The sequence below is a fragment of the Photorhabdus khanii NC19 genome (assembly GCF_000517265.1).
Classification (GTDB): Bacteria; Pseudomonadota; Gammaproteobacteria; order Enterobacterales; family Enterobacteriaceae; genus Photorhabdus; species Photorhabdus khanii.
In genome coordinates, this window is the sequence record NZ_AYSJ01000002.1 from 1,005,417 (window position 1) to 1,063,087 (window position 57,671).

The 57,671-nt window shown below is 46.3% G+C and carries 35 protein-coding genes (2 of these 35 cut by a window edge); 30 read left to right on the forward strand and 5 right to left on the reverse strand.

What is annotated here, in order from left to right:
* From PTE_RS04080 to PTE_RS04165, 18 genes are all read left to right on the forward strand, one after another.
* On the forward strand, positions 1-919 hold part of the coding region annotated (locus PTE_RS04080; protein WP_036843340.1) for a non-ribosomal peptide synthetase (this coding region is incomplete at its 5' end). Its footprint begins 14,301 nt before the window's first position; 919 of 15,220 annotated nt are visible.
* Positions 900-1,970, forward strand: coding sequence for a thioesterase domain-containing protein (locus PTE_RS26945; RefSeq protein WP_036843342.1), 1,071 nt, complete (start codon positions 900-902; stop codon positions 1,968-1,970). The genes PTE_RS04080 and PTE_RS26945, both read left to right, overlap by 20 nt.
* Before the next feature lie 1,179 nt (positions 1,971-3,149).
* A complete protein-coding gene (locus PTE_RS27160; protein ID WP_036843343.1) occupies positions 3,150-3,380 on the forward strand; it encodes a hypothetical protein in 231 nt (76 codons plus the stop codon).
* Positions 3,381-3,400: 20 nt separating this feature from the next.
* Positions 3,401-19,522 (forward strand): non-ribosomal peptide synthetase, encoded by a 16,122-nt coding sequence (locus tag PTE_RS04095; protein WP_422615309.1) that lies wholly within the window; start codon positions 3,401-3,403, stop codon positions 19,520-19,522.
* Positions 19,523-20,360: 838 nt separating this feature from the next.
* A complete protein-coding gene (locus PTE_RS04100; RefSeq protein WP_036843345.1) occupies positions 20,361-21,569 on the forward strand; it encodes an aspartate aminotransferase family protein in 1,209 nt (402 codons plus the stop codon).
* A gap of 24 nt (positions 21,570-21,593) precedes the next feature.
* The gene (gene astA / locus PTE_RS04105) at positions 21,594-22,622 is read left to right on the forward strand and encodes an arginine N-succinyltransferase (protein WP_422615312.1); all 1,029 of its coding nucleotides are present in this window, start codon (positions 21,594-21,596) and stop codon (positions 22,620-22,622) included.
* A 3-nt stretch (positions 22,623-22,625) separates the two neighbouring features.
* Complete coding sequence (gene astD, locus PTE_RS04110) at positions 22,626-24,101, forward strand: succinylglutamate-semialdehyde dehydrogenase (RefSeq protein WP_036843348.1); 1,476 nt, start codon at positions 22,626-22,628, stop codon at positions 24,099-24,101.
* 26 nt (positions 24,102-24,127) lie between these two features.
* On the forward strand, positions 24,128-25,471 hold the full coding sequence (gene astB / locus PTE_RS04115; protein ID WP_036843350.1) for an N-succinylarginine dihydrolase: 1,344 nt from the start codon (positions 24,128-24,130) through the stop codon (positions 25,469-25,471).
* 12 nt (positions 25,472-25,483) lie between these two features.
* On the forward strand, positions 25,484-26,476 hold the full coding sequence (astE, locus tag PTE_RS04120) for a succinylglutamate desuccinylase (RefSeq protein ID WP_036843351.1): 993 nt from the start codon (positions 25,484-25,486) through the stop codon (positions 26,474-26,476).
* A gap of 99 nt (positions 26,477-26,575) precedes the next feature.
* Complete coding sequence (locus PTE_RS04125; RefSeq protein ID WP_036843353.1) at positions 26,576-28,021, forward strand: amino acid permease; 1,446 nt, start codon at positions 26,576-26,578, stop codon at positions 28,019-28,021.
* A 508-nt stretch (positions 28,022-28,529) separates the two neighbouring features.
* Positions 28,530-29,159, forward strand: a complete 630-nt coding sequence (locus PTE_RS04130; protein ID WP_036843355.1) for a hypothetical protein — start codon at positions 28,530-28,532, stop codon at positions 29,157-29,159.
* A gap of 567 nt (positions 29,160-29,726) precedes the next feature.
* Positions 29,727-30,611, forward strand: coding sequence for an LPD16 domain-containing protein (locus PTE_RS04135; RefSeq protein ID WP_036843357.1), 885 nt, complete (start codon positions 29,727-29,729; stop codon positions 30,609-30,611).
* Between the two features lie 12 nt (positions 30,612-30,623).
* Positions 30,624-31,778, forward strand: coding sequence for a cysteine desulfurase family protein (locus PTE_RS04140; RefSeq protein ID WP_036843359.1), 1,155 nt, complete (start codon positions 30,624-30,626; stop codon positions 31,776-31,778).
* 11 nt (positions 31,779-31,789) lie between these two features.
* Positions 31,790-32,614 carry a class I SAM-dependent methyltransferase gene (locus PTE_RS04145; protein ID WP_036843361.1) on the forward strand — a complete coding sequence of 275 codons (825 nt, stop codon included), beginning with the start codon at positions 31,790-31,792 and terminating at the stop codon, positions 32,612-32,614.
* Positions 32,615-33,214: 600 nt separating this feature from the next.
* Positions 33,215-33,847, forward strand: coding sequence for a hypothetical protein (locus PTE_RS04150; RefSeq protein WP_036843363.1), 633 nt, complete (start codon positions 33,215-33,217; stop codon positions 33,845-33,847).
* A 456-nt stretch (positions 33,848-34,303) separates the two neighbouring features.
* Entirely contained in the window at positions 34,304-35,173 is an 870-nt protein-coding gene (locus PTE_RS04155) for a hypothetical protein (protein WP_081738144.1), read from the forward strand.
* Positions 35,163-35,564: a DUF1240 domain-containing protein gene (locus PTE_RS04160; RefSeq protein ID WP_036843366.1), complete on the forward strand. Its 402-nt coding sequence runs from the start codon at positions 35,163-35,165 to the stop codon at positions 35,562-35,564. The genes PTE_RS04155 and PTE_RS04160 overlap by 11 nt, the downstream gene beginning before the upstream one ends.
* Positions 35,565-35,972: 408 nt before the next feature.
* On the forward strand, positions 35,973-36,632 hold the full coding sequence (locus tag PTE_RS04165; RefSeq protein ID WP_036843368.1) for a hypothetical protein: 660 nt from the start codon (positions 35,973-35,975) through the stop codon (positions 36,630-36,632).
* Positions 36,633-36,729: 97 nt separating this feature from the next.
* Here PTE_RS04165 and PTE_RS04170 read toward each other — a convergent pair whose 3' ends face one another.
* The 3 genes from PTE_RS04170 to ackA form a co-directional block, all read right to left on the reverse strand.
* Complete coding sequence (locus tag PTE_RS04170; RefSeq protein ID WP_036843370.1) at positions 36,730-37,143, reverse strand: type II toxin-antitoxin system HicB family antitoxin; 414 nt, start codon at positions 37,141-37,143, stop codon at positions 36,730-36,732.
* 183 nt (positions 37,144-37,326) lie between these two features.
* Complete coding sequence (pta, locus tag PTE_RS04175) at positions 37,327-39,453, reverse strand: phosphate acetyltransferase (protein ID WP_070974827.1); 2,127 nt, start codon at positions 39,451-39,453, stop codon at positions 37,327-37,329.
* A gap of 84 nt (positions 39,454-39,537) precedes the next feature.
* Positions 39,538-40,740 (reverse strand): acetate kinase, encoded by a 1,203-nt coding sequence (gene ackA / locus PTE_RS04180; RefSeq protein ID WP_036843372.1) that lies wholly within the window; start codon positions 40,738-40,740, stop codon positions 39,538-39,540.
* Positions 40,741-41,132: 392 nt separating this feature from the next.
* On the opposite strand from ackA, the gene yfbV reads away from it, so the two are divergent.
* Complete coding sequence (yfbV, locus tag PTE_RS04185) at positions 41,133-41,588, forward strand: terminus macrodomain insulation protein YfbV (RefSeq protein ID WP_036843570.1); 456 nt, start codon at positions 41,133-41,135, stop codon at positions 41,586-41,588.
* A 122-nt stretch (positions 41,589-41,710) separates the two neighbouring features.
* Positions 41,711-43,543: an SLC13 family permease gene (locus PTE_RS04190; RefSeq protein WP_036843374.1), complete on the forward strand. Its 1,833-nt coding sequence runs from the start codon at positions 41,711-41,713 to the stop codon at positions 43,541-43,543.
* Here the strand turns inward: PTE_RS04190 and yfbR are convergent.
* Positions 43,540-44,133: a 5'-deoxynucleotidase gene (gene yfbR, locus PTE_RS04195; protein WP_036843375.1), complete on the reverse strand. Its 594-nt coding sequence runs from the start codon at positions 44,131-44,133 to the stop codon at positions 43,540-43,542. The two genes, PTE_RS04190 and yfbR, sit on opposite strands and share 4 nt — an antisense overlap.
* A gap of 527 nt (positions 44,134-44,660) precedes the next feature.
* Entirely contained in the window at positions 44,661-45,875 is a 1,215-nt protein-coding gene (locus tag PTE_RS04200) for a pyridoxal phosphate-dependent aminotransferase (protein WP_036843377.1), read from the reverse strand.
* 807 nt (positions 45,876-46,682) lie between these two features.
* On the opposite strand from PTE_RS04200, the gene hexA reads away from it, so the two are divergent.
* The 10 genes from hexA to nuoJ form a co-directional block, all read left to right on the forward strand.
* Entirely contained in the window at positions 46,683-47,615 is a 933-nt protein-coding gene (hexA, locus tag PTE_RS04205) for a transcriptional regulator HexA (protein WP_036843378.1), read from the forward strand.
* A gap of 708 nt (positions 47,616-48,323) precedes the next feature.
* Entirely contained in the window at positions 48,324-48,773 is a 450-nt protein-coding gene (locus PTE_RS04210) for an NADH-quinone oxidoreductase subunit A (RefSeq protein WP_023045489.1), read from the forward strand.
* Positions 48,774-48,788: 15 nt separating this feature from the next.
* The gene (locus PTE_RS04215) at positions 48,789-49,463 is read left to right on the forward strand and encodes a NuoB/complex I 20 kDa subunit family protein (protein ID WP_036843380.1); all 675 of its coding nucleotides are present in this window, start codon (positions 48,789-48,791) and stop codon (positions 49,461-49,463) included.
* A 90-nt stretch (positions 49,464-49,553) separates the two neighbouring features.
* The gene (nuoC, locus tag PTE_RS04220; RefSeq protein WP_209435491.1) at positions 49,554-51,353 is read left to right on the forward strand and encodes an NADH-quinone oxidoreductase subunit C/D; all 1,800 of its coding nucleotides are present in this window, start codon (positions 49,554-49,556) and stop codon (positions 51,351-51,353) included.
* A gap of 2 nt (positions 51,354-51,355) precedes the next feature.
* The gene (gene nuoE / locus PTE_RS04225; protein WP_036843384.1) at positions 51,356-51,904 is read left to right on the forward strand and encodes an NADH-quinone oxidoreductase subunit NuoE; all 549 of its coding nucleotides are present in this window, start codon (positions 51,356-51,358) and stop codon (positions 51,902-51,904) included.
* A complete protein-coding gene (gene nuoF / locus PTE_RS04230; RefSeq protein WP_036843385.1) occupies positions 51,901-53,265 on the forward strand; it encodes an NADH-quinone oxidoreductase subunit NuoF in 1,365 nt (454 codons plus the stop codon). Before nuoE ends, nuoF begins: the two co-directional genes overlap by 4 nt.
* A 75-nt stretch (positions 53,266-53,340) precedes the next feature.
* On the forward strand, positions 53,341-56,067 hold the full coding sequence (gene nuoG / locus PTE_RS04235; protein ID WP_110742779.1) for an NADH-quinone oxidoreductase subunit NuoG: 2,727 nt from the start codon (positions 53,341-53,343) through the stop codon (positions 56,065-56,067).
* Entirely contained in the window at positions 56,064-57,041 is a 978-nt protein-coding gene (gene nuoH, locus PTE_RS04240; protein WP_036843387.1) for an NADH-quinone oxidoreductase subunit NuoH, read from the forward strand. Before nuoG ends, nuoH begins: the two co-directional genes overlap by 4 nt.
* A 14-nt stretch (positions 57,042-57,055) precedes the next feature.
* Positions 57,056-57,598, forward strand: a complete 543-nt coding sequence (gene nuoI / locus PTE_RS04245; protein WP_036843389.1) for an NADH-quinone oxidoreductase subunit NuoI — start codon at positions 57,056-57,058, stop codon at positions 57,596-57,598.
* Positions 57,599-57,610: 12 nt separating this feature from the next.
* Positions 57,611-57,671, forward strand: the beginning of a protein-coding gene (gene nuoJ, locus PTE_RS04250) for an NADH-quinone oxidoreductase subunit J (RefSeq protein WP_036843390.1). The gene runs 485 nt beyond the window's last position; only the first 61 of its 546 coding nucleotides appear in the window; it begins with the start codon at positions 57,611-57,613; its stop codon lies off the right edge, out of view.

The window sequence follows — 57,671 nt, forward strand, 5'->3', positions numbered from 1 at the left end:
GCCNCNTCATATTCTGTCAGACGATGTCCGCTATGATAGGCAGGCATTGTGGCATTATCTGGATGAACAACGTATTACTCATCTGACTTTGCCGCCTGCCGTCCTTCAGAATGCCCACGAACTCCCGCCGTTACAAACGCATTTAACCTTGATACTGGCAGGGGAGGCGCTGGGTTCTGCGTTATTACAATCATTAGCGGGCAGGTATAACACCTTTAATATTTATGGCCCAACCGAAGCCACCGTTGCGGTCATGGCCTGGCATTGTCCNGCCGATTATCACNGGGAGGAGATCCCTATCGGCCGTCCCATAAACAATACCCGTATCTACTTGCTTGATGCGCGGGGTCAGCCGGTACCGCGGGGTGCGGTAGGTGAACTCTATCTCGGTGGTGTGGGTGTCGCCCGGGGTTATCTGAACCGGCCGGATCTGACCGCAGAGCGTTTTCTGGATGACCCATTTTCAACTATTCCGGGTGCCCGCATGTATCGGACCGGTGACCTTGCCCGTTATTTGTCGGATGGTAACCTGATTTATGTGGGACGCAATGATCAGCAGGTAAAAATCCGGGGATTCCGTATAGAACCCGGCGAGATAGAGGCGCGTCTGATGGAATACCCTTCAGTTCAGGAGTCTCTGGTGGTCACTTATAGCAAAGGGGAGGATAAGCGTCTGGTCGCTTATGTGGTCGCGGATGATGAGGAAGAACTGGCTCAACATTTGCGTTCGCATCTGTCAGCCCGATTACCTGAATATATGATACCGTCAGCGTTTGTCAGGCTGGATGCTTTCCCACTGACCCGAAACGGCAAGCTGGATCGCCGGGCATTACCCGCACCGGACGAAAAAGCGGTTGCCCGTCAGGTTACGCCGCACCGCGAGGAGAACAGAAATAGCATTGGCGGACATTTGGCGTGAATTACTGGGGATTGAACAGATCAGCCGGCATGACAACTTCTTCGCCTTGGGCGGTCATTCTCTGCTTGCCATGCGAATGGTCAATCTTGTCGCTGGTCAGGGTTTGATTTGTACCTTGAATGCCTTGTTCCAATTCCCTGTGTTGTCCGAATTGGCGGCAAAAATCACCTCAGATTTGCTGTCTCAGCCGCAGACCAGTGCCATACCGGTGCGACCGGGTGGAACGGAGCTGCCACTGTTCTTTGTACCCAGTGGAATGGAAGATTATTCCTATGTTTACGGGCTGGCTCAACATATCCGGTCAGACTATCCGGTTTATACGTTGCCCTGGCCGTCCATCAGTGAAGAACCGATGTCAACGATGGAAGAACAGGCGGTCAGAATGATCAACTTGATGAAAGCGGTTCAACCGACAGGTCCGTACCGGATAGCGGGTTACTCTTCCGGCGGCATATTGGCTTATGCCGTTGCCCAGTGGCTTTTACATGCTGGGGAAATGGTTAACTTCCTGGGATTGATTGATACGCCGGCTCCTCATGATGTCAGCGAGGAGCCTGTGCAACTTAACCATCTGTTCCTTGATGCGTTAGCAAAGCAGCTTGAGGAGGAACATACAGAAGAGGTTGCGGCATTGTACCGGCGAATTGATGAACTGAATTTGGTGCAATTTATTGAAGCGGCACAGGAACTGGCGTTATACCCCGCCAGTTTGCGCCCTGATTTAGTCGCAAAACGTTGGGAGCAGGGAGAGCATTATATACAAATAGTCAAAGAGTATGAGCCGCAGGCATTAGCGGTAACGCTGCATCAGTTTTATGCGATGGAGCCTTCCCCTCCTAATCCTTTTGTTGTGAATGAAGAACCGAAGCCTTTAACTATGGACCCATCGTTAGGTTGGGGGCGGGTAATGCCTGATTCTTTACTTCAATTGATTGCTGTTCCGGGTAACCATGCGAGTTTGATGGAGAATAAGGAACATAGAATCGCTTTAGCTCAGGCTCTGAATAGGGCGTTGGCAATGTATTGTGATGAGGAGGCGCTGCAATACTGATAAATTAATCAATATTGAATAATTTAATGTTGGTGTGATAATCCGGTATATATTGTTTATACCGGATTATTTTTGTAGTAAAACAAAATAATGACAGGGATAATTTTCATAACAAGCTGTTTGATTATATTTGTTCGTTATTATTATTGTTGTTATTCTCTATTATGTGATCTAAATCGGGTTTTATTATTAATTTTATTATGTTTTTTTGATTAAACGGGTATCTCGAATATATATTTAGTTGTAGAGTAATTGTTGAGAATATTTATTCTGATAAAAATAATCGAAAATTTGATAATGGCAATGTGTTTTCTGGTGGTCATGTAGGCTGATTTAATCAGCTTTAATTTCATGATCTCCCCTTGATATATATTTTTTTATTTTAAATAACTTGGGATAATAAGAGTGAAAAAACGGTGGCGGATAGTCTCAGTGTCTATGTTAGTCGGTGTTTTTGAACTGAATAACATTAAATTTTTTTCCTGCTTATACCTCGTAATGGTCAATATCGCCGGATGTCCGAAAAATCGCATCAAAGAGCGATCTCCCAGGTTTTTTTGTATTTTAAATCAATATTATACATGGTTGATAATTATTCCTGTTACATTATTTTATTATTATTGAATAATATGTTGTGGAGTTAATTATAAATTATAATTGTTTCTGGGTGGTACTGGGTTAAATAACATTTCTATTTGTAATGGAATTTAATGGTTATAAAGCAATGTGCTTAAGTTGGTGTGGGTTTGCTTATGGCATCTACACTAGGGGTACTCTTTTGTTGTTATAAAATAATATCGTATGTGATTGTTTTGAACCTGAGGTTATATTTTTGTTAAATATGCATCATGAATGCAGGGAATTGTCTTGTCTTTAATTGTGTAATTTATCATCAGCCAATGGGAGTTATAGAGAATTAATCTAATTTATCTAAAAAACAGGAGCAAAAATGGAATATTTTATTCCAGATCATACATTGAATTATTTATTTTGCTGTCAGGGGAATTAGCATCGTAGTGTTGTGAATGATATGGCTATTAACCGGGCTATGGCATCCAATATTTGCGTATTTTGAAGAGATATCGGTTATTTCTTGGGGGTAAGAAGTAAGAAAAATACGGGTGATGGCTGTCAGGAATGACAGTTTTCAAATTTCTAACAGATTCGTTGAGGTCGTAAATGAAAGATAGCATTGCTCAAGCAGGAAGTGCTCTTAACGCTGAACTCCTCTCTCAAACATCAGAAAACATAATCAGTGCAAATGACACTTTACCACCGACTCAGAATGTAAAGAATATTCCCCAGACGTTTACTTCCAATGAATCATTCTGGTATGAACGCCTTGCTGCTTTGAACCCCTTCAATTACCTTTCGAAACCGCCGGAGAGCAAGCGGAACCCTGCTGGGTAATCAGTGACTGGCACTCCCCATTGCCAAAAAATGGTGAAGAAGAGCCACTGCGAACGTTGTTACAGGCATTCGTTATCTATCTTGCGCGTTTGACTCAGCAGGCTACATTCCAAATTGGCTGGTGTGTGGATGGCGTAAGCGATACGTCGGCAGATCTGGCATCGGTGGTGCCAATGGTCGTTGAGGTGGCGTTTGATAAACCGTGGCATATGGTAGCTAACTGGCTGGATGGCGAGCTGGCCCGGTTGGCCCGGCACCACACATTTAGTCGAGATTTCCTCTCGCGTTCTCCTTCATTGTGGGCTATTCCGGCGTTGACAACCCACCGGCCATGGCGGATCGCCGTTGCTGCCATCGCGGAGGATAGGCCGTGTGATCAGCCGGTGCCCGGCGAATTGCTGACCCTCCAAATCAATGCGCAGGGTGGTTTTCGTTGGATCTACGATGAAAATCGCCTGAGCACAGAAGTGGTTATGCGCATGGGTGAACATTTACAGATGCTGGCAGCGTCAAAAAGGCAGGGAGAGGAAGTTCCTATCTGGCAGCTTAATTTGTTATCTGAGGCTGAACGTACCCTGTTACTGGAAACCTGGAATGCCACTGATACCCCTTATCCTGACCCATTATGTATTCATCAATTGTTTGAACAACAGGCAGAGCAAGCCCCGCACGCCACGGCATTAGAATATCAAGAACAGACCCTCAGTTATGCGGAATTGAATATCCGTGCTAACCGGCTGGCTCATCAACTGATGGCGCTAGGTGTCACACCGGATAGGCGGGTGGCGATTTGCGTGGCACGCTCACCGGCAATGGTGGTGGCTTTGCTGGCGGTACTGAAAGCCGGCGGGGCTTATGTGCCGCTGGATTCAACTTATCCGCGGGAACGTCTGGCGTATATTCTGAGTGATAGTGCCCCGTCAGTGGTACTGGTTGATGAAGCTGGCCGGGCGGCGCTGGGCGAACAGGCGCTGGTAGGCATGACGGTACTTGATCCGAATATCCAACTTGACCAGCCCGACAGCAATCCGCAGATCCCGGCGTTAACGCCACAGCATCTGGCCTATGTGATTTACACCTCCGGCTCAACCGGACAGCCGAAAGGGGTGATGGTGGAACATCAGGCGATTTATCAACGTTATCTGGGTTTTAATGACACCTATGCCGTCACTGCACAAGATCGGCTATTGCAATTTGCCGCGTTTGCGTTTGATGTTTCAATGGAAGATTTCTTCTCGTCATTATGCAACGGGGCCACACTGGTTATCCGGGATGATAGCTGGCTGGCGTCGATACCAGAATTTGTTGCTTTAACCCGACAATATCGTATTACGGTGATGTCACTGCCGACTTTATTCTGGTCTGAACTGGCGGCCAGAGATTCAGGATTACCGCTGCCGGATTGTCTCCGGCTCATCATCATTGGGGGTGAGGCGGTCAAAAAGAGTGCCATTCAGGACTGGTTTAGACAAGCCGGCCACCGGCCTCGGTTGTTGAATGGTTATGGCCCGACGGAAAACACCGTGACGGTGACCTATAAAGACGTGTTATCGCCGGAGGATGCCCATTCTATCGGCAGACCGGCTAAAAATGCCCGTATCTACCTGCTGGACAAATATGGCGAACTGGTACCGGTAGGTGGCGTGGGCGAGATGTATATTGGTGGCGTGGGTGTGGCACGAGGTTATCTGAACCGGCCGGCGTTGAGTGTGGAACGTTTTATGTTGGATACTTTTAGTCCGCTATCTGGTGAACGGATGTATCGCTCTGGGGATTTAGCCCGCTACCTGCCGGACGGTGACCTGGAATTTCTGGGCCGTAACGATGAGCAGGTTAAAATTCGCGGTTTTCGGATTGAACTGGGGGAAATTGAAACCCGACTGACGGAACACCCGGCGGTACGAGAGGCGGCGGTGTTGGCACTGGATGGCGATCAGGGCAAACGGCTGGTGGCTTATGTGGAGGCGGAAGCGAATGAGCGATTGGTGGCTGATTTGCGTGAATACCTGAGTGCCATTTTGCCTGACTATATGGTGCCGGCGGCCTTTGTGCGGCTGGATACCTTCCCGCAGACCCCGAGCGGCAAGCTGGATCGTCGGGCGTTGCCTGCGCCCGGGGAAAACGATTTTGCCCGTCAGGTTTATGAAGCGCCACAAGGGAAGGCTGAGATCACTCTGGCGGACATCTGGCGTGAACTATTGGGCATTGAATACATCAGCCGGCATGACAGTTTCTTTGCGTTGGGCGGTCATTCCCTACTCGGCGTACAGATGATTGAGCGCTTGCGCCACCTGGGTTTGACACTGACGGCACGTGATCTGTTCCAGTCGCCGGTGCTGTCAGCATTGGCTCAAACGTTGGGACAGCATCAGGCTGTGATAGTCCCGCTTAACGTCATCACTCCAGCCACCACGGCGCTGACGCCGGCGATGTTGCCGCTGATTGATTTGGTTCAGACTGACATTGACCGCATCGTTGAGCAGGTTCCGGGTGGGATAACGAATATTCAGGATATCTATGCGTTGTCGCCGTTACAGGACGGTATCCTGTTCCACCACCTGTTGGAACAGGAAGGTGACCCCTATCTGGTGCTCTATCCGGTGGCTTTTGCTAATCGGTCTTTGCTGGACCGTTATCTGGCGGCGGTGCAACAGGTGGTTGATCGCCATGACATCCTGCGGACGGCGTTTATCTGGCAAGGATTATCCGTGCCGGCGCAGGTGGTCTGGTGTCGGGCACGGTTGCCCGTGACGGAACTGACGCTGGATCCAGCTGACGGTCCAGTGATTGACCAGTTAACCCGGCGTTTTGATCCTGCTTGGTATCGTCTTGACTTGAGTCAGGCGCCGCTACTGCATTTTGTTATCGCTCAGGAAACCGATGGCCGCTGGTTTTTACTGGAATTACAGCATCACTTGATCGGTGACCATGAAACGATGGAAGTGATGCACCATGAAGTGCAGGCTTATTTTGCCGGACAGGAGGAGTGCCTACCTGCTCCGGTGCCGTTCCGTAATCTGGTGGCTGAGGCCCGGTTGGGGGTAAGTCAGGCAGCGCATACCCGCTTCTTCACTGATATGTTGGCGGCAGTGGATGAACCAACGTTGCCGTTTGGGCTGACGGGCGTGCATCGTGATGGATCTCAGAAGACCGAATCTCATCGGATGTTGGTTCCTGAGCTAAATGACCGTCTGCGCAGTCAAGCTCGGCGTTTGGGCGTCAGTCTGGCGGCGTTGTGTCATCTGGCCTGGGCGCAGGTGTTATCGCGTACCAGCGGACAAGAGAAAGTGGTGTTTGGTACCGTCCTGTTTGGGCGCATGGCCGTGGGGGAAGGAATGGGGTTGTTTATCAATACCCTGCCGCTGCGGCTGGATATGGATGAGACCCCGGTACGAGATAGTGTGCGGGAGGCACATCTGCGACTGGCTGAATTGTTGGAGCATGAGCATGCTCCGTTGGCGTTGGCTCAACGATGCAGTGGGGTTGACAGCGGTGTGCCACTCTTTAGTGCCCTGTTGAACTATCGCCATAATGAGCAACCAGATCCTTTGGATGAAACAATGGCCGGGATTGAATTCTTGGGCGAACAGGAGCGAACTAACTATCCGTTTGTGCTGTCGGTAGAGGATGGGGGTTCTACTCTGGGGCTGACGGCTCAGGTAGTGCAACCGTTTGATCCGGAAAGCCTATGCGGTTATATGCAACAGGCACTGGGGAGTCTGGTGGAAGCGCTGGAGCAAGCTCCAGAAATGCCCGTTCGGGGATTGGACATCCTGCCGGAAGCGGAGCGTACCTTGTTGCTGGAAACCTGGAACGCCACGGAAACCGTCTATCCTGATCAGCTATGTGTCCATCAGTTGTTTGAACAACAGGTGGAGAAGACCCCAGCGGCGACGGCGCTGATAGCCGGAGATAAAACGCTAAGCTATACGGAGCTGAATACGCGAGCTAACCGGCTGGCTTATCAGTTAATCGAACAAGGGGTTTATCCCGGTGATCATATTGCGCTCCTGTTAGAGCGATCGATAGAACTGGTGGTGGCTCAGTTGGCGATTCTTAAAGCTGGCGCCGTTTACGTGCCGGTTGATCCCAGTGTGCCGGATGAGCGGAAAAACGGGTTGATAAATGATTGTTCCGCTCGGTTGTTGCTCACCGATATACAGGCGGATATTCCGGCTAACTTGGCTGTTCCGCTGCTTCGTTTCTCGGATGAGACAGACACAAGCAAAGAGGAAGATTGCCTTAACCCCGATTTACCGCATTCCAGCGCCGATTTAGCGTATATCATGTACACCTCCGGTTCGACCGGTACACCCAAAGGGGTGCTGGTACCGCATCGTGCTGTGGTTCGGCTGGTCATCAATAACGGCTATGCTGAAATCGACCAAGATGACCGAGTTGCTTTTACGGCTAATCCGGCTTTCGATGCCAGTACATTTGAAGTCTGGGCACCGTTGCTCAATGGCGGGGCATTAGTGGTTATTGACCGCGCCACGTTATTAACGCCGCCGGAGTTAGTCCGGGTTTTACAGGCTCATCACATCACAGTGCTGTGGCTGACGATTGGGTTATTTAACCGGCTGGCGGCAGAGTTATCCTCGGTTCTTCCGCAGATTAAGATCCTGATTTTCGGGGGAGATATCCCCGATTTACAGGTGATTGCTCAGGTCCTGAATAATCGCCCGCCACAACAATTATTACAAGCTTATGGTCCGAGTGAGGGAACCACTTTTACCACTATGTATCCTATCGTGGCATTAGCGCAGGGAGTGACCCGGATCCCCATTGGCCGACCGATAGCCAATACACGTATTTATCTGCTGGATGCTTACGGTCTGCCGGTACCGTCAGGTGCGGTTGGTGAGATTTATGTGGGGGGAGATGGGGTTGCTTGTGGCTATCTTAATCGCCCTGACCAGACGGCTGAACGTTTCCTGACAGATCCATTTAGTGATCAACCGGATGCGCGCATGTACCGGACCGGGGATTTGGCCCGTTATCTGCCGGATGGCAATCTGGAATTTCTGGGCCGTAATGACCAGCAGGTTAAAATCCGTGGCTTCCGCATTGAACCGGGGGAAATTGAGACGCGTCTGGTGGAGCATTCGGCGGTGCGTGAGGCGGCGGTGTTGGCGCTGGGTGATGGGCCGGATAAACGGCTGGTGGCCTATGTGGTGGCGGAAGCCCATGAGGGGCTGGCGATTAGCCTGCGTGATCACCTGAGTGCTATTTTACCGGATTACATGGTACCGACAGCCTTTGTGCGTCTGGATATATTTCCGTTGACCCCGAACGGTAAGTTGGATCGCCGGGCATTGCCGGCACCGGACAATGAGGCTTTGGCTCGTCAGGTTTATGCTGCGCCGCAAGGCGAAACCGAAATGGCATTGGCGGCGATTTGGCGTGAATTACTGGGGATCGAACAAGTTAGCCGGTATGACAGCTTTTTTGCTTTGGGCGGCCACTCGCTGCTCGCTGTACGGATGGTTGAACACCTGCGTCACTTGGGGTTGACGCTGGCGGTGCGTGACCTGTTCCAGTCGCCAGTGTTGTTTGAATTGGCGCAAACCCTGGGGCAGCACCCGGTTATGGTGGTGCCACCGAATGTGATTACGTCAGCGACGACGAAAATCACTCCAGAGATGTTGCCGCTGATTGATCTGATTCAGGCTGAGATTGACCGTATCGTCGGGCAGGTACCGGGTGGAATAGCCAATATTCAGGATATCTATGCCCTGTCGCCGTTGCAGGACGGCATTTTGTTCCACCACTTACTGGCAAACGAAGGGGATCCCTATCTGGTGGTCAGTCAGATGGCTTTTGCTGACCGGTCTTTGCTAGATCGTTATTTAGCGGCGGTGCAACAGGTGATTGATCGCCACGATATTCTGCGCACCGCCTTTATCTGGCAAGGATTGTCAATGCCGGCACAGGTAGTCTGGCGTCAAGCATCCTTATTAGTGACTGAATTGACGCTGGACCCGGTTGATGGGCCGGTTAGCGATCAACTGGCTCGACGTTTTGATCCCCGTCATTATCGTCTCGATTTGGCTCAGGCACCGCTGTTACGTTTTGTGGTGGTGCAGGAGACCAATGGCCGCTGGTTGTTACTGGAATTGCAACATCACTTGATTGGTGACCATACCACCATGAAAGTGATGAATCGTGAAGTGCAGGCGTACCTTGCCGGGCAAGGGAATAGCCTGCCTGACCCGGTTCCTTTCCGCAATTTGGTGGCTCAAGCCCGGCTAGGGGTGAGTCAGGATGCGCATATCCGTTTCTTTACTGACATGTTGGCGGAGGTGGATGAGCCCACGCTGCCGTTCGGGCTGGCGGATGTGCATCGTGATGGATCTCAGGAGATAGCATCCCACCGGATGCTGACAACCAACTTGAATGACCGTCTGCGTAGCCAAGCCCGGCGTTTGGGTGTCAGTTTGGCGGCGTTGTGCCATCTGGCCTGGGCACAGGTACTGTCGTGTACCAGTGGACAGGAGAAAGTGGTATTCGGCACCGTGTTGTTTGGGCGTATGGCGGCGGGGGAAGGGGCTGACAATGGTATGGGGCTGTTTATCAATACCCTGCCGTTACGGCTGGATATCGATGATACGCCAGTGCGTGATAGTGTACAGGCCGTACATACCCGGCTGGCGGGGTTGTTGGAACATGAGCATGCTTCACTGGCGTTGGCTCAGAGATGCAGTGGGGTTGCCAGCGGCACGCCACTTTTTAGTGCCCTAATGAACTATCGACATAATGATCAGTTTGATCCTTTGGATGAAACGATAGACGGGATTGAATTTCTGGGCGAACAGGAGAGCACTAACTATCCTTTTGGAATGTCGGTGGAGGACGATGGCACCACATTAGGGCTGATCGCTCATGTGGTGCAACCGTTTGATCCGGAAAGCTGGTGCAGTTATATGCAGCAGGCGCTGGAGAGTTTGGTCGAGGCTCTTGAGCAGGCCCCAGAGACACCGGTACGAGCACTGAATATCTTGCCTGAAACCGAACGCACGTTGTTACTGGAAACCTGGAACGCCACGGAGAGCCCGTATCCTGACGCGTTATGCATTCATCAGTTGTTTGAGCAGCAGGTGGAGAAAACCCCGCAGGCCACGGCGCTGGTGTATCAAGAGCAGACGTTTAGTTATGCCGAGTTAAATGCCTGTGCCAACCGCCTTGCCCATCAACTGATTGCGTTTGGCGTAACCCCGGAGCAACGGGTGGCGATTTGCGTGGCACGCTCACCAGCGATGGTGGTGGCGTTGCTGGCGGTGTTGAAAGCCGGAGGAGCTTATGTGCCGCTGGACTCAACTTACCCGGCGGAGCGTCTGACGTATATCCTGAATGACACTGCCCCATCAGTGGTATTAGCTGATGCGACTGGACAGGCTGCATTGGGTGAGGAGGCGCTGGCCGGGCTGACGGTACTTGACCCGAATAGCCAACCTGACCAACCGGACAGCAACCCGCAGGTTTTGGCGTTGATGCCACAGCATCTGGCCTATGTGATTTACACCTCTGGTTCAACCGGGCAGCCGAAAGGGGTGATGGTAGAACATCAGGCGGTCTATCAGCGTCATCTAGGGGTGAATGAACACTATGCCGTTACGGCACAAGACCGGGTATTGCAATTTGCTGCTTTTGCGTTTGATGTTTCAGTAGAAGAGTGTTTCTCGACGTTATGCAACGGTGCCGCACTGGTTATTCGCGATGATAGCTGGCTGGCTTCAATGCCGGAATTTATTGCCTTAGCCCGGCAAAACCGTATCACGGTGATGTTTCTGCCGACCTTATTCTGGTCTGAACTGGCGGCCAGAGACAATGGATTACCGCTGCCGGAGTGTCTCAGACTTATCATCATTGGCAGTGAGGCGGTCAAAAAGAACGCCATTCAGAACTGGTTTAGACAGGAAGGCCACCGACCTCAGCTATTGAACGCTTATGGTCCGACGGAAAATACCGTGACGGCGACCTGTAAAGAAATATTATCGCCAAAAGATGATAGTTCTATCGGTCGGCCGATTAGGAATACTCGCATCTACTTACTGGACAGACACGGCCAACCTGTGCCATTGGGCTGCGTAGGCGAAATGTATATTGGTGGCGTGGGGGTGGCACGGGGTTATCTGAACCGGCTGACATTGAGCGAGGAACGTTTTATACCCGATCCCTTTAATCCGGTGTCTGATGCACGGATGTATCGTACCGGGGATTTGGCTCGTTATCTGCCGGACGGTGAACTGGAATTCCTGGGGCGTAACGACCAACAGGTTAAAATTCGCGGCTTCCGGGTTGAGCTAGGGGAAATTGAAACCCGGCTGGTGGAACACCCGGCGGTGCAAGAGGCGGCGGTGTTGGCGCTGGATGATGAACTGGGCAAACGGCTGGTTGCCTATGTGGCGGCACAAGCGCATGAGGGATTGACTGCCGGTTTACGTGAACACCTGTGTGCCGTTTTACCTGACTATATGATACCGGCGGCCTTTGTGCGGCTGGATAGCTTCCCGCAGACGCCGAATGGCAAGCTGGATCGCCGGGCGTTGCCAGCGCCGGGGGAAGCGGCGTTTGCCCGTCAGGTCTATGAAGCCCCACAAGGGAAGAGAGAAACGATGCTGGCGGCTGTCTGGTGTGAATTACTGGACGTTGAGCAGATTAGTCGACATGACAGCTTCTTTGCGTTGGGCGGCCATTCACTGCTCGCCGTGCGCATGATTGAACGATTGCGGCGTGTCGGTCTTGGCGTATCGGTACAAACGCTATTTCAACATCCAACACTCTGTGTTTTGGCACAATCTCTGGTTCAGCATGATGAAATCCAGGTGCCCGACAACCGTATTATACCGGATACGACGGTACTGACACCGGAGATGTTGCCGCTGATTGATTTGACTCAGCCTGACATTGACTACATCGTCGGACAGGTACCGGGCGGGATGGCGAATATTCAGGATATCTATGCGCTGTCACCGTTGCAGGATGGCATTTTGTTCCACCATCTGCTGGAGAATGAAGGTGATCCGTATCTGTTAATCAGCCAGATGGTTTTTGCTGACCGGGCGCTGTTGGATCGTTATTTGGTGGCGATTCAACGGACCATTGATCGGCACGATATCTTACGTACTGCCTTTATCTGGCAAGGATTGTCAGTGCCGGCACAGGTGGTTTGGCGTCAGGCCCCATTGTCAGTGACGGAATTGACGCTAAACCCGGCTGACGGTTCGGTTAGTGACCAGTTAACTCGGCGTTTTGATCCCGCTCAGTATCGTCTCGACCTGAGTCAGGCGCCGCTATTGCGTTTTGTTATCGCGCAGGAAACTGATGGTCGCTGGTTGTTACTGGAATTGCATCATCACTTGATCGGTGACCATGAAACGATGGAAGTGATGCATCGCGAAGTGCAAGCGTATCTAACGGGTCAGGAGGAGAGCTTGCCTGCGCCGGCTCCTTTCCGCAATTTGGTGGCGCAGGCCCGGTTGGGTGTCAGTCAGGAAGAACATACCCGCTTCTTTACCGAGATGCTGGCGGAGGTGGGTGAACCGACGCTGCCGTTCGGATTGACGGAGGTGCATCGTGATGGTTCGCAGGTGACGGAATCCCATCGGATGCTGACAAGTACACTGAATGACCGTTTGCGTAATCGGGCCCGGCATCTGGGTGTCAGTCTGGCGGCGCTGTGTCATCTGGCTTGGGCACAGGTATTATCCTGTACCAGTGGTCAGGAGAAAGTGGTGTTTGGTACGGTGCTGTTTGGGCGTATGCAGGCGGGAAATGGTGCTGACAATGGTATGGGGTTGTTTATCAATACCTTGCCGTTGCGGCTGGATATCGATGAGACCCCAGTACGGGACAGTGTGCAAGCTGCCCATACCCGACTCGCCGGATTATTAGCACATGAGCATGCTTCACTAGTACTGGCTCAGCAGTGCAGTGGGATTGCCAGCGGTACGCCACTCTTTAGTGCGCTGTTGAACTATCGGCATAATGCTTTGTCGGCAACGTCAGATGAACTGATCAACGGTATTGAATTTCTTGGCGGACAGGAGCGAACCAACTACCCATTTGTGCTGTCGGTGGAGGATTTTGGTGAATCTCTGGGGCTGACGGCTCAGGTCGTGCAACCGTTTGATCCGGAAAGCTTGTGCGATTATATGCAACAGGCGCTGGAGAGTTTGGTAGAAGCGTTGGAGCAAACCCCGGAGACACCGATACGGGCCTTGAACATCCTGCCTGAAACGGAACGCACGTTGTTGCTGGAGACCTGGAATGCCACGGAAACCGCCTATCCTGATGCGTTATGTATTCATCAATTGTTTGAGCAGCAGGTGGAGAAAACTCCAGCGGCTATGGCGCTGATAGCGGGAGATAAAACCCTAAGTTATACGGAACTGAATACGTGTGCTAACCGATTGGCTCATCAGCTAATCGAACAGGGGATTCGTCCGGATGACCATGTTGCGATCCTGTTAGAACGATCGATGGAACTGGTGGTGGCCCAATTGGCTATCCTCAAAGCTGGCGCTGTTTACGTGCCAGTTGATCCCAGTATGCCGGATGAACGGAAACATTGGCTAATAAGTGATTGTTCCGCCCGGTTGCTGCTTACCGATGCACGGACTGATATTCCAGCTAACTTGACTATTCCGCTGTTGCGTCTCTCGGATGAGAAAAATGCGAACAGAGAGCAAGATCGTATCAACCCTGATTTGCCGCGTTCCAGTACAGAATTGGCGTATATCATGTATACCTCCGGTTCTACCGGCACACCCAAAGGGGTTTTGGTGCCGCATCGTGCTATGGTCCGGCTGGTCATCAATAATGGTTATGCCAACATCGGACCGGAGGATCGGGTTGCCTTTACAGCTAATCCCGCTTTCGATGCCAGCACGTTTGAAGTCTGGGCACCGTTGCTTAACGGTGGTGCTTTAGTAGTTATTGACCACGCCACGTTGTTGACACCACCGGAGTTAGCTCTGGCTTTACAGGCTCACCGCATCACGGTTCTGTGGTTGACTATCGGGTTGTTTAACCGACTGGCGGCAGAGTTATCTCCCATTCTCCCGCAAATTAAAATCCTGATTTTCGGGGGAGACATCCCCGATTTACAGGTGATTGCTCAGGTTTTGGATAATCGTCCGCCACAACAATTATTGCAGGCTTATGGCCCGAGTGAGGGAACCACCTTTACCACTATGTATCCTATCGAGGCGTTACCACAGGGAGCAACCCGAATCCCTATTGGTCGGCCGATAGCCAACACGCGAGTTTATTTGTTGGATGCGTATGGTCAGCCGGTACCGTCAGGTGTGATCGGTGAGATTTATGTCGGTGGCGATGGGGTAGCCCAAGGTTATTTCAATCGCCCTGAGTTAACCGCCGAACGTTTCCTTGTCGATCCGTTCAGTGATGACCCGGAGGCACGTATGTACCGCTCTGGGGATTTGGCTCGTTATCTGCCGGACGGTAATCTGGAATTCCTGGGCCGTAATGACCAGCAGGTTAAAATCCGGGGCTTCCGAATTGAACCGGGAGAAATCGAGGCGCGTCTGGTAGAGCATCCGGCGGTGCGTGAGGCGGCTGTGCTGGCGTTAGGGGATGGGCTGGACAAACGGCTGGTGGCCTATGTGGTGGCACCTGTGGATGATGGGTTGGTGAATAGTTTGCGTGATCACCTGAGTAAAATTTTGCCTGACTATATGGTGCCGTCAGCCTTTGTGCGTCTGGAGGCGTTTCCGTTGACATCGAACGGTAAGCTGGATCGTCGGGCGTTACCCGCACCGGATAGTGAAGCTGTTGCCCGTCAGGTTTACTCAGCGCCACAAGGCGAAACGGAAATGGCGCTAGCGGCGATTTGGCGTGAATTACTGGGAATGGAACAGGTCAGCCGGTATGACAGTTTTTTTGCACTGGGTGGCCATTCATTGCTCGCTGTACGCATGATTGAACGCCTGCGTCACTGGGGGTTGACACTGGCGGCGCGTGATCTGTTCCAGTCTCCGGTACTGTCAGATCTGGCCCAAACGTTGGGACAGCATCAGGCTGTAATCGTACCGTCTAACGTCATCACCCCGGAAACTACGGCGTTGACACCGGAGATGTTACCGCTGATTGATGTGATTCAGACTGACATTGATCGCATCGTCGGGCAAGTGCCGGGCGGGGTTGCCAATATTCAGGATATCTATGCCTTGTCGCCGTTGCAGGACGGTATTTTGTTCCACCATTTACTGGCAAACGCAGGGGACCCGTATCTATTAACCGGCCAGATGGTCTTTACTGAGCGAACTCTGCTGGACCGTTATCTGGCGGCGGTGCAACAGGTGATTAATAGACACGATATCCTGCGTACCGCCTTTATCTGGCAAGGGCTTTCAGTGCCCGCCCAAGTGGTTTGGCGTCAGGCATCCTTATCGGTGACTGAACTGACACTGGATTTGGCTGATGGGCCGGTTAGCGGGCAATTGACTGAGCGTTTTGATCCCCGTCACCATCGTCTCGACCTGAGCGAAGCACCGTTATTGCGGTTTGTGGTGGCACAGGAAAGGGATGGCCGTTGGATTGTTCTGCAATTGCTGCATCATCTGATTGGCGACCATACCACGCTGGACGTGATGAACCGTGAAGTACAAGCTTATCTGGACGGACAGCAGGAGAGTCTACCTGCTCCAGTATCGTTCCGTAATCTGGTGGCTGAGGCCCGGCTGGGGGTGAATCAGGAAGCGCATATCCGTTTCTTTACCGAAATGCTGGCGGAGGTGGATGAACCCACATTACCGTTCGGATTGACGGAGGTGCATCGTGATGGCTCCCAAGTGACGGAATCGCAGCGGATGTTGGCACCTGAGCTGAATGATCGTCTACGCAGTCAAGCTCGGCGTTTGGGGGTGAGTCTGGCGGCTTTATGTCATCTGGCTTGGGCGCAGGTGTTGTCGCGTACCAGCGGACAGGAACAGGTGGTGTTTGGTACCGTAATATTTGGACGCATGGCGGTAGGGAAAGGGGTTGACAGTGGTATGGGGTTGTTTATCAATACTTTGCCGTTGCGGCTGGATATCGATGATACCCCGGTGCGTGATAGTGTACAGGCGGCGCATAATCGGTTGGCCGGATTGTTGGAACATGAGCATGCCTCACTGGCGCTGGCCCAGCGTTGCAGTGGTGTGCAGGATGGTGTTCCACTGTTTAGCGCCCTGTTGAACTACCGGCATAATGAGCAACCAGATCCTTTGGATGAAACGATGGACGGGATTGAATTCCTTGGGGCACAGGAATTTACCAACTATCCGTTTGCCTTGTCGGTGGAAGATTTTGGTGATGCTCTAGGGCTGACGGCTCAAGTGATCCAGCCGTTTGAGCCTGAACGGGTATGCGGCTATATGCAACAGGCATTGGAGAGCTTGGTGGAGGCATTGGAACAGACCCCGGAAACGCCGGTACGGACATTGAACATCCTACCTGAAATTGAAAGTACGTTGATGCTGAAAACTTGGAACGCCACGGAAACAGCAGCATATCTTGACCCGTGGTGTATACATCAATTATTTGAACAACAGGTGGAGAAAACCCCTGACGCGACCGCGTTAGTGTATGAAACGCAAACCTTCAGTTATGCTGAATTAAATGCCCGCGCTAATCGGTTAGCCCATCAGCTAATTGCGCTAGGTGTAAAACCGGACCAGCGGGTGGCGATTTGCGTGGCACGTTCACCGGCAATGGTAGTGGGACTATTGGCGGTGCTGAAAGCGGGCGCGGCTTATGTGCCACTTGATCCGGATTATCCGGGCGAACGACTGACGCATATTTTGGTCGATGTTTCACCGGTTATTTTACTGGCTGATACTGTTGGGCGTACTGCTTTGGGCGAGAATGTGCTTACCGGGCTGGCAGTGCTTGATCCGAATACCTTGCTTGATCAGCCAGACAGCAATCCACAGATACCTGAATTGACTTCACGACATCTGGCGTATGTGATTTACACCTCCGGTTCGACCGGCACACCAAAGGGCGTTATGGTTGAACATAGGCAACTGGTCAGTCAAATTACTTCGCTGAACATGAAGTGGTCGCTTAGTGCCTCTGACCGTATATTACAATTTTGCAACCCTTCTTTTGACGTTTGCGCATCAGAAATATTTTGCGCAATAACACTGGGGGCACAATTAGTTCTGAGAACAAATCAGTGGCTCCTGAGTGCGCAGGAGTTCTGGCGTCTGTGTGAGTCTTATCAAATTACTTACATTGCAATACCTGCCCAATTCTGGCGGATAATATCGAATGTTAATGAAGGCGATATCTATCAGGGCTTAAGGATTATTTGCATTGGTGGGGAAGCGATACTTGATCATGAGTTACAACGTTGGCTATCGGCTCACGGTGAATACCCGGTTCTTGTTAATTGCTACGGTCCTACAGAAGCCACGATTACCACGACGACATCCTGCCTAAACAAGGAGATGGGGCAGGCTAATATTATTGGTCGTCCTCTGCCGAATACGCGTGTTTATCTGCTGGATGCTCAAGGTCAACCAATACCGCTAGGAGCAGTAGGGGAATTGTATGTTGGCGGGGCCGGTGTAGCACGGGGCTATCTCAATCGTCCTGAGCTGACCGCTGAATGCTTCCTTACTGATCCGTTTAATGATAACCCAGAGGCCCGGATGTACCGTACTGGGGATTTGGTTCGCTACTTGCCGGATGGCAACCTGGAATTCCTGGGTCGCAACGACCAGCAGGTGAAAATTCGTGGCTTCCGGGTTGAACCGGGTGAAATTGAGGCCCGGTTGGTGGAGCATCCTGCGGTCAGTAAATCTGTAGTACTGGCGCAGGGTGAGGGGCAGGACAAACGGCTGGTTGCTTATGTGGTGGCGGAAGCGGATGAGGGGCTGGCGAATAGCCTGCGTACCCACCTGAGTGCCATTTTACCGGACTATATGCTGCCGTCAGCCTTTGTGCGTCTGGAGGCGTTTCCATTGACGCCAAACGGTAAGTTGGATCGTCGTGCGTTACCGGAGCCGGACAATGAAGCGTTTGCTCATCAGGCTTATGAAGCGCCACAAGGCGAAACGGAAACCGTATTAGCCGCGATTTGGAGTGAATTGCTGGGGATTGAGCAGGTTAGCCGGTATGACAATTTCTTCGCGTTGGGCGGCCACTCATTGCTTGCTATGCGAATGATGAATCTTGCCGCCGGTCGGGGTTTGATTTTTACATTGAATGCTTTGTTCCAATTCCCGGTGTTATCTGAATTGGCATCGAAAATCACCTCGGATTTACTGTCTCTGCTACAAAGCGAGGCTATATCGGTGCGACCTGACGGAATAGGGCTGCCATTGTTCTTTGTTCCCAGTGGTATGGGTGACTATTCCTATGTTTTCGGACTGGCTCAACATATCCCGTCGGGCTACCCGATTTATGCGCTGCCCTGGCCGTCTATTCATGAAGAACCGATGTCAACGATGGAAGAGCAGGCTGCCAGAATGATCACCTTGATGAAAGCGGTACAACCCGTAGGCCCGTATCGGATAAGTGGCTACTCTTCCGGTGGGATATTGGCTTATGCCATTGTCCAGCGGCTTTTGAGTGCTGGCGAGCGGATTAATTTCCTGGGGTTAATCGATACGCCGGCACCGCATTATTTTGGCAAAGAGGTTATGCAGCCCAAATACCATTTCTTTATTGAGCTGGCCCGGCAATTAGGGGAGGAATACAAAGAAGAGATTGCGGCGTTGTACCGGCAAATTGATGAGTTGAATTTGGTGCAGGTTATTGAAGCGGCACAAGCATTGGCGTTATATCCGGCAAGTCCGCGTGCTGATGTGATCGCAAAACGTTGGGAACAAATCGCGGGTTATGGACAAATCGTTGCGGATTATAAGCCGTCAGCATTAGCAATAACGCTGCATCAGTTCTATGCGGTAGAACCTTCTCCTGCTGTTTCTTTTGCGGCGGATGAAAAGCCAGAGTCCGTGAACATAGAACCGTCGTTAGGTTGGGAGCGAGTAATGCCTGATACTTCACTTCAGTTGATTGCTACTCCGGGTAACCATTTTAGTTTATTGGAAGATAATGAAAATAAAGCCGCTTTAGCTCAGGCTTTGAATGTGGCGCTGGCAATCAGTAGTGATGGGGAGGCGCTATAATACTAATATATTAAGAAATATTTAATAATTTAACGTTGGTGTGATAATCCGGTATACATTGTTTATACCGGATTGTTTCTCTGTTAAACAGAATAAGGAAAGAAATTACTCCCATAAATAATTCTCTTCGGGTAGCCTCTTATCTGTTTCTCTACCCAAGTAAATCATTAGGATAAGGTTGGACGTGATCAATTTTTTACAAATAATCTGATCAGGTAGTGATGTTGTTATTGCTTGAAATCTAACAAAGTTCAGACATCGCTAATCTTCTTGTCAAGATAGTTAATTTTGTATTAAGTTATAGTCAGATTGTTCACTTATTTTGTTATTTTGACGATAGATTTACCCCGGTTTTTGCAAATTAAATTCCGTCAAATTTTATTTGACATTTAAATAGATAAGTTTCTGGCGTTATTAATGAATAATTATTTATTTATTTTTCTCATCTATAGGTAGCAGGTTTAATTTATTCATCATTTATTCTTTGTTTATTCATAATTAGTGCATAAGTCGTGCATAAAAATACTTCTTGGAATTTTGAACGAGATCAAAAAGTATTTTTTTTGTTTATGACTTGTGTTGACTTTGTTAAGCATGAGCAACAGTATCTGTCCAATGGCTGAGCAACTATTTTTCGAAAATAGTGATGAGGATTAATAAGCATAATATTAACGAAATCCTGTAATTTTATTATTTTTAAGGCTTTTTAGGTTTCAACTTAGTCAACCTTATTACCTCAGCATTCATTAATAATTTGTGTAAGTATGAGATGAAAAATGATGCGGAGCATATTGTTTTATCTCGTCCGAATACTCTCTATTTTAAGGGGAAATGATCTATGTTAGAAAATATTCAGAGAAGTTGGTTTGATCACTATATGGTACCTTGTTTTTCTCCGGCTAAGTTCATACCTGTTCGGGCTAAAGGTTCGAGAGTATGGGATCAGGATGGCAAGGAATATATTGATCTTGCTGGTGGAATTGCGGTGAATTCATTAGGGCACGCCCATCCGGAATTAAAAGATGAGTTAATTTCTCAGATTGAGAAAATATGGCATATAGGAAATGGTTACACCAATGAGCCCGTGCTGAAATTAGCAAAGAAACTCGTGGAAAATACTTTTGCTGATAAAGTGTTTTTCTGTAATTCAGGGGCAGAAGCTAACGAGGCGGCATTAAAATTAGCCAGAAAATATGCTGCTGATAAATATGGAAAAAATAAAAACGAGATTATCTCATTTAACGATTCTTTTCATGGCAGGACATTATTTACTGTTACGGTAGGAGGGCAACCAAAATATTCACAAGATTATGCTCCTCTGCCTCAAGAAATTACTCATCTTCCTTATAACGATTTGTCTGCGATCAGAGAACGCATTTCTGAGCATACCTGTGCGGTTATTGTTGAGCCGATTATCGGTGAAGGTGGCGTTATTCCTGCTGATCCTGCATTTTTGAAGGGATTGCGTACGTTATGTGATCGTTTTCAAGCGCTGCTCATTTTTGATGAAATTCAGACTGGAGTGGGCCGTACCGGATATCTTTATGCTTATCAGGAATATGGTGTCGAGCCTGATATTCTTACCAGTGCTAAAGGTCTCGGAGGGGGCTTCCCTATCGGTGCCATGTTGACAAAACAACCTATTGCAGAGGTTTTTCAACCGGGAACACACGGCACGACGTTTGGTGGTAATCCGCTGGCAGCAGCCGTTGCCAATAAGGTGCTTTCAATTGTTAATCAGACAGAGCTTCTCACCGGAGTTCAGCAGCGCCATGAATATTTCATGGATAAGTTATCGGAACTGAATCAGCGTTATCAATTATTTAGCTGTTTGCGGGGCAAAGGGCTACTTTTGGGCGCTGAATTGAATCAAGCCTGGCAGGGTAAGGCGAAGCAGTTAACCAATATAGCCGCAGAGGAAGGATTAATTGCCTTGATTGCCGGCCCGGATGTATTGCGCTTTGCGCCGGCATTAAACATCGAATTTGCTGATATTGATGAAGGTTTGGTTCGTCTTGAAAGCGCCATCATGCGGTTCATAGGTTAATAGTAGGTTGAAGGTGACGTTATGATGCTTTTCCGAACTGTCCGGCATAGTGACTTAAATGGTATTCAGTCCTTATCTGAACGCGCTGGTATAGGTCTGACATCTTTGCCAAATAACCTGGAGCAATTACGTGCACGTATTTCACGTAGCGTAGATACTTTCGATGGAAAACTGACCAGGGCCCAGCAGGGATTCCTTTTTGTGCTGGAAGATACCAGCGAGAATCGTGTCGTGGGAGTCAGCGCCATAGAAGCGGCAGTAGGACTGGAGGAGCCGTTTTATAATTTTCGTGTACAAAGAACCATTCGTTCGTCACGTGAGTTGGGAATTTATAAGGTTATTGAAGCCTTATCTCTGGAACAAGATCAGACCGGTAACACCGAGTTATGTACCTTGTTCCTGGATCCGGAATATCAGAAAGGGAAAAACGGCACGTTTCTTTCTAAAGCCCGTTTTCTTTTTATTGCCGCATTCAGGGATCTTTTTTCGAAAATATTATTCGCTGAAATGCGCGGTGTGGCAGATGAGAAAGGCAATTCACCTTTTTGGAATGCACTGGGACAGCACTTTTTTGGTATTCCTTTCTCCCAGGCAGACTACTTAACCGGTATTGGATCGAAAACCTTTATTGCCGAATTGATGCCCCTTCACCCTGTTTATATCTCCTTATTACCCTCGGAGGCACAGAGGGTGATAGGGCAGGTTCATGAGAAAACGGTCCCGGCCCGCGCAATCCTCGAAAAAGAAGGTCTGGCCTATGAAGGCCATATCGATATTTTTGATGCAGGCGCTTTACTACAGGCCGAGATCGACCGGATACGCGCAGTAAAAGAGAGCCGGCTTGTTCCTGTCAGCCGGGTTAAGTCAGTTGCCAGAAACGATGGGGTACCCTGCATCATTGCTAATCAGCGCTTTAGTGACTTTCGTGCGCTGTTACTGAATGTTGCGTATGGCAGTGATGAGATTCTTTTAACATCAGCGGAAATGGACGCACTCCAAATCAATGACGGAAATCAGGTACGACTCGTCACTCTTTTTCCAAGGGAACACTAAGATATGAATCATAAAGTACATTACATTGGGGGCAAGTGGGTTGAGGGGCAGGGTGAGTTGATGACTAAATTTGCCCCAATAGATCAGAAAATGCTGTGGCAAGCTAACAGTGCTGATTCTTCTCAAGTGAAAGAAGCTTGTCAGTTTGCCCGTGAGGCGTTTTATTCGTGGTCACATCTGCCGGTTAGCGAGCGAATTAAGATTGTCCAGAAGTTTGCCGCTTTGCTAAATGACGAGAAAGAGCCTTTGGCGCATGTTATCAGTCAGGAAACCAGCAAGCCATTATGGGAAGCTCGTACTGAAATACAATCCATGATAGGTAAGGCGGCGATTTCTATCGAAGCATGGGAACAGCGCACCGGAGAGTCGGAAATCATTATGCCGGACGGCCGGGCCTTACTGCGCCACCGTCCTCATGGTGTGATGGCGGTTTTTGGTCCGTATAATTTTCCTGGTCACTTACCGAATGGTCATATTATCCCTGCGCTTATTGCCGGTAATACGCTGGTGTTTAAACCGAGTGAACTGACACCGATGACCGCAGAAGAAACCATAAGACTATGGGAAAAAGCCGGTTTGCCCGCCGGTGTGCTTAATCTGGTTCAAGGGGCGCGCAATACCGGCACGGCGCTGCTAGAGGACAAGCAGATTGATGGTGTGCTGTTTACCGGGAGCGCCAATACTGGCTTTCACTTTCACCGCCTGTTTGGCGGTCAGCCAGAGAAAATGCTCGCCCTTGAAATGGGAGGGAACAACGCACTGATCGTAGATACTTGCGATGATATTGATGCAGCCGTTTACACTATTGTGCAGTCAGCATTTATCTCAGCCGGTCAGCGTTGCACTTGTGCCCGCAGATTACTGGTAAAAAATGGCGCGCACGGGGATGCGGTGATTAAGCGTCTGGTGGAGGTGACTGAACAGATTGTTCCAGCGCATTGGGATGCACAACCCCAACCTTTTATGGGGGGCGTCATTTCTCTACAGGCGGTTCAGAATCTGTTGGAAGCGCAAGATCGGTTGCAAAAACTCGGTGGGATTTCGCTGGTTTTGTTGGAACAACGCGATCCTCAATCAACGTTGCTGACACCTGGGATTATTGATGTTAGCCAGGTGGCTGATGTGCCTGATGAAGAGTATTTTGGCCCGCTACTCACGCTTATGCGTTATGACACGTTTGATGAAGCGCTGGCAGTAGCGAATAACACCCGGTTCGGATTGGCTACGGGTTTGATTTCGCCGGATGCTTCGTTGTTCCAACGCTTGTCGGAAGATGCGAGAGCCGGAATTGTGAACTGGAATAAGCCATTGACAGGGGCTTCCAGTAAAGCGCCTTTTGGTGGCATTGGCGCTTCGGGAAACTTCCGCCCCAGCGCTTATTATGCTGCTGATTACTGCGCCTGGCCTATGGCATCTTTGGTGACTGACAAACTCGCTTTACCTGAAACGCTCGCGCCGGGGATCCATTTTCCTGATTAACTTATACAATCTTTCCAGAGGTATTTATGTCCGGTTTTGAAGCAAATTTTGATGGTTTGGTTGGCCTGACTCATCATTACGCAGGGCTTTCAGTCGGCAATAAAGCGTCTATACATAACCGGGACCGGGTGTCTAACCCACGTAAAGCTGCGCTGCAAGGGCTGATGAAAATGAAAGCGCTGGCTGATGCGGGGTTTGTTCAGGGGGTACTGCCACCACAACAACGTCCCAATATTCCAGCCTTACGTAATTTAGGTTTTACGGGCAGTGATGAGCAAATACTTGATAAAGCAGCTAAATATTCTCCAGTGTTATTATCAAAACTGAGTTCTGCTTCATCAATGTGGACAGCAAACGCGGCAACAGTGTCACCTTCGGCGGATAGTGCTGACCAACGGGTACACTTCACCGTAGCAAATTTAAATAACAAACTGCACCGTTTGCTGGAAGTCGAAACGACGGCAGCCGCGTTAAAAGCCACTTTTGCTAATCAAAACCATTTTGTCCATCATCAGGCGCTTGTGCAGCATGAAAATTTCGGTGATGAAGGAGCGGCAAACCATAATCGCCTCGGTGGTGAATATGATAGGCCCGGCGTACAGGTGTTTGTCTATGGCCGTAGCGCGTTTCGTGGCAGTCCGGTGCCCCAGCGCTATCCCGCACGACAAACACTGGAAGCAAGTGAAGCCATTGCACGGTTGCATCAGCTTAATCCGGCACAAACCGTTTTTGTGCAGCAAAACCCGGTCGCCATTGACAGCGGTGTTTTCCATAATGATGTGATTGCGGTGAGCAACCGAAATGTTCTTTTTCATCATCAGCATGCTTATCTGGATCAGGATCAGGCTTTGACTGAAATTAAGCAGAAAATGGCGGTGTTGGGACATGATTTTATCTCAATTGAAGTCTCTTCCGAGCAGGTCAGTATCAAAGATGCGGTCGCTTCTTATCTCTTTAATAGTCAATTACTGAGTAAAGCTGATGGAAAAATGGTGATTGTTGTGCCGGAAGAGTGCCGCCAGAGTGCGATTGTCTGGGCCTATTTACAGTCACTGACTGCGCAAACGTCATCACCCATTAATGAAGTATGCGTTTTTGATCTGCGGGAAAGTATGCGTAATGGCGGCGGCCCGGCGTGTTTACGTCTGAGGGTTGTGCTGAATGACGCTGAATTTAGCGCGGTTAATCCTGCGACAATAATGAATACCCGGCTTTATGATCGCCTGACTCAATGGATAGAACAGCACTATCGTGATGAGTTATGTGCTGGCGAACTGGTTGATCCCCAATTACTTCGTGAAGTTTATACCGCTCTGGATGAGCTTACGCAGATCCTGAATTTAGGGTCGATCTATGAATTTCAACGCTAAATTGGAGCAGATATGGATCTGTTAACTTTATTGCTTGAAAAGAAACTTGCCAGCCACCTGACGTTTCCAGAAACAATTAATGCGAGTTGGCTGGCAGAAGGAGTATTGCAACTTATTCCCCATGTTCCCCATGAAGGAAAAAACCGGTCACTGGTGATTTCTGCCGGTATTCACGGTAATGAAACCGCGCCCATTGAAATACTGATTCAGTTACTGGCACAGTTGGCAGATGGCACGTTACCGTTAAAAAATAACCTGTTGATTATCTTTGGTAACTTGCCGGCTATGCGGGAGAATCGACGTTATCTGCATAACGATTTGAATCGCATGTTTGGTGGCCGTTATCTGGATTTTCCTCTGGGAAATGAGCGATCACGCGCGGCTGAACTTGAAAATATTGTCAGTTGCTTTTTTGCTGAACCTTCAGTGTCCTCTGCAAATATGCGCTGGCATATTGATCTGCATACCGCTATACGTGCTTCTCATCATGAACAATTTGCATTGTTACCTGCTCAAAGCCGTCCATTTTCTGCTGAATTTATGCAATGGTTGAATGACAGCGATATTGATGCGCTTGTTTATCATCGTTCAAAAGCAGGGACTTTCAGCCATTTTCTGCATGAAAAGTTTGGGGCGGATAGCTGTACGATGGAAATGGGTAAGGCGATGCCTTTTGGTAGAAATGATTTAACAAGGTTCCAAAAAATTACGGATTCTCTTTATGGTTTAATCTCTTTATCACAAATAGCCGCACGAGTTAAACCTGAGCTGAAACATTACCAGGTAATGGATGCCATTATTAAGAGCGATGAAAGTTTCCAGCTTCATATTCCCGCAGATACCATGAACTTCACTGAATTGCCGGAGGGATTTGAAATCGCCAGCCAGCATGATCACCATTGGAAAATTAAATTCCCGGCAAAATTTATTTTATTTCCTAATGCTGAGGTTGCTAATGGATTACGAGCGGGATTGTTACTTGCCTTAAATGAAAAAAATAATTAAATAAAATAAACTCCATTTTCTTCCTGAAGCAGTGACAACTTCTTCTTCAGAAAGATTCAGCGGTCTGTTTCTTCGCTTTAATGACGGACGGGTATTATCATGATACAAAATAATAAAAATCAACAAAACATTTCGGCAGAAAAATGCTCTGGTTCGCAAGAGCTTCATCGGGGATTGAGTGCACGCCATATTCAGTTAATTTCCATTGGCGGTGCTATTGGTACAGGCTTATTTATGGGGTCAGGAAAGACCATTGCCATATCCGGTACATCGATCATTATTACCTATGCCATTGTGGGTTTTTTTGTCTATATGGTGATGCGGGCGATGGGGGAATTACTTCTCACTAAACTGAATTATCGCTCTTTTGCTGATTTCGTATCTGATTATTTAGGGACGAAAGCGAGTTTTTTTCTCGGCTGGACTTACTGGATGAGTTGGATTGTATCCTGTATTGCTGATGTTGTGGTTTGTGGCGGATATATTCAATATTGGTTCCCTGGCGTCTCTCTTTGGGTACCTGCGTTTTTGACGCTGGGTTTACTTTGTACTTGCAATCTTCTTTCTGTGCGATTATTTGGCGAAGCTGAATTTTGGTTCGCCATTATTAAGGTGATTGCTATTTTAGCGTTGATTATGGTGGGTATCGGTATGGTGATGATAGGTTGGCAATCACCGGATGGTATGACCGCATCTATTAATAATTTGACTGATCCATCAGTATTTCTGCCGAATGGTATTTTTGGTTTTTTTGCCGGTTTCCAGATAGCGATTTTTTCTTTCACGGGTGTTGAACTGGTGGGGACCATGACAGCGGAAACAAAAGATCCGGAAAAGATATTGCCGAAAGCGATCAAGAATATTCCGATAAGAATCATTATTTTCTATATTTTCTCCATGCTAAGCATCATTGCGGTGACTTCCTGGGGAAGGATTTCATCTGAAACCAGTCCTTTTGTGACCTTATTTGCTCTGGCTGGTTTGCCTGCCGCCGCCGCTATTGTTAACTTTGTTGCATTAACGTCGGCAATGTCCTCTGCTAACAGTGGGTTATACGCCTGTACGCGCATGCTTTATGGCTTATCAACGGAAAGAAATGCGCACCGGAAATTTAAAATTCTTTCCCGTAATACAGCGATTCCTGTACATAGCCTGATATTTTCCTGCTTCTGCATGATCATTGGCACATCACTTTTATTTATCATGCCGGATGTCATGAGATTATTTATTATTGTATCAACCGTTGCCTCTATTATGGTTATTTATAGCTGGTGTATGATATTGATTGCTTATTTAGCTTATCGTAAACATCATCCTGATTTGCATAAGTGTTCAATATTTAAGATGCCTCTGGGGGTGCCAATGACCTGGATAACGCTGGTTTTTTTCGCTCTGACTGTCGTCGTTATGGTTTTTGATCCGGATACATTGGTTGCGCTCTGTGGCACCCCTTTATGGTTTATTGCGTTAAGTATTTTGTGGCGCATGAAGAAGAAAAATGAGGCGCAGGAAGAACAATGTTCGAGGAGTCACCAGTTATTTTAAAGTAAGATTGCATTTTCTATTGAAAGCTATTTTACAAAAGATATAAATAGTTATTGGACTTTATTATCAAAATGGTTTTTTTATAAAAATAACTGTAGATCGAGTATTTAGATTATTATGGAATAAAAAAATAATGATTATTCTATTGTGTGTATAATATTATGATAATTTGCGATGGTTGGTTTTGCATATTATTGAAATTATTCTTTTTTTATCTTATTGTTATCTTGTTTTTTAATATTTCAATAAGTTTTTTTTAACTTGGTCATTCTTGAATTTGTTTTTTCTGATTGTGTCATCTATCTTTATTTAAAGGTGGGTGATAATGAGAGAGGCTAACGAAATAATCTTATATTAATGGCATAATAAGTTTTATAGTGGAATAGTGTTTTAAATTATTATGTGCTATTTAGCGCCATAGTATATTCTAACATTAATTTATTAATGATGACAATGAAGTTTATCTTTTATTGGGTGTAAAAACTATTAATAACACAAGGATAACAATATGAGTTTTAATAAAAAAGTTTTTCTTATTTCCCCTTTTTTACTCATTATGAGTAGTTTTAGTATGGCATGTAAAACAGATCCGGAAGTAGAAAAAGTCATAATCAAAAATAATCTGCAAGATACCAAAGTTATGTCTATGTATAAAAGTTGCACGCTTACAGTCGATGTAAACACGCCGAATAAAATTACGCTAATAAATAAAAAAGCTTTAAATCTTGATAGTAATTCAGAAAAAGCAATGTATTGGTATAGAGGGATGGGTATAAATGAATATAAAGTATTTGATCATAATAAATATACAAAAGTTCCTTGCGTCACAGAAGAAAGTTTCTGTGGAATAGCCCCCGAATATACCTATGCGAAAAGTTATCTGACAAATAAAAACCCAGGAGTTGTTATTGAGTTCAGTACGATAGAACCGGGGTGGTTATATAATGATTTTACAGTTAAAAATAAGTGTCAAATTAAAGCTGAAGGTGGAGGAACATACGGGCTTGGTAAAACAGGAACATCGGCAAGTTGTGATGTGGAATATAAGAAACTTGGAATAGGAAATGTATTTAATAAGTGGTTGGAAAAACCAACAAAAATAGACGTTATAATTTCTTATGTGGTATTAGCAAAATAGGTTTTAAACGATATTCTCTAAATATATAGCACCGAATGTTGATAACTTCGGTGCTATGCCTGTGCAGCAGGTGATGTACAGTTACACAGAATTCTTGGTCGCCATTGACAGCTCAATCTTTCGCTAATGCAGAGATATTCAGTTTTTATCGTACTGGATGCTCTCTTTATTCCATTTCATGAATAAGTTCCTATATGTGTCAGTAAATTTTAATTAATTATTGTGATTGTTCTATTTTGTTAATGTTAACTCTATAATTTATTTCTGGTCGATAACTGATGATTTACGATGGTGAATTACAAGTTAATTATAAATAACATTTTGTTTAATCTATATATTCAATATATAAATATATATATGCATTATTAATATTTTATTAAATTATTAATTAATTGCTAACTAAATATATTGAAATATATAATTAATTACCCACAGAATAACTATTCTGAGGGAGGTGCTCATAGTGAGTGAAATTCAGAGATCCACCGGGGACGTTCGAGGGGTCATACTGTTTTCAACGCTATGGCACGGACTTTCGATTAACAATAACAACAATAGCGAGAGCATATGCAACAAATCAGCATCTCACACAGCCACCGTCTGGTTCAATCCGAGGCAGAGTTATTCGATCTTATTCTCACCGAAGTGACTAACACGCCGCATTCGGATCTCGTCATTATGGCAGGGCATTTCATGCTCTTCCTTGATGAAGCCCAAGGATGCCTCGTACCGGGGGTCATTGAAGAAAATACTTCGCCCATGCGAGAAAAAATTGAACGGCGCGTAGGAATCTTTCCTGGATACACCTGGGAACTTGGTGTTCGAATCGCAGAGCAGCTTAATAACCAATTCAAAGCGATTAAATTTCTGCTGCTCATTAACGATTGGCAATATGTTTCACTCTCCAGTGGACCTGCATCCGAACTAAGAAGTGTTTATTATGAGAAATTCTCCGCGCTGCCGGATTCGTATAGCTCCGTTTTGAAACGTAGCGGGCAATTCTCTGAGCAAAACATGCTCGCCAGCCGAAAGCATCCTCTTGTCTATCCGGAAACCTGGCTGAAATACCGGTTCCAGAAAAGCGCCGATAAGTTAGTAAAAGCGGGGCTGTTAAATCGTCGCGTTCTCGATAATGGCCCTGATGCCGGAACCGAAATTTCCCTTGTGGACGAAAATGGTAACTATAAGCCTCTTATTACTTGCGGTGTTACCGGATGTGCGGGAGAGATCACTGAGATGATCTCTGAGGTCTACAAGGCGCAACATCGTCTTCTGGTGATCTTTGCTCCCGGCGAATGCTTTCAACCTGTCAAAACAGGGGTAAGCACTGCGCTCTCCCTGTATGGGCTTTCGGGTATGAAGGTGATCGTTGCGGATCCCGGTGGAAGCGGAGAAATGCAGACACAGGAGATCTATTCGAAGCTTGTTAACGTTGCCGTCTTCACTTCCTGATGGGGAGTTATTATGAATGTTAATGAAAACCCGAATGGCATCATCTATCTGGATCATTGTGCCACGACACCATGTTTTCCTGAGGTTGCCGACATCATGCGGTTCTACATGGAGCATGAATTTGGTAATTCTTCTTCTGCTCATGTGATGGGGCGTCGTGCCCGGCATGCGATTGAGAACGCAGCCCAACAAGTTGCGTCTCTCATCGGTGCCCGTCCAGAGGAGATTGTTTTTACATCAGGCGCTACAGAAGCCAATAACATGGCTTTTTTCTCGAGTTTTGCTCACAACGAATGCGCTCCTGCGGGGGCGCTACTTTGTCCCATCGACCATAAATCTGTGTTACTTGTGGGTAAAGAGTTGGCTCGCCGGGGGCTTGCCGTTGAGTACCTGCCGGTTGCCGCTAATGGTCGGGTACAAGTGGAAGATGTCATGACCAAACTGACTGCCGACACCCGTATTGTCAGCATTGCTCATGTGAATTCTGAGCTAGGCACCGTTCAGCTGGTGGATGAGATCGCCGCGACCACGCGTCGGTCAGGCGCTTGGCTACATGTGGATGCCGTCCAGTCTGTCGGCAAAATTCCCGTGAACGTCAAGGAAACTGGCATTGATATGCTTTCATTTTCCGCTCACAAACTACGGGGGCCGAAAGGAATTGGGGCACTTTTCGTTGATAGAAGTATCGCGGCGCATTTGCGGCCCTTCATCTATGGTGGTGGTCAGAATCATTTGCGCAGCGGCACCTTGCCAACGCCGTTAATTGTAGGGTTTGGCCTTGCGTGCCAGAGGGTTCAGTCAACCCTCATGCAACGTCAAGCAAAAGTCAATGCATTGAGAGACTATTTCATTACTCGTCTTCATCAAAGAGTGCCGGATGCAGTATTGAATACCGATATCTCTTGCAGTTCCCCATACATCGTGAATGTTCAGTTCGAAGGTATCGCTTCGGAGGCGCTAATCTCTGGGTTGCATCAGGTGGCTATATCGTCAGGTTCAGCCTGTAACTCCGCGGAACTACAGCCTTCGCACGTGCTCACAGGCATTGGCTTGAGCTCGGCTCAGGCCAATGCGTCGGTTCGGTTCTGTTTTGATCCGGATCTCGACAATGCGGTGCTGGATACTGCAATCGAACATCTTGTCTTCCGACTCAATTCTATTCGTTAGGAGTACTACCTATGACTATGCAAACTTCCCTTTCAAGTACTGGCAGTGGCTTTTACGAACGGGCTTTCGGTAGTTTCTCTGCCGAAGCGGTATCCGAGGTACGCAAAGAGACCTATGGCGAAGACTTGGGACAGAACAACTGGTCCCCTGTTGACGAGTTTAGACAGTTCTCGCAATGGCTTCAATTATCCGACCGCTCGCATGTGCTGGATGTATGCAGTGGATCTGGGGGGCCGGCCCTGTTCCTGGCGAGGAACAACGGTTGTAGGGTGACGGGTGTTGATATTCATCCTGACGGCCTTCTTACTGCCAGGCAACTTGCGGCGGATTTCGGGCTGAAAGACCAAAGCAACTTCGTTGACAGTGATGTGCGTCAGCCTCTGCCATTTCCTGACGGCACTTTTGACGCGTTATGGTGCATCGATTCTGTCATTCATATTCCGGATCGATTGGCCCTGTTGCGCGAATGGTGCCGGCTACTGAAACCGGGCGGGCGGTTCTTGTATACCGATCCTACTCTGGTAACAGGGATGCTCAGTAAAGACGAAATAGTGTTACGTGGTATGCCGGGTTATTTCCTTTACACCCCGATTGGATTGAACGAGAGTTTAATCAGCGAGGCGGGGCTTTGCCTCGAAAGGCAGGTGGATCTCACTCAAAGCGTTGTTGAGCTTAGTGAGCGTTGGCGTGCCGGGCGCGAGAAGCGCAGGGAGCAATTCACCGCAATGGAGGGTGAAGAAGCGTTCGAGCGTATGCAAAACTTCTTGTCTACCACGCGGTTAATCTCAATCGAACGAAGGATGTCGCGCGTGGCCTTTATCGGTTATCGTCCGTGATATCTTTTACCTCTTTGCCCTATTGGGCAAAGAGGTATTTTACATATTTTATGTGAATAAATACGAACCTGTTTACTCGTAGAGTCATTATGTTGTACTTATTATGTGAAGCCGGGTTTAATTTAAAGTAAATGTAGAGATTGTTCCAAAATATATTTTTAATGTTATCGGGATATGTCTGTATTTTCTTTAATTATATTTGGGATTTTCAGAGTTTATCTAAATGATTATTCGATTTTATTATCATTGCAATATGTTTTTAGACCATTGCAGAATAAAAAATTAGATAATTATTCCATTCTGTCTATTTGTGAAATTATTTTGAATTTATGTTGTTAATATATTATTTTTATGTTGTCTTGATATATAAATGAAATATTTTTTATTTTAATCATATTGGAATTTGTTTTTGTTTTTTATGATTTAATAACATATCTTTATTTAAGTCAGGTCATAGCAAGAGAGAATGATGTAATTGGTTAATTTATTATATGTCATCTGTAATGATATGTTTTAAAATAAGTATATTAACAACAATGAAATTTATTTTTATTCCATTGAACGTTAAACTTCTTAATTAAATAACGCAAGGAGATAAGTATGATTTTGAATAAAAAAGTTTTCCTGATTTCCCCTTTTTTACTTGCTATAAGTAGTTTTAGTATGGCGGCATGTAAAACAGATCCGCAGATAGAGAAAATAATCACTAAAAATGGACTGGAAAATACCAAAGTGATGTCTATGTATAAAAATTGCACACTTTCAGTCTTGGCAAATACACCCAATAAAGTGACATTAGTCAATAAGAAAGCGGCAAAACGTGATGATGAAGCAAAAAATGCGATGTACTGGTATAGAGGAATGGAAATAAAAGAATATAAAGCATTTCACCAGAATAAGTATAAAAGCCTTCCTTGTGTTAAAGGAGAAAGTTTTTGTGGAATTGCTCCCCAATATACCTATTCGCAAGGTTATCTGACAAATAAAAAACCTGGAGTTGTTATTGAGTTTAGTACAATAGAACCGAAATGGTTATATAATGAATTTACAACTAAACATAAGTGTCAAGTTAAAGCTGAGGGAGGAGGCACATACGGGCTTGGTGTGACAGGAACATCAGCGAGTTGTGATGACCAATACAAGAAACTTGGAATAGGGAATGTATTTAATAAGTGGTTGGGAAAACCAGCAAAAATAGATGTTATAATTTCTTATGTGTTATTGGCAAAATAATATTTAATATCTTTTTTAGTTGTATGATTGTCAGTTTTAAATGATTTTTCTAAATACAGCACCGAATATTCATGATTTCGGTGCTTTTTTATTGGTGATGGATTTATATATGTTTGGTTTTCTCTTAAATAACATTTTATTTACTTATTAGAAGAAATGGCTTTGTTTGTAATAGGCGTTTTGGAAAATGGCATTTAAAATATTTCTGATCGTTTTATATTTATCATTCCTGTACTTAAGTATCCATTCCCGTCTCGTCAGGTTAAATAAGATTTGACTATCGGGATTTTGTCTTGTCCCTTGTTCAACACTTTGCTATTGTATAATTGATGTGGCTATTTTTTATGCGGCTGAGTTATGTTTTAATTTTTAATGAGTTTAGCTGTATGGGTGATAGAGAATAGTTACTACAACAACTCGGTGATGCGTTAGTGAATTATTGAAGGAGGTTTCACCATGACATATAAAAAATACTGCCCCTCTTGGGAAGGTTATATGGGAGATTTCCTAAGAGGTCATGTTGGGGATAATCAATTAAAACCCCAGCATGAGTTCTTTGATGCTATTGGTCTTGAAAAGCAGTTAAGAGAGAATACAATGTATATTGCATTGCTATCATTGGAAGAGGCAAAAAGTGTTTTGGAAGATATTGATTCTCCAAAACCAAAAAGTCCGTTTATGAAGCGTGTGTTCTCGGTTGCGGATCCAATATCACCCTATGCAGGTAACATACGTGATGCTTTTGATTTTACAAATGTAGTGAGAGAATTTAAGAGATTAGGGATTAAAGCGACAGAGTATGTTGGTAAAAATGGGGAGAAATATATTAAAATATCAGGTTATGCCGGATTCAGGAAAATTATTACTGCTTCACGATACGGCGCTTCTAACATGAAGATGATATCTATGGGGATTGGGCAGCAGGGAATAAATAGTGGCATAGTTAAAGGATTAAAATTCGGTATATTATTTTCCGCAGCTTATAGAACTGTTGAACTTATATTTAAGGATGAATACACACTGGCTGATTTTTTAGGTAATATTGCTGTAGATCTGGCTAAGGCAGCAGTAGCAGCCTTTGTTTCTTGGGCTACGGGGGTTTTTCTTTCAGCTTTGTTTGTGACAGGTGCTAGCGTAATTGTTGTGGCTGGTGCTATGCTTCTTGTGGGAGTTTTAACGGTATATACACTTGATATTATAGATAAGAAATTTAAAGTTAGTGAAACTGTAATTAATTTACTCAAAAAAGAAATGGAGAGAAAACTAAAAGCACCAGAAGCTAATTTCAATCAATTTCTTTATAACTGGGGGCGCTATGGGAAATAGAAAAAAAGTTATACATATCATCGGCGCTTTTGCTATTTTTCTTTTAACGTTATCAGGTTTCTTTTTGACCGGAGAAAATTTAATTTCTTTAGTTAAAATGGATGAGAAAATAACATTTTCAAGTAGTGTTTTTATGATATTTTTTTCTTTTCCTTTGCTTTCATACCTTATGATTTTTGTTATTTTTTTTAATATAACGAACCGTTGCCCAAAACATCATGATAGTTTTATTAATTATTTTGGGTTTATTGCTATTGCTTCAATTTTTCTAAGTTTCCCAACATCTTTATACGTGAATTATAAATTAAGAAGTGATAATTATTTGGTATGTGAAAGAATATCCTGGATGTCCCCTAATACTTATGTAAAAGATATTAAGCTATGTGATTAATATTATTGAACTTACTATGTGAAACCGGCAAGTTTACGGTCAGCTATAATCGTAATCTTATGAGGTCTTTTATATTATTATGATATAAAAAAACAGTAGCTATTACTTTATTATAGATAACATGTAAATATTGATAAATAATTTATTTTATATGTTATTGAAATTGTGTTGTTTTTAAATTTTCTCTGTCTTGTCTCTCATATATTTAAATGGATTTTTTTAATTTAAATATTCTACAATTTGTGTTTTTTGATTTAATAATCTATCTTTATTTTATAACAATGTTATGTATTAGGTAATTATATTCTTATGAAGTTTATATTTATATGTGTTTTATAAAGATGAAGTCTATATTATTCCATTTTGGATTAAATAAATAAATAAATTAAATCAAGCAAGGAGATAAATATGCATTTGAATAAAAAAATCTTCCTAATTTCCCCTTTTTTACTCGCTATGAGTAGTTTTAGTATGGCATGTATAAAAGATCCGGAGGTAATTAGGAATCAGGTAAAAGACGCAATAATTAAAAATGGATTGGAAAAGACCAAAGTGATGTCTATGTATGAGAATTGCAAACTTAGAGCGAATGTAAAAGATTTTGAAAAGAGAAGGGATATTGAGTTAAATAATACTTCTACTTATAATCAAGACAATGATGCAGTAAACGCGAAGTATTGGTATAGAGGGATGAGTAGAGATGAATATATATTATTGGATCGCAATGGATATAATAAAATCCCTTGTGTTGAAGAAGAAAGCTATTGCGGAATTGCACCTCAATATACTTATGCAAAAACGTATCCGAAAAGTGTAAAACCAAAGATTACTATAGAATTCAGCACAGAAGGACTTGGTTGGTTATATAATGAATTCACAACTAAAAATAAATGTCAAACTAAAGCAGAAGGTGGAGGGACATATGGGCTTGGCAGAACGGGAACATCGGGTGATAAAGTAAGTAGTTGTGTTGCTGGATATAAGGTAGGGGTTGAATTTAACAACTGGTTATCAGGACATAAAATACAATCTCAAGTTTCTTATGTATTATTACCCAAAAATCCGTAAAAATAGCTGTAATATTTGTTCTGCAACTCATGTTGTTATTAACCTTAAATGTGCGCAGATAAATATAAACGCGAAGTGCCGCAGATATGCGGCACAATTAAATTGTTTTTTGTAGTTCATTACGCGCAGCCTGAGCCAGAAAACCGCTTCTGCTGCTATATTCAGGATGGTCATGTACAATGGTATCAATACGATGTAATAAACGATGTGGCAAGGTAATGTTGATCCGTTCGGCTCTGCCATCGAATTTATCCATATTGACATCAATTAAGAACCATTGACCACCAACATATTCACAAATATTTTCAGCGAGATGTTCTTGCATTGTTCTTGCCTTGGGGAGTTCTGATTCATTTTGCGCTAATAATTCAAAATGTGTCTCAATAGCACTTTTTGCATCTTGCCAGGTTTCTTCAAGTGTATCGCCAGCAAAATAACAGCCGGATACATCAGGAAACCAGCCGCTTGCGCTGCCATCTGTATCAACTTCAATAAAAGCGGGATATAACATATTTTTTCTCCTGATTTGAGTATTTTTGGTTTACTTCATTGAAGATCCGCATCTTTCATAATCTGGCGCAATCTTTCAATTTTATCTCTTTCCGGGGATAAAAATGAAAATAAAAAGGCCGAACCCAGTGAAACACAGGATTCAGCCTTTATCAGCCATTAATCTGCTATGGATAAGAAACGGTTACGCTTCTCCCTGTGCTGATTGAATCGCAGTCAGTGCAACGGTGTAAACAATATCGTCTACTAAAGCGCCACGGGACAAATCGTTAACCGGTTTACGCATACCTTGCAGCATTGGCCCGATAGAAACCAGATCCGCAGAACGTTGTACTGCTTTATAAGTGGTGTTACCGGTGTTCAGATCAGGGAAGATGAACACGGTGGCTTGACCGGCAACCGGTGAGTTTGGCGCTTTGGATTTCGCCACATCTGCCATGATAGCGGCGTCATATTGCAATGGACCATCAATGATCAGGTCTGGACGTTTTGCTTGCGCCAGACGGGTTGCTTCACGTACTTTTTCAACATCACTGCCCGCACCGGAGTTACCGGTAGAGTAGGAGATCATAGCAACACGAGGCTCGATACCAAATGCTTTAGCAGAATCCGCCGATTGAATGGCGATTTCAGACAGTTGTTCAGCCGTCGGATCTGGGTTGATTGCACAGTCGCCGTAAACCAGAACTTGTTCTGGTAGCAGCATAAAGAATACGGAGGATACCAGCGAGCTACCCGGTGCAGTTTTGATTAACTGCAATGGTGGACGGATCGTGTTGGCTGTGGTGTGTACCGCACCGGAAACCAAGCCGTCAACTTCGCCCTGTTCCAGCATCAAGGTACCCAGAACAACGTTGTCTTCCAGTTGTTCGCGTGCGACGACTTCGGTCATGCCTTTGTTTTTACGCAGTTCAACTAGACGTGGGACATAGCGCTCACGTACAGCAACCGGATCAACAATTTCAATACCGGTACCCAGTTCTATTCCCTGAGCCGCCGCAACACGACGGATCTCTTCTGGATCGCCCAGCAGCACACAGCGCGCAATACCCCGGTCAGCACAGATAGACGCCGCTTTCACGGTACGAGGCTCATCACCTTCAGGCAGAACAATCCGCTTACCTGCTTTGCGTGCCAGCTCAGTGAGTTGATAACGGAATGCCGGTGGCGACAGGCGGTGTGGGCGTTCAGAGTTCGCTGTCAGCGAGTCGATCCACTCTTTGTTGATGTGTTGTGCGACGTAGTTTTGCAGTTTTTCGATACGTTCATGGTCATCTGCCGGTACTTCCAGGCTGAAACTTTGCAGGCTCAGGGAAGTCTGCCAGGTGTTGGTATCAACCATAAAGACGGGCAGGCCAGTGCCGAAAGCACGTTCACACAGTTGCTTAATAGGTTCATCAATGGCATAGCCGCCGGTTAGCAGAATTGCACCGATTTCAACGCCATTCATAGCCGCCAGACAAGCTGAAACCAGAACATCTGGACGATCAGCAGAAGTCACCAGCAGGGATCCCGGACGGAAGTGCTCCAGCATATGTGGAATGCTGCGTGCACAGAAGGTCACGGATTTCACCCGGCGGGTTTTAATTGCGCCTTCGTTGATAATGCGGGCGTTCAGGTGTTTTGCCATATCGATTGCACGCGTCGCAATCAGATCAAAATTCCACGGAATGCAGCCAAGGATTGGCAATGGGCTATTTTTAGCCAGCTTGTTTGGATCGATGTTAGCGACGATGGCTTTTGAGGATTCGTCAAAGATCTCTGACAGATCAGGACGGGTACGGCCTTGATCATCAACCGGCGCATTCAGTTTGTTAATAATAACACCGGTAATATTCTGGTTTTTGCTGCCGCCAAATTCAGCACGAGCCAGTTCAACGCGTTCTTTCAATTGCTCCTGGGAATCGTTACCCAACGCCAGTACGAACACAATTTCAGCGTTCAGTGTCTTGGCGATGTCATAGTTCAGCGATTGGGAGAACGGATGTTTACGGGTTGGAACCAAACCTTCAATCAGGATAACTTCTGCGTCTTTGGTGTTTTCGTGGTAAAGGGCCACGATCTTTTCCATCAGGACATCTTTCTGATTCGTGGTCAGTAAAGATTCCACATAGGCCATATCCAGTGGTTCAGCGGTTTTAATGCTGGAATGAGAACGGATGATTGCCGTGGTTTGATCTTGTGCGCCACAGCAACGGGATTGGGCGATGGGTTTGAAAACACTCAGGCTGACGCCTTTCTGCTCCATTGAGCGGATAACACCCAAACTCACACTGGTCAGGCCGACGCTGGTGCTGGTAGGGATCAACATAATTGTGCGGGACACGGAAACCTCTTTACGGTTGCTCGTTGGTCAAAATAGTACCGCCAGCAGTGGCTGGCGGTGTGCAAAGTATTACGCGGTCAGGCGTGCAGCGTCTTGAGCGATGACTAATTCTTCATTCGTCGGGATCACCAGAGCAGGACGGCTGTTGTCAGTAGTGATAGTACCGGATTTACCGAAACGGGCAGCCAGGTTGCGTTCGTGATCATATTCAAAACCTAACAGAGCCAGTTTTTTCAGCACCAGTTTACGCACCAGTGAGGAGTTTTCACCGATACCACCGGTAAAGATAATGGCATCCAGACGGCCTTCCATCAGTGCAGTGTACGAGCCAATGTATTTAGCCAGACGGTGGCAGTAGACATCCATAGCACGTTTAGCATCGGCTTTGGTTTCGTAGTTATCTTCGATATAACGGCAATCGCTGGTGACTTCTGTCAGACCCAGCAGGCCAGATTCTTTGGTCAGCAGTTTGTTGATTTGTTCAACGCTCATGCCCAAAGCGTCATGCAGGTGGAAAATGATAGCAGGATCGATATCACCGCTGCGGGTACCCATGACCAGACCTTCCAATGGCGTTAATCCCATAGACGTGTCGACACATTGACCATTAACGATAGCGGAGATAGAACCGCCATTACCCAGATGGCAGACGATAACATTCAGCTCTTCAACCGGTTTGTTGAGCGTTTTTGCCGTTTCACGGGAAACGAAGAAGTGGCTGGTTCCGTGTGCGCCATAGCGACGGATACCATGCTCTTTATACAGATTGTATGGCAGGGCATACAGGTAAGCTTCTTCCGGCATGGTTTGATGGAAAGCGGTGTCGAAAACAGCAACGTTTTTGTCCGCCAGATGTGGGAAGCCTTTTTTCGCTTCTTCAATACCAATCAGGTGAGCAGGGTTGTGCAGTGGTGCGAATGGAACTGCATCTTTAATGCCCTGAATAACGTCATCATTGATGGTGACAGAAGCGGTGAATTTTTCACCGCCGTGAACAATACGGTGACCGATGGCGGCGATTTGAGCAGAAAGTTCTGGTTTTTCCGCCAGAATAGTATTAACAATAAAGTTCAATGCTTCACTGTGGGCTGCACCAGCACCTAAAGCGGCTTCATGTTTTGCGCCATCCATTTTCCACTTAATACGGGCTTCAGGCAGGTTAAAACACTCAGCTAGACCAGAAAGATATTCTTCACCGTTAGTAGGATCGATGATAGCAAATTTCAGAGAAGAGCTACCGCAATTGAGAACCAGTACCAGCTTACTTGACATGGAAATACCTATATCTTGTTTGTCATTGTGTCTTACAGATAAGACATGTGATTAATAAAACGTCAATTACTCATCAGCATAGCGCATAGCAGTGATGACGTTAAATGATTAACATCATGCCAGGTGTAAAGAGCATGATGATAAGGTTTACATTTTTTTAAGAACCTTTTTTACCCGCCTGGTGTTAAATCATAGGGTGATTTATTAACAAAATGAGCCTAAATGCAGTAAAAAAGGTAAAATATGCTGCTTTACTGCTATGGACAGTATAAACGTGGGTGTAGGATACCGATAGCCAGCAGTAAAGACAAAATATACTTAATCCTACAAAAAATATTTTATCTTTTACATTCTTTTTTTAAAAATTATGTTTTTAATTGATCGAGGTCATGATGAGCACAATGCCTCCTGCCAGTAGCGGATGGATAAGAAAGATGCGATTGGGACAGCAATATATGAAGACTTGGCCGATTGAGAAACAACTTGCGCCAATGTTTCCTGAAAACCGGATTATTAAAGCAACTCGTTTTGGTATCCGGTTGATGCCACCGTTGGCTATTTTTACGCTGACGTGGCAAATCGCACTGGGTGGTCAACTGGGCCCGGCTGTTGCGACTGCGCTGTTTGCGTGTAGTTTACCTATGCAAGGATTATGGTGGTTGGGGAAACGGGCATCAACACCCTTGCCTGCGACGTTGCTGAAATGGTTTCATGAGATCCGTGCTAAATTTGTCGAAGCCGGTATCGCAATGGCACCGGTGCAACAAACGCCGACTTATCAATCTCTCGCAGAGCTGCTGAAACGGGCGTTTAAACAACTCGATCGGTCGTTTCTTGATGATATTTAGCCGGAAGAAATTGAAAAAACAGACATATTGTTGATCGCAACTGGAGATTTTCCCTCAATAAAATGGTCTACTAATCACGTTTTCGACACCATATCTTCTTTAATTTTTTGATAGAGGCCATTTTGAGTAGCGAACTCTTGTGGGTGCTGACCCTGCTATTGATAGCTATCGTTCTGTTTACCACCAATAAACTTCGTATGGATATTGTCGCGTTATTGGTGATTATCGCGTTTGTCATGAGTGGAACCTTGACGCTGAGTGAAGCGACCAGTGGTTTCAGCGATCCCAACGTTTTGCTGATAGCAGCCTTGTTTGTTATCGGTGAAGGGCTGGTGAGAACCGGTGTCGCTTATCAAATGGGGGATTGGCTGGTAAGAGTCGCCGGAAACAGTGAAACCAAGATGTTGGCGTTACTGATGATGACAGTTGCCGGTCTTGGTGCTTTTATGAGTTCTACGGGGGTGGTGGCGATTTTCATTCCGGTGGTACTGAGTGTTGCGGCCAGAATGAAAATTTCGCCGGGGCGGTTGATGATGCCACTGAGTTTTGCCGGGCTTATCAGTGGCATGATGACGTTGGTCGCGACGCCACCCAATATGGTCGTTAACAGTGAATTGATTCGGGAAGGGTTGCCCGGTTTCAAATTTTTCTCCATTACCCCCATTGGTGTTTTGATTCTGTTTGCTGGCATTGGCTATATGCTGATCGCGCGTCATTGGCTGGCAAAAAACCAGTCTGATAACGGTAATGATAAATGGAACCGCCGCACTTTCCGTGACCTTATCCGCGACTATAAATTATCAGGTCGTGCCCGTCGCCTGGCAATCCGGCCAGGTTCCCCGCTGATTGGCTTCTCTCTTGATGAATCGAATTTGCGTGCCCGCTATGGGGCTAATGTCGTTGGTATTGAGCGCTGGCGGCGTTTCCGGCGTGTTATGGTCAGCGCGGTCGGCAATACAGAATTGAGAGAACGGGATGTCTTGCTGATTGATATGTCAGACAGTGAGGTGGATCTGCGGCAATTTTGCAGTGAACAATGGTTGGAGCCGATGGTACTGCGCGGGGAATATTTCTCTGAACAATCCCGTAATGTGGGTATGGCGGAAGTCTCTCTGATCCCAGAATCAGACTTATTGGGTAAGTCCCTGCGGGAAATGCATTTTCGTACCTGCTATGGTTTAAATGTTGTCGGCATTCGGCGTGATGGTGAACCGTTGTTGGGTAAACTGGTGGATGAACCACTGCAACTTGGGGATATTTTACTGGTTATTGGTGACTGGAAACTGATCCGCGTTCTGCAAACTAAAATGCGCGATTTTATTGTTCTCAATTTGCCCATTGAGATTGAGGAAGTGGCCCCGGCAACATCTCAGGCTCCACATGCACTTTTTAGTCTGGCGCTGATGGTTGCTATGATGCTTACCGATGAAGTCCCCAATGTGATTGCCGCGTTGATAGCTTGCCTGTTGATGGGGAAATTCCGTTGTATCGATATGGAAAGTGCTTACCGTTCTGTTCACTGGCCCAGTATTATCCTGATTGTCGGGATGATGCCGTTTGCACTGGCATTACAGAAAACCGGCGGGATTGATCTGATTGTCTGCGGCCTGATGGATATTGCGGGTGATATGGGGCCGAGGGTAATGCTGTTATGTCTGTTTGTACTTTGTGCGGTAATTGGTTTGTTTATTTCCAACACGGCAACGGCGGTATTAATGGCGCCGATAGCCATTGCTGCGGCGCGTGAAATGGCCGTATCGCCTATGCCATTCGCCATGATTATTGGTGTGGCCGCTTCTGCTGCATTTATGACCCCGGTTTCATCACCGGTGAATACGTTGGTTCTTGGTCCGGGTGGTTATAAGTTTTCTGATTTTGTCCGTTTGGGTGTGCCGTTTACCGTTTTGGTGATGGTGATCAGTGTGCTGGTTATCCCTTGGTTGTTCCCATTTTAATCTGGGATATCGAGGCTAATCTCATCCAGTGACAGGCTGAACCCAGGTACAAAAACTGCCATAAAGTAATCCATCTCTTGGCTGTGGCGAGCAGCCAGGGTTTTTTCAAGCCGGGCTTTCGCCAGATTGAATTCACTGTTACCTGCTGATAGCTCTTCCAGACATTTGAGATAAGCGCACAGGGCGTCGGCCTGTTTAACTATAAAAATTTCTTCTTCTGTATGCTGGCTGTCATCCAATATCGGACGAAAATCTTCTTGCAACTCCGCTGGTAGCATTTCCAGTAATTTTTTCTGCGCGATTTTCTCTATTTTTTTATATTCCCGTGCAATATGCGGGTTGTGATATTTGATAGGGGTGGGTAAATCCCCGGTGATAACTTCGCTGGCATCGTGATACATCGCCAGCAACGCAATGTGTTCAGCATTCACATTGCCACTGAATTTGCGGTTTTTAATAATCGCTAAAGCGTGTGCGACAAAGGCCACTTGCAGGCTGTGTTCAGAAACATTTTCTGTGCGTACATTGCGCATAAGAGGCCAACGATTAATCAGTTTCAGACGGGAAAGGTGGGCAAAAAAGTGGCTCATATTCATTCTCTTAATTTACATTTACTATTAACTGGCAGTGTTATAATCATAATGGGTTTCTTTTTTTTAAAGAAATTTATTTTTCCACTCCATTTTATATACAAAACGTATACAAAAATTTCATATAATTTACAATAGTTCATTATTCCTTCAAGCGATCTCCTTTATCAAGTTTAATAAATGCGATGTTTAATTCTTTTATATCCTGTCAATGCCTTATATAATCGCCATAAAATTCCCGGTGAAAATAAAAAAAACGAGTCTGTGTTACCGGTAAAAAATGAAAATTGACTGACCTTAATTTTGTAAAATGTCGTCATTTGATATCAATAAAGAAAGTAATAGAAATGGTTACCAGAGATTTCTGGCTGACAGGTGACGTGTTCACCAGTGAAGACAAATCGGTCAGGTTAATTTATCGGTGTAATCGGTGCAGAAGAAAGTCGGTTTTCTTCTACACCGAGAGAACTCATGGTATGAATAATGTCTGTTATCAGTAATATCCGCTTATCGAATGGTTCTTATTTTTACTGATGATATTTGCCAATAAATCGGGCGAATTTCTGAATGGCCATCTCCAGTTCATCAAGCCTTGGCAGTGTTACGATGCGGAAATGATCGGGTTGCGGCCAGTTAAATGCCGTTCCCTGCACGAGCAGGACCTTCTCTTGTAATAAGAGGTCAAGTACCATCTTCTGGTCATCATGAACGTTAAAACGCTTCGCATCAATTTTCGGGAACATATATAAAGCTCCCTTAGGTTTCACGCAGGAAACGCCGGGGATTTGATTAATTAATTCCCATGCTTGGTTGCGTTGTTCATACAAACGACCACCCGGTAAAATGAATTCACTGATACTCTGGTAACCGCCTAATGCGGTTTGAATAGCGTGTTGCATTGGCACATTTGCACATAAACGCATTGATGCCAGCATCTCTAAACCTTCAATATAGCTCTTGGCGTGCTTTTTCGGACCGTTTAATACCATCCAGCCCTGACGAAAACCAGCTACCCGATATGTTTTAGATAATCCGTTAAATGTTACCGTTAACAAGTCAGGGGCAAGTGCGGCAATTGAATGATGCTCGGCATCGTCATATAAGATTTTGTCGTAAATCTCATCAGCAAAAATAATCAAATTATGCTGACGGGCTATTTCAACAATTTCCAGTAACAGCGCCTTACTATATACAGCACCCGTTGGATTATTGGGGTTAATAATCACAATCCCGCGCGTGCGAGGGGTAATTTTGTTACGGATATCATCTAAGTCAGGAAACCAATCTGCCCCTTCGTCACACATATAATGTACGGCTTTTCCGCTGGAAAGTGAAACCGCCGCAGTCCAGAGAGGATAATCGGGGGCAGGAACCAGCATTTCATCACCGGTATTCAGTAATGCCTGCATTGCCTGAACGATTAATTCAGAAACACCATTGCCGATATAAATATCTTCAACACTCACATCCAGCATATTCCGGGCTTGATAATGTTGCATGATCGCTTTACGTGCAGAATATAGACCTTTTGAATCGGAATAACCCTGTGCTGTTGGTAAGTTGCGGATAACATCAACCAGGATTTCATCGGGTGCTTCAAAACCAAAAGGGGCTGGATTACCGATATTTAATTTGAGGACTTTGTTACCTTCTTCTTCAAGGCGTTTAGCTTCCTTGAGTACGGGTCCGCGGATGTCGTAACAAACATTATCCAATTTGCTGGATTTTTTAACTGCTAGCATAGAGTCTTACCTTAATCTTGGTAAAAAGGGGTACCTGGCATATAGCGTCTGACATTTAATGTACTCTTCCCTCCAGGTGTTTTGAAGATGCATTGATATATTTGGTTAAAATGGTTGTTTTAGTAGGGGTGTTGTTATTTTAGTATCTTTTTATGCAAATTATGTCAGTGTTAAATTCTTAAATTTATTGTAATGTTGAATTTATAATCTGAATTGTTCTTGTTTTTTAGTGTGGATATGAAGCATTTTTAACGTCACAGCGGCGTGGTTACGTGGTTATGGGGGGGAAATGAGCACGGCTCAATTTGCCAATAAAAATGATTGTGTTTGTATAATTTATTCTTATGTATAAGATTTGTCTTGAATTGGCAATTTAGAACTATATATTTTAGAAAGATCGAACAATATTTTGATCATTTCTGGAAACTAGTTGTAAATTTATCTGAATAGGATTATCAAACATTAGTAATATTGTAGATTTTTACTTTATATTTAGTTTTTCTGATATAACTTATGTTATTCTTTGACGTGAGTCAGAAAACAAAATAACCAAACTAGAAATCACATATAGGGTGTTGTAAATAGGGATTGTCCTTAGTTTATTTAGGAATCCGAGTAACTTTTGCTAAGACAGAGAGGAGAAAATAAAACCCACTATGGGTTCAATAGGTAAAAAAACAGCAGTAAATCTTTGCCCTATTTAATAGAGTAGAGTACTGTCTAACCGATGTTATTTAATTTGATAGTGCTTACGTAAAAACACCAGGCTAGTAGTAATTAAAATCAAAAAAAAGTGATGAATAAACAATGATAAATGCAAATCGTCCGATAATGAATCTCGATCTCGATCTGCTAAGAACTTTTGTTGCTGTTGCTGATTTAAATACGTTCGCAGCAGCAGCAGCAGCAGTCTGCAGAACGCAATCGGCTGTAAGTCAGCAAATGCAACGTTTGGAGCAGTTGGTGGGCAGAGAGTTGTTTGCCCGCCACGGCCGTAATAAGCTTCTTACAGAGCATGGTCTTCAACTTCTTGGCTATGCAAGACAGATCCTGCGCGCTAATGATGATGCCAGTGCATCATTAACCTATAGCGATGCAGAAGGTGAGTTAAGAATCGGTGCATCCGATGATACTGTGGATACACTGCTCCCTTTTTTGTTAAATCGCATCGCTTCGGTTTATCCGCGGATGGCAATAGATGTTCGTATAAAGCGAACCCAATTTATTGAAAGTATGCTGGATAGCCATGAGATCGATTTAGCGCTAACAACGGCAAAGATCAGTCATCATCCAAGGACTGTTCTGCGTTCGACACCGGTATTATGGCATTGCGCCCCTGATTTTCAGCTACAGACGAACGAGCCTGTGCCGCTGGTTGTGATGGATGAAACGAATCCATTCCGCCAATTGGCGCTGGATACGCTGGATGAGGTCGGGATATCGTGGCGTATTGCTTATGAGGCTGCTTCTCTGTCGGCTGTTCGCACGGCAGTGAATGCCGAAGTCGGTATTACTGCCCGTCCTTTGGAAATGCAAAATGCTGATCTGCGTATTTTAGGCGAGAGTGAAGGGCTTCCTCGTTTGCCTGAAACTCAGTTTTCTCTATATAGACATAGTAATGAACAGAATGAATCTGTTCTGACTGTTTTTAGTGCGATAGAGAATAAGAAAACCCTATACACTATATCGGGTGTTTCTGAAGAACCGCTTTCTGATGATGGCGACATTATTAAAGAGTAATATCTAAAGCACTTAATCTTTTGCTAATACCTCCATTATGGATGAAAGGAGGTATTAGCTTTCCAGATATATTTATAAGTAATCATCAACTAAACTCACCTTATTTTGCCGTTATCATGATCATTGAATATACGGTGGCTTTTTTCCTAACCCCTTCCTGATTTGGTTAACAAATTGTTATATTGTTAACAAAGTAATAATTTGCAGAATTGATAAAATAAGCGTTTCTGTAGTTAACCGTGGTTTTTTTCTTATCTCACGGATGAAAAATATAATTTCCTCAGATTTGAATGAATTATCATCAGCGTTAACATTTTTTTCTGCCAAACTGTGTACTTGATCAAAGAAATACCCCCTATGAAACAGTGGAAAGGCCGGTTTTTCCTGAGATAATGATGTAGTAAAAGCGAGTTATCGGTTAAACTAGATTCCGACGCTGTTTGCCTGTCAAGTGACTGACACGTTTTAGCCGTGCGGTAGCACGATCTGTTAAGATTAAGTTTGTTGTTTGTAAATAAATGTTAGATTAATTTTGTCATAACAGACAAAATATTGTTGAGAGGAGTAAAAACCAAGAAGATTCACTCCATCAATCATTGATTAGCAGTGTTTCAGATTTGGTTGTTACCCCTTCCCTTGAATCGATGTGGTGCAACACTGCCAGACAAAAGAGCAGACATTTTTGACACCACTTTTGATGAGTAAGCAATGAGTATGTCAACATCCACTGAACTCTTTGCCCATCACTGGGCATTCGCGGTATTTCTTTTAGGTGCTTTCGGTCTGTGTGCTTTGATGCTGTTAGGGGCGTTTTTTCTGGGCGGGAGAGCTAAAGCCCGGGCAAAACATATCCCTTATGAATCAGGTATTGATTCTGTCGGCAGTGCTCGTCTCCGTATGTCGGCCAAGTTCTATCTGGTTGCCATGTTCTTTGTCATCTTCGATGTCGAAGCCCTGTTTCTATATGCATGGTCAGTTTCTATCAAAGAGAGTGGCTGGTTAGGCTTTATCGAAGCAAGTATTTTCATTTTGGTGTTATTGGCAGGCTTGTTTTACCTGGTGCGTATTGGTGCGCTGAATTGGACGCCATCCCGATCAAGTCGCCAGGTGAGTAAACCAAGCGTTGTGATTAACATTAACAATAGTCATCCGCAGTAATAGCGAGGCATAAAGATGGATTATACGCTCACCCGCATAGATCCGAACGGTGAGAATGACCGTTATCCCCTGCAAAAACAGGAAATTGTCGTTGACCCACTGGAGCAACACGTCCACCGTAGTGTTTATATGGGCAAACTGGAACACGCTCTGCATGATTTGGTGAACTGGGGACGTAAAAACTCCCTGTGGCCTTATAACTTCGGTCTTTCCTGCTGTTATGTGGAAATGGCGACATCATTTACTGCCGTTCATGACGTCGCCCGTTTTGGTGCTGAAGTTTTGCGTGCGTCACCCCGTCAGGCGGATTTTATGGTGGTCGCTGGAACCTGTTTTACCAAAATGGCTCCGGTTATTCAGCGCCTTTATGACCAGATGCTTGAGCCGAAATGGGTTATCTCAATGGGAGCCTGCGCCAACTCTGGTGGTATGTACGATATCTACTCTGTGGTTCAGGGGGTTGATAAGTTTATCCCCGTTGATATTTATATCCCTGGTTGTCCTCCCCGCCCTGAAGCCTATATGCAGGCTCTGATGTTGTTGCAGGAGTCGATCGGCAAAGAGCGTCGTCCGTTGTCTTGGGTCGTGGGCGATCAAGGGGTTTACCGTGCCAATATGCAGTCAGAAAGAGAACGTAAGCACGGGGAACGTATCGCAGTGAAAAATCTGCGTACACCAGACGAAGTTTAGGGCTTTTAGCCGTACAGCGTAACCAGAGCAATGTGTTGCGATAACAATACCTGATCAAAACAAACACTGATCAAAGCGTTGTGGTGAAGAATGATGATAGATCAGATAGCGCAAGAAAGCGCCCGGCCTGCGTGGCAAACTCATGACCATCTTGATGATCCGGTTGTGAGTGAGCTGCGTAACCATTTTGGCCCGGATGCCTTTACTGTTCAGCCAACCCGCACCGGTATACCGGTGGTCTGGGTGAAGCGTGAACAATTACTGGAAGTAATCACTTTTCTGAAAAAACTGCCTAAGCCTTATGTCATGCTATTTGATTTGCATGGCATGGATGAACGCCAGCGTACTCACCGCCAGGGGCTGCCTGACGCGGATTTTTCTGTGTTTTATCATTTACTTTCTATTGAGCGTAACCGCGACATTATGTTGAAGGTTGCGCTTAGTGAGAAAGATTTGCATCTCCCGACGGCAACTCCTCTGTTCCCAAATGCCAACTGGTATGAGCGCGAAACATGGGAGATGTTCGGGATTGTCTTTAACGGCCATCCGAACCTGCGCCGCATTATGTTGCCGCCGACTTGGGAAGGGCATCCGCTGCGTAAGGACTATCCGGCCCGTGCGACAGAATTCGATCCTTTCGAGCTAACCCGGCAGAAAGAAGATCTGGAAATGGAAGCGTTGACTTTCAAGCCGGAAGAGTGGGGAATGAAACGGGGTACCGATAACGAGGACTTCATGTTCCTTAACCTTGGTCCTAACCATCCTTCTTCTCATGGTGCATTCCGTATCATTCTTCAACTGGATGGCGAAGAGATTGTCGATTGTGTACCGGATGTTGGCTATCACCATCGCGGTGCGGAAAAAATGGGTGAGCGCCAGTCCTGGCACAGCTATATTCCCTATACAGACCGTATTGAGTACCTCGGTGGTTGCGTCAACGAAATGCCTTATGTGCTGGCGGTGGAAAAGCTGGCGGGTATTGAGGTGCCTGATCGGGTGAAAACCATTCGTGTCATGTTGTCGGAATTGTTCCGGATTAATAGCCACCTGTTGTATATCTCGACCTTTATTCAGGACGTCGGTGGGATGACACCGGTGTTCTTCGCCTTTACCGACCGCCAGAAAATTTATGATCTGGTGGAAGCGATTACCGGTTTCCGTATGCACCCGGCATGGTTCCGTATTGGCGGTGTGGCGCATGATCTGCCGCGTGGTTGGGATAAATTGCTGAATGATTTCCTGAACTGGATGCCGAAACGCCTTGATTCCTATGTGAAAGCGGCGCTGAAAAACAGCATCTTGAAAGGCCGTTCTATTGGCGTTGCTGCCTATAATTCTAAACAAGCTCTTGACTGGGGCACGACCGGGGCCGGTTTGCGGGCAACGGGTATTGCATTTGATGTACGTAAATGGCGCCCATACTCTGGTTATGAAAATTTTGAATTCGACGTGCCGATTGGTAATAACGGCGACTGTTATGACCGTGTGATGCTGAAAGTGGAAGAAGTCCGTCAAAGTATGCGGATCCTGAAACAGTGTCTGAAAAATATGCCGGAAGGCCCATTCAAGGCCGATCACCCATTGACGACTCCACCGCCGAAAGAACGCACTTTGCAGCATATTGAAACCATGATTAACCACTTTCTGCAAGTGTCATGGGGGCCGGTAATGCCAGCAAATGAGTCTTTCCAGATGATTGAAGCAACCAAGGGTATCAACAGTTACTATCTGACCAGTGACGGCAGTACCATGAGTTATCGTACCCGTGTCCGTACACCGAGTTTTCCTCATTTGCAGCAAATTCCTTCGGTGATCCGCGGTAGCTTGGTTTCTGACCTGATCGTGTATCTGGGCAGTATTGATTTTGTTATGTCTGATGTGGATCGCTAACTATGCAAAGTGAAATTAACGCGAATGCTCAACAGGCGCGCCTTGATGTGGTTAACGTGACAGAGCCTCAGGCAAAAGCAGGTTTTGTACTGAGTACCGAAGAGCACGATGCGATTGAGCATGAAAAACACCATTACGAAGATCCGCGCGCCGCTTCTATCGAAGCATTGAAAATTGTGCAGAAGCATCGTGGTTGGGTGCCGGATGGCGCCATTTACGCGATTGCTGATGTGCTTGGTATTCCCGCCAGTGATGTGGAAGGTGTGGCAACATTCTACAGCCAGATTTATCGCCAGCCAGTGGGCCGCCATATTATCCGTTACTGTGACAGCGTGGTTTGTCACATTACCGGTTATCAGGATGTCCAGGCCGCTATTGAAAGGCATTTGAAGATCTGTCCGGGCCAGACGACGCAAGACGGGCGTTTTACGCTGCTGCCAACCTGTTGTCTGGGTAACTGTGATAAAGGTCCGACCATGATGATCGATGACGATACTCACAGTTCTGTCAAACCTGAAGAGATTGAGAAGTTACTGGAGCAGTATCCATGACAGCACATTCAGGAATAAAAGAAATTATCCGTACTGAGGAAACCCATCCTCTTACCTGGCGCTTGCGTGATGACAAACAGCCGGTATGGCTGGATGAGTACCGCAGCAAAAGTGGTTATCGCGGTGCTGAAAAAGCACTGAAAGGCATGGCTCCGGCAGAAGTGGTTTCTTTGGTAAAAGACGCCGGGCTGAAAGGTCGTGGAGGTGCCGGTTTCTCCACCGGTCTGAAATGGAGTCTGATGCCGAAAGACGAAAGCATGAATATTCGTTATCTGCTGTGTAACGCAGATGAAATGGAGCCGGGTACTTACAAAGACCGTTTGCTGATGGAGCAGCTTCCTCATCTGCTGGTGGAAGGGATGCTGATCAGTGCGTTTGCCCTGAAAGCTTATCGTGGCTATATCTTCTTGCGTGGTGAATATGTGGAAGCGGCGGTGCATCTGCGTAAAGCCATTGAAGAAGCTAAGGTGGCAGGTTTGTTGGGTAAAAATATTATGGGCAGCGGCTTTGATTTTGAGCTGTTTGTTCATACTGGCGCAGGGCGTTATATCTGTGGTGAAGAGACCGCGCTGATTAATTCCCTGGAAGGCCGTCGGGCTAACCCTCGCTCAAAACCGCCATTTCCAGCCACTTCCGGCGCATGGGGCAAGCCGACTTGTGTCAATAATGTTGAAACCTTATGCAACGTTCCCTCAATTCTTGAATTCGGTAAAGAGTGGTATATCGGCCTGAGTGCGGGCAAGAGTAAAGATGCCGGTACTAAATTGATGGGATTCTCCGGTCGGGTGAAAAATCCGGGGTTGTGGGAATTGCCATTCGGGGTGACTGCCCGTGAAATTCTTGAAGATTATGCTGGTGGCATGCGTGACGGCCTGAAATTCAAAGCGTGGCAACCGGGTGGCGCAGGAACAGACTTCCTGACCGCTGAACATCTGGATCTGCCAATGGATTTTGAAAATATCGCTAAAGCGGGCAGCCGTTTGGGTACTGCGTTGGCAATGGCTGTTGACCACGAAATCAACATGGTTTCTCTGACCCGTAATCTTGAAGAATTCTTTTCCCGTGAATCCTGCGGCTGGTGTACCCCATGTCGTGACGGACTGCCGTGGAGCGTGAAAATTCTGCGTGCAATAGAACGTGGAGAAGGGCAGCCAGGGGATATCGAAACGTTGGAACAGCTCTGTCGCTTCCTTGGGCCGGGTAATACATTTTGTGCTCATGCACCCGGGGCTGTGGAACCCTTACAGAGTGCCATCAAATATTTCCGTGATGAATTCGAAGCTGGAATTGTGACCCAAGACTATGGGAACACTCACCTGATTGCGGGTATCCAACCAAACCTGCTAAAGCAGCGTTGGTAATGGGTTCTTCACGAAATTAGCAGAATTTTTGATTAACACTTGCTGAAAAGCAGGTCACTTGGAAGCATGCTGACTATGGCTACGATACATGTAGACGGCAAAAAATATGATGTAGACGGGGCTGATAACCTGTTACAAGCTTGCCTCTCTTTAGGGCTAGATATTCCTTATTTTTGCTGGCATCCAGCGCTGGGAAGCGTTGGCGCTTGCCGCCAATGTGCGGTAAAGCAATACCAAAACGCGGATGATACGCGCGGTCGTCTGATTATGTCCTGTATGACTCCGGCAACGGATGGCACTTTCATCGCTATTGATGATGAAGAGGCCAAACAATTTCGTGCGAGTGTGGTTGAGTGGCTGATGGCCAACCACCCGCATGATTGTCCCGTGTGTGAAGAAGGGGGCAACTGCCACTTGCAGGATATGACCGTGATGACCGGCCATACATTCCGTAAATACCGTTTCACTAAGCGTACACATATTAACCAGGAATTGGGGCCGTTTATTTCTCATGAAATGAACCGCTGTATTGCCTGTTATCGCTGTGTGCGCTACTACAAAGATTACGCTGACGGCTCTGATTTTGGTGTCTATGGCGCTAACGATAACATCTATTTCGGTCGCCCTGAAAGCGGCACGCTGGAAAGTGAATTCTCCGGTAATCTGGTAGAAATCTGCCCGACTGGGGTATTCACTGACAAAACCCATTCCGAACGTTATAACCGTAAATGGGATATGCAGTTTGCGCCAAGCATCTGCCAGCAGTGCAGTATTGGCTGTAACACCAGTCCTGGGGAACGTTATGGTGAATTACGCCGTATTGAGAACCGTTATAACGGTACGGTAAACCACTACTTTATGTGTGACCGCGGTCGCTTTGGCTACGGTTATGTCAACCGTAAAGACCGGCCTCGTCAGCCACAACAATTGCGTGGTGATCATTGGATCTCGCTTAACGCTGAACAAGCTATGCAGGGTGGGGCGGATATTTTACGTCAGGCCAAAAATGCCATTGGTATCGGTTCACCACGGGCCAGCCTGGAAAGCAATTTTGCCCTGCGTGAACTGGTGGGCGCGGAAAACTTCTATAGCGGGATTGCTGCTGCTGAACAGCAACGCCTGGATATGATGTTGGAAATTCTCCAGCAGGGTGGCGTTTATACGCCGTCGCTGCGTGAAATTGAAAGCTACGATGCGGTGCTGATTTTAGGTGAAGACCTGACTCAGACCGGTGCCCGTATGGCACTGTCCGTTCGTCAGGCGGTGAAAGGCAAAGCCCGCGAAATGGCAGCAGCTCAGAAAGTCGCTGACTGGCAGATTGCCGCGGTGATGAATATCGGCCAGCGTGCTAAATATCCCCTGTTTGTGACTAACGTGGATGATACCCGTCTGGATGATATCGCGGCGTGGAATTACCGTGCGCCGGTTGATGATCAGGCCCGTTTTGGTTTTGCCGTCGCTCATGCATTGGATAACACGGCACCGGCAGTCGAAAATTTACCTGATGAACTGAAAGCGAAAGTGGAAATGGTTGCGCAGGCACTGATTGGCGCGAAGAAACCATTGATTATCAGCGGCAGTAACGTGGGTAGTGATGCGATCATTCAGGCGGCAGCCAATGTTGCCTGGGCGCTGAAGGATAAAGGCTCAGATGTCGGTCTGTCGTTTGTCGCGATCTATGCGAACAGCATTGGATTAGGAATGATGGAGGCCCAGCCACTGGATGTTGCTTTGCAACGTATTAGCAGTGGTCAATCTGATACGGCTATCGTGATGGAAAATGATCTCTATCGACATGCGGCAGCCGATAAGGTCGATGATGCACTGAACACGCTGAAAAACCTGATTGTGGTTGACCATCAGCGCACGGCTATCATGGATAAAGCCCATCTGATCCTTCCGGCTGCCAGCTTTGCAGAAAGCGACGGCACGCTAGTGAATCAGGAAGGCCGGGCACAGCGTTACTTCCAGGTTTTCCAGCCTTCTTTCTATGACAAATCCGTGGTGATGCTGGAGAGCTGGCGTTGGCTGCACTCTCTGCACGCGACTTATACCGAATGTCATTTGGATTGGACTCAGCTTGACCATGTTATTGATGCTTGTGTTGGCGTGATGCCACAGCTTAAGGGCATTGTTGATGCTGCGCCTGATTCCACATTCCGCATCCGTGGTCAGAAACTGGCGCGTTCACCGCACCGTTACAGTGGCCGTACTGCGATGCTGGCGAATCTCAGTGTCCATGAGCAGCGTCAGCCACAGGATATTGATTCAGCGTTTGCTTTCTCAATGGAAGGCAACAATAGCCCTGATGCAAATCGTCAGCAGGTTCCGTTTGCCTGGGCGCCGGGCTGGAACTCACCGCAGGCGTGGAATAAATTCCAGGCGGAAGTCGGTGGTCATCTGCGCTTTGGTGATCCGGGTGTACGTCTGATTGAAACGACTGACGGTGGTCTGAACTACTTTGATCAGATTCCGGCTGAATTTTCTGTACGGGATAACCAATGGGTCGTCGCGCCTTACCACCACCTGTTTGGCAGTGAAGAATTAACCCAACGTTCCGATGTGATTCAGGAACGTATGCCGGAGCCTTATGTGATGCTCAATAACAAAGATGCGGATCAACTGGGAGTGAAAACAGGTTCTATTCTGGAGTTTGATTGTTTTGGTCAGCAACTGCGTTTGGCAGTTCGTTTGAGTGAAAAGCTCGCTCAAGGTCAGATTGGCTTGCCAATGGGAATGCCGGGTATTCCTCCGGTACTGGCGGGTGTTTCAGTGAATAATCTGCGGGAGGCGGCACAATGAGTTGGTTAACCCCCGACGTTATTGATGTACTGATCGCTATTCTGAAATCGGTGGTGATCTTGGTGGTGGTGGTTGCCTGTGGGGCATTAATGAGCTTTGGTGAACGACGTTTGCTGGCGTTGTTTCAGAACCGTTATGGGCCAAACCGTGTCGGTTGGGGCGGATCATTACAGATCGTGGCCGACATGATCAAAATGTTCTTCAAGGAGGACTGGGTACCTCGTTTTGCTGACCGGTTGATCTTTACCTTAGCGCCTGTTATTGGTTTCTGCTCTCTGTTGCTTGCCTTTGCCATTGTGCCTATCACTCCGAACTGGATGGCTGCGGACCTCAACATCGGCATTTTATTCTTCATGATGATGGCGGGTCTGGCTGTCTACGCGGTTTTGTTTGCCGGATGGGCAAGTAACAACAAATACTCCCTGCTGGGGGCGATGCGTGCTTCTGCACAGACACTGAGTTATGAGGTGTTTCTCGGCCTCTCTTTTATGGGCGTTGTTGCACAGGCTGATTCCTTCAATATGGTGGATATCGTCAACGCACAGGAACACATGTGGAATATCATTCCTCAATTCTTTGGCTTCCTGACTTTTGCTATCGCGGGTGTGGCCGTGTGTCACCGTCACCCATTTGACCAGCCGGAAGCAGAACAGGAACTGGCTGATGGCTACCACATTGAATACTCCGGTATGAAATTTGGTCTGTTCTTCGTGGGTGAATATATCGGTATTGTCACGGTTTCTGCCTTGATTGTGACAATGTTCTTTGGTGGTTGGCACGGTCCATTCCTGCCGCCGTTTGTCTGGTTTGCGCTGAAAACTGCGTTTTTCATGGTGATGTTCATCCTGATACGTGCCTCTTTACCGCGCCCGCGTTATGACCAGGTAATGGCATTTGGCTGGAAAATTTGTTTGCCGCTGACCTTACTAAACCTGCTGGCGACTGCGGCAGTGATTTTGTACAACGCTCAATAAGGGGGGAATGAACCATGACATTAAAAGAGTTAGCGGTTGGTTTCGCCACCCAGGTACGCAGTATTTGGATGATTGGCCTGCATGCTTTTCATAAGCGCGAAACCCAAATGTATCCTGAAGAACCGGTTTATCTGCCACCCCGTTACCGTGGCCGTATTGTGTTGACACGTGATCCGGACGGCGAAGAGCGTTGTGTTGCCTGTAACCTGTGTGCGGCAGTTTGCCCGGTTGGCTGTATTTCATTGCAAAAGGCCGAGCATAAAGATGGTCGCTGGTATCCGGAGTTTTTCCGCATTAACTTCTCACGTTGCATTTTCTGTGGTCTGTGTGAAGAGGCTTGCCCGACTACCGCAATCCAGTTAACACCGGATTTCGAAATGGGGGAGTTTAAGCGCCAGGATCTGGTGTATGAAAAAGATGACCTGACGATTTCAGGGCCAGGTAAATATCCTGATTATAACTTTTACCGTAAGACAGGTATGGCGATTGACGGCAAATCAAAAGGTGAAGCCGACGACGAAGCAAAACCTATCGACGTTAAAAGCCTGTTGCCGTAAGGAGCGATATTCATGGAATTTACGTTTTATACCGCCGGGCTGGTTGCGATATTGGCAACCATCAGGGTGATTA

Coding starts and splice junctions, on each gene's coding strand:
- PTE_RS27160 (WP_036843343.1), top strand. CDS start 3,150: ATGAAAGATAGCATTGCTCAAGCAGGAAGTGCTCTTAACGCTGAACTC.
- PTE_RS04100 (WP_036843345.1), top strand. CDS start 20,361: ATGTTAGAAAATATTCAGAGAAGTTGGTTTGATCACTATATGGTACCT.
- astA (WP_422615312.1), top strand. CDS start 21,594: ATGCTTTTCCGAACTGTCCGGCATAGTGACTTAAATGGTATTCAGTCC.
- astD (WP_036843348.1), top strand. CDS start 22,626: ATGAATCATAAAGTACATTACATTGGGGGCAAGTGGGTTGAGGGGCAG.
- astB (WP_036843350.1), top strand. CDS start 24,128: ATGTCCGGTTTTGAAGCAAATTTTGATGGTTTGGTTGGCCTGACTCAT.
- astE (WP_036843351.1), top strand. CDS start 25,484: ATGGATCTGTTAACTTTATTGCTTGAAAAGAAACTTGCCAGCCACCTG.
- PTE_RS04125 (WP_036843353.1), top strand. CDS start 26,576: ATGATACAAAATAATAAAAATCAACAAAACATTTCGGCAGAAAAATGC.
- PTE_RS04130 (WP_036843355.1), top strand. CDS start 28,530: ATGAGTTTTAATAAAAAAGTTTTTCTTATTTCCCCTTTTTTACTCATT.
- PTE_RS04135 (WP_036843357.1), top strand. CDS start 29,727: ATGCAACAAATCAGCATCTCACACAGCCACCGTCTGGTTCAATCCGAG.
- PTE_RS04140 (WP_036843359.1), top strand. CDS start 30,624: ATGAATGTTAATGAAAACCCGAATGGCATCATCTATCTGGATCATTGT.
- PTE_RS04145 (WP_036843361.1), top strand. CDS start 31,790: ATGACTATGCAAACTTCCCTTTCAAGTACTGGCAGTGGCTTTTACGAA.
- PTE_RS04150 (WP_036843363.1), top strand. CDS start 33,215: ATGATTTTGAATAAAAAAGTTTTCCTGATTTCCCCTTTTTTACTTGCT.
- PTE_RS04155 (WP_081738144.1), top strand. CDS start 34,304: ATGACATATAAAAAATACTGCCCCTCTTGGGAAGGTTATATGGGAGAT.
- PTE_RS04160 (WP_036843366.1), top strand. CDS start 35,163: ATGGGAAATAGAAAAAAAGTTATACATATCATCGGCGCTTTTGCTATT.
- PTE_RS04165 (WP_036843368.1), top strand. CDS start 35,973: ATGCATTTGAATAAAAAAATCTTCCTAATTTCCCCTTTTTTACTCGCT.
- PTE_RS04170 (WP_036843370.1), bottom strand. CDS start 37,143: ATGTTATATCCCGCTTTTATTGAAGTTGATACAGATGGCAGCGCAAGC.
- pta (WP_070974827.1), bottom strand. CDS start 39,453: ATGTTGATCCCTACCAGCACCAGCGTCGGCCTGACCAGTGTGAGTTTG.
- ackA (WP_036843372.1), bottom strand. CDS start 40,740: ATGTCAAGTAAGCTGGTACTGGTTCTCAATTGCGGTAGCTCTTCTCTG.
- yfbV (WP_036843570.1), top strand. CDS start 41,133: ATGAGCACAATGCCTCCTGCCAGTAGCGGATGGATAAGAAAGATGCGA.
- yfbR (WP_036843375.1), bottom strand. CDS start 44,133: ATGAGCCACTTTTTTGCCCACCTTTCCCGTCTGAAACTGATTAATCGT.
- PTE_RS04200 (WP_036843377.1), bottom strand. CDS start 45,875: ATGCTAGCAGTTAAAAAATCCAGCAAATTGGATAATGTTTGTTACGAC.
- hexA (WP_036843378.1), top strand. CDS start 46,683: ATGATAAATGCAAATCGTCCGATAATGAATCTCGATCTCGATCTGCTA.
- PTE_RS04210 (WP_023045489.1), top strand. CDS start 48,324: ATGAGTATGTCAACATCCACTGAACTCTTTGCCCATCACTGGGCATTC.
- PTE_RS04215 (WP_036843380.1), top strand. CDS start 48,789: ATGGATTATACGCTCACCCGCATAGATCCGAACGGTGAGAATGACCGT.
- nuoC (WP_209435491.1), top strand. CDS start 49,554: ATGATGATAGATCAGATAGCGCAAGAAAGCGCCCGGCCTGCGTGGCAA.
- nuoE (WP_036843384.1), top strand. CDS start 51,356: ATGCAAAGTGAAATTAACGCGAATGCTCAACAGGCGCGCCTTGATGTG.
- nuoF (WP_036843385.1), top strand. CDS start 51,901: ATGACAGCACATTCAGGAATAAAAGAAATTATCCGTACTGAGGAAACC.
- nuoG (WP_110742779.1), top strand. CDS start 53,341: ATGGCTACGATACATGTAGACGGCAAAAAATATGATGTAGACGGGGCT.
- nuoH (WP_036843387.1), top strand. CDS start 56,064: ATGAGTTGGTTAACCCCCGACGTTATTGATGTACTGATCGCTATTCTG.
- nuoI (WP_036843389.1), top strand. CDS start 57,056: ATGACATTAAAAGAGTTAGCGGTTGGTTTCGCCACCCAGGTACGCAGT.